The organism is Bifidobacterium sp. ESL0784 (assembly GCF_029433295.1).
GTDB lineage: Bacteria > Actinomycetota > Actinomycetes > Actinomycetales > Bifidobacteriaceae > Bifidobacterium.
This window is the reverse complement of record NZ_JAQTHV010000002.1, coordinates 57,672-115,342: the sequence shown is the minus strand read 5'-3', so window position 1 is coordinate 115,342 and position 57,671 is coordinate 57,672. Positions and strand designations below refer to the sequence as shown.

Genomic DNA, 57,671 nt, shown 5'->3' with positions numbered 1-57,671 from the left:
ATGAAAAAACAGAAAAGAAAGAAGCAAGAAGTCAAATGAAACGGAAAAGATGGTCTGGACTGACGGCATTAGCCGTAACGGTCTCGATGTTCGCCGGCTTTGCAGGCGCGATGACCACGGCGAATGCCGCGGAAGTCGACAACGGTGGCGCACTGACATTGAACCAGCGGGTCCTCAAGGGCGAGAAGGGGAAGGTCGCGCCTTCGGTCGCTGGAGCGTCCGGCAAGATTGATGCCTTCATCTCCACGACGGGTACCGCTGGAGTGGAGAAAAAGACGCAGGTCCTCGATCGTCTTGACCTACTTCGTAGCGGTTCGTCGTCGCAGCGTGAGCAGCAGGCGAACAGTGAGGGCCGGCAGTCGGCCAGCAAGGCCAGCGCGACGGCAAACGGCGTATTCGCCGAGCTGAAGAAAATCGACCCCAGCGCACAATTGACCTTTGTGACCTCGTATTCCACGACTGGTGTGGCGGTTCGCGCCGATGCGTCCGCGTTGCGCGATTTGGTCAAACGATCCAAGAACGCTTTGCGTGTTTCGTCTTTGCCGAAGATGACCGTGGCCGATGACCCGTCCACTTTGGGGCAGGCCGGGACTGCGAAAGCCCAGGCTGCCGATGGGGAAGCGAAGGCTCCGGCAAACGGCAACGATACGACTTCCGCTCCTACCGGCAACGCCGGCGATAGCAGCAAAGTCGCTGATCCGAAATCCGATGAAACTCCCAAGGCTGGCGTCCAGTCCGAGGCTCCGAGTGCGACTCAAGGGTCGGCGCAAACGCAATCGAGCGCCCAGCCTGCAGCGCAGGATGCCGGCGAGGTTCCATACAACAAGCACAGTGATCAGTTCATCAATGCCGTCAATACTTGGAATCAGACGGGCAAGACGGGTGAAGGCGTCAATGTGGCCGTGGTGGATACCGGCCTGGATTATACCCACGCCGATTTCGGTGGCGTAGGCACTCCTTCCGCCTATCAGACCGCTCTGTCATCCACCGCAGATCCGTTGACGGACCCGACGCTGAAAACGTTGCTCGACTCCAGCAAATTCAAGGGCGGCTACGATTTCGCAGGCCCGGTCTATGGTTCGGATGATTCTAGTGGCCATATGATCGACACCCCCACCCCGGATGCCAACCCGATCGATGGCGAGGGAGGCCACCACGGCACGCATGTGGCCGGTACTGTGGCAGGTTATGGCATTACCGCAGGTGGAAGCCGATTCTCGGGCAACTACACCTCGTTGAACAACAGCGATGTGCAAAGCATGAAGATCGGTCCGGGATCCGCGCCTAAGGCCGGTCTGTATTCGTTGAAGGTCTTCGGCGACAACGGTGGCAGCACCGGACTGACGCTCGAAGCCCTCGATTGGGTTTCCAGGCACAACCTGAGTTGCGCTCCCGCCGATAAGATCAGCATCGTTTCCATGTCGTTGGGCTCCTCCTTCTCGCAAGGGGACGAACCTGATGCGGCAGCGGTCGACAATCTTTCCAAAGACGGCGTGGTCTCGGTGATCGCCGCCGGCAATGACGGCGACTATACCGACATTCTGGGTTCTCCGGGCTCCGCACGCAGTGCATTGACCGTCGCCGCCAGCGAAACCGGTATGATCCTGCAGGATGCCATCAAGGTCACCGCCGGTCCTTCCGTCATTAATGGCAGGTACCTTGCCGGACAGTATTCGTCCAGTTTCACCGGCAGCTTCAACGTCACCGCTCCGGTTGTCGCCATCAAGGGGTCGACGGATGATCCCAACGACAACGCCGAAGGCTGCAAGGCTTACTCTTCCGCCGATGCGGCTGCGGTAAACGGCAAGATCGCTTATGTGCACTGGGACGACAGCAACGTCTCGTGCGGTTCGAGGGCCCGGTTCAACAATGCCGAGCACGCAGGGGCCGTAGGTATCATCTTCGATTCCCAGCAGAATGTGCCCGCGGCCGGAATCGCCGGCAACTCGACCATCCCCGGCTTCCAGATCATCAAGCAGGATTCCGACGACATCTCCCTTGACTCTCTCATTGAGGCCGGTGGGGTGAGCGTGCAGCTCGGTGACGCGTTGAAGCAGACCCAGGAAAACGATTACTCCGGTGAAATCGCCGATACAATCGCCGATTTCAGCTCCCGCGGAATCCATGGCTCCTATAACGGCACCATCAAGCCCGATGTGGCAGCTCCCGGCGTCGGCATCGGTTCGGCTTCGGCCGGAAGCGGCAACGGCATGGAAGTCATGCAGGGCACCTCGATGGCGACTCCGCTGGTTTCCGGCGTGACCGCTCTTGTGCGTGGCGCGCACCCCGATTGGAGTGCATCGCAGGTCAAGGAACAGATGATCAACACCGCCACCCATGACATCAAAACCGATCACACCCCCAACGCCAAGACTTATGGCCCGATGCGCGTGGGTACCGGTCGCGTCGATGCCCTTGCCGCGGTCAACAACCCGGTCCAGGTCTCCTCTGACGATCCTTCCGCGGTCACGGCCGGTTTCGGCGTGGTCCAGGTAGGCCAGAACGGATACAGCGCCAAGAAGACCATTACGGTCAGCAACACTTCCAGCGTTGCCCGCAACTTCTCGGTGGCCTACCTGCCCCGTACACAGACGCCCGGCGTCAATTACACGTTGAGCACGAGCAACGTCACCGTTCCCGCGAACGGAAGCGCGAACTTTGACATCAACCTGAGCATTCCCAATCAGTCCGCATTGCGTCACACCGTGGGCGACACCCAGACTGATAGCGCGCAAGGCATCGCCAGCGCCATCGTCACCGATGCCACCGGTGTGATCGAACTGACCCCGACCGATTCCGCGCCGAATGCTTCGCCGTTACGCGTGGCCGTCGCCGTGGCTCCCAAGCCGGTTTCCAACACCAATACCACTTATGCGGTGGCGTCGGACGGAAGCAAGAGCCTGGTGACCGGCGGGCAAGGCATTTCGCAGGGCATCGGCGACCAGAAGTATGTTTCTCGCCAGATTCCTCTGGTGCTTTCAGCAACCGATTCCGAGACCGCAAAGGACGATGAGGTTGCGGCCGGCTGGCCGGTGCGTGGTTCCCAAGCCTATGACATTCGTGCCATCGGCTATTCCAGCACCGCGCCTCAGGTCAGCGACCCCACCAATGCCGCCGTCAGTTTCGGCATTGTCACCGACAAATCCTGGAGCCATCTGGCTGACGGGTTCAACTTCGACATCGATATCGATACGAACGGCGACGGACAGATCGATCGCATCATCGAACCGTCGCTCAGATATCAGGGCAACCAGCTGGATACTGCGATCGCCTTGGTAGCCAAGGTCAGTGGCGGCAGCACTACGATTGTCGACCAGGTCGAGATCGACCCGGAGTTTGTCAATGATTCCAACCAGCTTGTAGTCACGGTGCCGTTGAACGATCTGGCCGATGTCACTTCTGCCAGCACGAGCGCACCTATGTCCTATAAGGTCGAATCGTCCTATTTGGGTACAAACCAGACGGTCGATGAGGTCGGATCGTTCAGCGATACGAAGTTTGATGCCATCAAGCCGGCCATGTGGTATGGCAATACAGGCTTGGGCAGCAACGGCGATTTCGAATTCCCCGATCAGAACGGAACCACCATTCCGGTTCACATGGCTCAGGCTGCCCCGCAGGTTTCTGCTCAGGGCGGTAGCATTGATGAGCGGATTCCGGCCACCATTCTGGTCCACACATTGGGCCAGGCTCCTGACAGCGATGCGCAGACCTTCTCGATGGATGTGGCATCGCGAGCGGGCAAGACGGATCTGCAGGCCGCCATCGATGCGGCCGCCCGTCTGAACGAAGCCGATTACACAGCGGCTTCATGGTCGCAGCTTCAGACGGCTCTCGCTTCGGCAAGGACGGTAATGGCCGACGAGGACGCGACGCAAAGCGACGTCGATACGGCGACCACAGTGCTCAGGAATGCTGAGCATGCCCTGGCGCAACAGGTGGCCGGACAGAGCGATCGTGACGTGCTGCAAGCAGCCGTTGATGCCGCTTCCAGTCTCAATCAATCCGATTACACGGCCGACTCGTGGCGTGCCTTCGCTTCGGCCTTGGCTCAGGCCAAGAGTCTTCTGGCGAATCCAAATGCCGCAAAGAACGATGTCGTGGCTGCCACCGTCGCCCTCAAGCAGGCCCAACAGGGATTGCAGAGGCTCGAAGGCGGTTCCGCCGGTGTGGGGCCTGCGACTCCAGGAATCGGCTCGGCTGCTCCCGGCCTTGCTTCGGCTGCGTCGCTGTCGTCCCGCTCTTCTCGCAGGTCTCGCGGATCTCGCGGTTTGGCTACAACCGGTTCGTCGGTTGTCTTCGAATTGCTGGCTGCGGTGACATTGCTTGCCGGAGGTGTTGCGGTGTCGTTCGCAAAGCGTCGTCATATGATGCGTCTTTGAGCACCCGATGTCGTCTCGTAGCAGACGCTATGGTGATCGACTGATATGAGCAATCGCGTTCGTCCTGATATTCCATGGGACGAACGCGATTGTGTATCTTGCCTTTCTTGGCGGTCCAATAGGCTTGTGTTGAAAAGGCGCTTTGGGATATGCAAAATACGTCTTCTTTGCTGTTCCTGCGTTTTGGCGCAAGGAAAGACGCATGCGAGGAATAAAAATGCGTCTTTCCGGCATTTCGGTGTTGGAATGCCAGAAAGACGCGGTAACGCAGCGCGGCTGCTCTTACTTGTCTAACAACGGGTCGACTTCTTTTTCGTAGGCGATAAGCGCCGAGTTGATGACCTGATGCATGTCGTAATAGGCGTAGGTGCCGAGGCGCCCGCCGAAAACGACTTCCGGCTCCTTGGCTGCCAAATCCTTGTACTGCTGATAGAGCTTCTGGTCGTCGGCGGTGTTGATGGGGTAGTAGGGCTCGTCGTCGCGTCCCGCCGAGCGGCTGTATTCCTCCCAGACCACGGTCTTGTCTGGGTTCTGCTGTTCCTTGCGCTCCGGGTTGAAGTTCTTGAACTCGATGGCGCGCGTATAGGGCACGTCGGCATCCACGAAGTTCATCACTGGGCAGCCGAAGTGGTCTCCCTCGTCGTAACGCTGCTCCTTGAAATCGACGGTACGCCATTTCAGGTCGCCGAGCGCATAGTCGAAGTATTTGTCGACCGGACCGGTGTAGACGATCGGCACGCGGCCGAGCAGCGCCTTCTTGTTGAGTGGCTGGCTTTCATCGAAGAAGTCGGTGCTCAAGGTGACGTGAATCTTCGGGTCGTCAATCATGCGCTGCATCCAGGCGGTGTAGCCGTCTTTGGGCAGGCCTTCCCACGTGTCCTTGAAATAGTGGTTGTCGTAGGTGAAACGCACCGGAAGGCGTTTGATGATGGAAGCCGGCAGCTCGGCCGGGTCGGTCTGCCACTGCTTGCCCGTGTAGTTCTTGATGAACGCCTCGTAAAGCGGACGGCCGATAAGCTGGATGCCTTTGTCGTTCAGATTGCTCGGGTCAGTGCCGGCCAGCTCGCCCGCCTGCTCCTCGATGAGCTCCTGCGCCTGGGCCGGCGTATAGTGCGAGTGGAAGAACTGGTTGATGGTCCCCAGATTGATCGGCATGGGGTAGACCTCACCGTCGTGCGTGGCGTAGACGCGATGCTGGTAGTCGGTGAATTCGGTGAAGCGGTTGACATAGTCCCACACGCGTTCGTTGGAGGTGTGGAAAAGGTGCGCGCCGTACTGGTGGATTTCTGCGCCGGTTTCTTTGTCCATATAGGAATAAGCGTTGCCGCCGATATGCGGCCGGATGTCGATGATCTCGACGGTGTGTCCGTTCTCTGCCGCTTGCTGTGCAACAGTCAATCCGAAGAGCCCGGCTCCCACCACCACCAAATCCGGCAGTGATTTGCCTTTTTCGTTATCGGTCATTTCAATTTCCCTTTCCGCCCCATAACTGGCTTTCGGTTCGCGTGGTCTGGCTGGAATGCGTCTTTCGACGTTTTCCGGCCACGGATGGATTCAATCGGTACGGGTTGTACAATCGTCATCCGCTATGTACGTGGCCATATGATTTTCGGCGATTAACGGTTCCATAGTACTACTCGGCTTGTTTTTCCTCGTTTATCTGAGCTTTCTTCGGTTTCGCAAGTAATTATTGCCGCAACCCGCTGCAACGGCTTTATCCGGGCATGGGGTATACTGGTTAAGCCTTCACGTGGCGTTATGTCACCCAATCCCCCCAGGGCAGGAATGCAGCAAGGGTAAGTGGCCTCTGTCGGGTGCGTGAAGGTTTTCTTGTCTTTGAAGCCAGCCGGATCGGTGTCGATTCCAACGGTTGGTATCTTGGTTCGTTTATCAAGGAATTCGTAATATGCGACCACACCGGCCTTTAGACTTTGAACTATGGCTATGAGTGGGAACGATATGTTGGATTTCAGCGATTACTCCGCAATGGACGCGGTGAAGGCTTTGCTGGATGATGGTTCCGAAACGGCTGGCCATGCGCTTCTGGTGGCGGGGGCACCGAGCTCCGGGAAAACCGAGTTCGCGCTCGCGGCGACGCATGAAGGCATTTCGAGATTCGACGATTCAAAGGTTTTCATGGCGGTTTCGGGGCGGCAGGCGGCCGATAAACTTTCCGATCGGATCATTCGTGCCATCGGCTCGGCTTCGAGTGCCCGGCCGGTCACCACGCTTTCGGCAATCGCCTTTCGTCTGCTTTCAATCATTCGTGATAACATGCGCGAGCCCCTGCCGAAACTACTGAACGGTGCTGAGCAGGATGCGCTGTTGCGGCAGGTGGTCGCGGTCCACGTCGGCCATGCCCGCTCCGGCGAATTGTGCGATACCTGCGAGCTGATGCGGCAGTATTTCGCCGCCGACGACTGGGTCAATAGCGTTTATGGCGATGACGGAAGCGTGGCGGCCGGCAAGTCCCGTGGCTCTATGGTTGACAGTCAAAAGCCAAAGGCGGAAGTGGAAGCGGGCCAGTCTCGTTCCGTTTCGCAGGGTATCGGTTCCAGCGACGCCCTTTTCGCGCGTGGAATCAACGATGCATTTGTCATGCAATTGCGTGACATGCTGGCTCGCATGGATGAGCTGGGTTTGAGCGCCGAACGCGAGAACGAGGTTCTCGCGATGCTTGCGGAATCGCAGAATTCCGGCGCTGGCTACAGTCTGCGCGTGGAACGGCTTGGTGTTCAATGGCGGTTGGCGTTCGCCCTACGACGTGAGTATTCGCAGGTGGTGGTTCAAGGATATCCGGGGGAGTTCCGCCTCGATTCCTCGCGTCTGTTGGTCGAAGGGGCGCGGGCTGCCGCGCAGGTCGCCGCTAGCGCACTCCCGAAGTTTATAGCGGTCGACGATTTCCAGGATCTGACCTTGGCCGGTCTCTCTTTCCTTGAGGCGTTGGCGCGGCGCGGAGTGAGGTTGCTGCTGGTCGGCAATCCCGACGAAGCCGTGCAGACCTTCCGCGGTTCCTATCCTGAATATCTGTTTACGCGTGCGCAGCAGCCACCGCTTTCGGCAGAGCTGATGACGTTGCCTGTGCGCTCGATTTGTAGTATTGGCTATTCTTCTTATCTCGACCTGCTGGCGTCGCGCGTTTCGCTTTCCATTGCAGCTAATGAGGATACTTCCGTGGCATTGCCGGATCGACCTGGAAAATTGCCGCGGCTGGCAGGCGCTCTTCCAATCGAGGCGTTGGATGCGGACGATTCCAAGCCAGGGGATGGCAGCGTAAAAACTCTGCTCTACCGAAACCCGCGCGAGGAGTTGGACGATGTGGTCTGGCGTATCAAAGAGGCGCATCTTGGCGCTGGCCGTGACTGGAACGATATGGCCGTCATCGCCCACGACAACGACATGGTGCGGGCTTTCGGCGAGAGGCTGCGCGGCGATGGGGTGCCGGTGCGTTATTCGGCGGTCACCAAGCCGCTGAAGGACGACCCGAGCGTGCAAGGGCTCTTCGCGCTGTTGGAACTGGCGAGATTGCGACATGATGGCATCGGCGCTTCCGGTATGTCGTTGACACAAGCGGCAAAATATGTGCGCAGCCGAGTACAGACCTTGCTGGAAAGCCCGTTGGTTGGTCTGCGTTCGTCTTCGGCGGCTTATGGCCCGATCTCGCCGGCGCGTCTGGCACCGGTGGAATCGGTGATGAAGGCCATCGCTTCATTGGCGCAAGTGATCGACGGCGAAATGAACGGTCAAGCCACGTCGACACGTGCCGACGAAGACGAGCATACTTTGGATGTCACCGCGCAATTGCCGCGCTTGCAAGCCACTTGGGAGCAGCTACGTGAGCGGGTTGTCGCGCAGCGTCCGGCAAATGGTGTCGAAGTGGATAACAGCCTTGTCGAAGGTGCCTCTGACCGGGATGAAGCAGACATGTCCTTCGGCTTGGATGCGATGTATATCATGCTCGAATTCGATGGTTCCGGGTTGGAAACCGACTTTGCAGATGGCTCTGCCAAGCTGGAATCGGATATTTCCGTTGACGCTAACACTGGCTCTGCCGGACCTGAAACTGATTCTGTTGATGACGTCGAAGCTGTGTTGCAATTGATCGGCAAGGTGGGTGACGACGCCTATTCTCGCGCCTTCGCCCATGTCTGGGATTTGGTGGCCAAGGTCGAGCAGGGGATGTCCGCTTTGCCGAGTCGCGAGCCGCAGTATGCGCTTTCTTTGGCATGGGATGCCTGCCATGTGGCCGACATTTGGCAGGTTCAGGCGCTCGCGAACAACGCCGATGGCCGGGCCGCCAACGACAGGCTCGACGTGATGATGCGGCTTTTCGCCTATGCCTCGGGTTCCGGCGCGAAGCAGAGCGTCGAGGATTTCATTTCCAGCGTGCGTTCGATGCGCATTGAAGCCGATTCGCTGGCCAAGGTCGCGCCCGTCGACCAGGCGGTCACGCTCACCACTCCCGCAGGATCCGCCGGCGGCCATTGGCGCTTCGTGTTCATCGTCGGGGTTCAACAGGACGTTTGGCCGAATCTCGCCGCCCGCAACACCATGTTCGGCGGAGAAAACCTGGCCGACATCGTCTTGCACGGGGGTATGCGCGACGAGCATGAGGCGGGTGGAGCCGGAGGGGACCCGGAACTTGCCCAAGTACTTTCCGCCGAGCAGAAAAGCTTCCTGGTGGCGCTGAGCAGGGCCAGCGAACAGGTGAGTCTGAGTGCTGTGCTGAGCGATGACACCGTGCCGTCTGATTTTCTCTATACTTACGTGCCTGAACGCTTCGACCGTGTCCGTGACGCCGACCTTGAAACCCGGGATTATGCGCAACTGGCGGATTCCGGCCGTTTTGCCGGACTTGATACCGACCCGCGCGGGTTGGTGGCGGCCTCTCGCATCGAGCTGATGCATCAGGCTGATATCACCGGAAGCGCTTCCGGACAAACCGATGAAGTCGCCGGCCGTGAGGCTGACAAGAATGCCGGCACGGCTGGCGTTGTGGGTGTCAAGGCCGATTTCTCGCAACTGGCTGTCGCGCCTGACATCGCATCTTCCGCTCGCGTCCGTGATGCCGCCGCAACGTTGGCACTGCTTGACGATGCCGGACTTGGAGCCGCCGACCCCGATAGTTGGCCGTATACCTTCGATACGCAGGACCAAGTTAGTGCACAATCCAAAGTCGCACGAAATGCAAACAGAATGGAATTATCACATCGTGATGGAGCCAACGAACCCGTCTCTGTGTCGGTTGTGCAAAACCCGCAGGACGTTTTAAACGCTGAAAAGTCATCGTCCTCGGCCTCAACGGTCACGCTTTCGCCCTCGCAGGTCGACAGGATCTGGGCATGCCCGGTCTGCTGGATGTTGGAAAGTCAATTTGCCGGCCCCCGCCCATCCAATGCTGCCACCAGTTTCGGAACGTTGATACACAAGGTGGCTCAGCTTGCCAACGAGGCCGGCCTTGACGCCCCCGATTTCATGGCGGACAGCTCTGAAGATGGCCGTATCAAAGCGATTACGACACGCATGATGGATATGTACCACGGGCTTGCTGATGACCTTAACGCCATCGACGACCCCGAGCAGCGGTATCGTGCCGAAAGCAAGGACGAAGGCGCCGAGCAGACGCTCACCGATATCGCCACCTATTTCGTGACCTCGAACGATACGGATTATCCATACGGAAATCTTAAGAACTTCGCTGTGGGCCGTTTGCGGCATGCGGATAGCGAGTATGAGTTCGCCGCACGGTTCGGCTTTGACGATATTCGTGCGGCCTATAACGCCATCGACGGCATCGATCCGATCGATGCCAACGATCTTGCCAGCATCATGGGGCTGCTCAACGGCGGCTGGCCCGAGGGCATGAGCCCTGACTTACAGATACGTCTGACCGGACGCATCGACCGCATGGAATGGCGAGATTTGGGGGATGGCAAAACGCACGTGCGCCTGATCGATTGGAAAACCGGGCATAAGCACGACGGCAAACAGATGTTCAACGACCTGCAGTTGGTCTGCTATCAGCTCGGCCTGGCGTTCCCTGAGGCGAATCATTCGCAGAAAACCGACGGAAACGGGACTTCGGCTGTTTTGCCCAATGCCGGATTGCGTGGCGTTGAAGCGCTCAAGGCCATGCCAGAAATCACCCAGAGCGCCCTGTTCGATGTCGATCTGGCCACCGCTCCCGCGCAAAGCTACGGAGCCGCTGAAACGCTGTTCCAGCCGCCGCTTTTCCATGCGGGAACTCTGAACAGCACCGGTTTCATCAAGCGCAGCCATTACTCTGATTTGCAAAAGCTGGCGGATTTGCCAGACCTGCTCGCAGATGCCCCGGAAGGTGTGAGCGCGCATGCCTGGGAGCAGTTCTTGTCGTTGCGTGGCACCCAGGCGGTTTGGGCGCTGACCATGATCTCGCGCATCTTCTACGCCGCCGCAGCTTCGCGTTCCAGCGTTCTGGTTGCCCGTCCGCAACCTGACCATGTGGCTTGGTGCAACATGAAAACAGTGTGCCCGGCCTGCGCCGGTGAGGTGGACACGGTCTACGAAGTGAGGAGAGGCTAAAGATGGCTAGAGACGAGAAATTAAGCCGCTTCAATGACATCGACGGCGTATATGTCGGCATGAATATATCTGATAGTAATAACCGCGGCAACGCAAGTCATGAATCTGCTGAAGCTCGCAATGCCAGTAATGCCGGCAACGCTGGCATTGCCGCAAAAGCTGTGAATGGTACCAATACCACCAATACTGATAGCCCCGAGCAGGCGGCGGTCATCAATGCGCCTCAAGGCGATGATGTGCTTGTGGTCGCCGGTGCGGGGTCTGGCAAGACCTACACCATGACCCGTCGCATCATCAACCTCATCAAGGTCGGTGTGCCGCCCGAGAAAATTCTCGGTCTGACCTTTACTCGAAAGGCCGCCTCCGAACTGCTGGGTCGCGTGTCAAGCGCTGTGGCCGAAAATACCCGGATGAACGAAACCGATGTAAACGTTGCCGGCAATCCGCATCGCGCCAACGTTTTCCTCAAGCCGCAGGTCTCCACCTACGATGCCTTCTTCCAATCCATCGTGCGCCAGTACGGCCTTTTGGTCGGCTTCGACCAGAACACCCAGCCGATGAGCGAGGCCGGGGCCCACCAGCTGGCCGTCACCGTCATCGACGAGAACATGGATATCCTGCGTGGTAAGGGTTTTGGCGGTTTTTCTGATATCGTCACCAAAATGCTGGATCTCTCCAACGCCATCATCGGCTCGATGATCGGTGAGCATTGCGCCAGCGTTCCCGAGGCCATTGCCCGAATCCGCGAGTGGGACCAGGCGTTCATCGCGCAGATGGATACGGCCATCGGCGACGAGACCGTTCCCGAGGACGAGCCGAAAACCGGTAAACCGCCGAAGCGCAGGAAAAAGGATACGGACGAGCAATTTGCGGATCGTATCGCGCAGTATCGTACGAAATACCACCAACTGGCCGTCTATCGCAGTGCAGGCTTGCGCGATATCGCCAGGCAGCGTGAGATTCTGCTGACTTTGGTCGAGCGTTACCACGAACGCAAGCGGCAGCTCAATATGGCGGAATTCAACGATTTCACGGTGGCCGCGTACGCGCTGATCACCCGTTTCCCGTCAATCGGGGAGCGCCTCCGACATCGCTATACGCACGTTCTGCTCGACGAATATCAGGATACGTCCACCACTCAGGCCGCGCTGATTGCCGCTCTGTTCCATCCTGATCATTCTCAGCTGGAAACAGTGAGCGTTTCCGGCGCTCCAAAAAGTCTTTCGTCGGTCCGCTCTCAAGGCCGGAAAGCGGAATCGGAACGTTCCGCGGTCAATGCCGTGGGCGACCCCTTTCAGTCCATCTATGCCTGGCGAGGTGCGAGCCCCGGTGCCTTCCGCATGTTTCAGCGTAATTTCGGCATGGACGAGACTGCCAGACCGTATTCCCTAAGCGTCACCCGGCGCAATTCGCGAGTGGTGCTCGAAGCGGCCAACGATCTGACCCAGCCCTTGCGCATCCCGGACCGCATCCCCTCGAGTTCGCCGATGCGCGAGGTGCCGGTACCGGCGCTGACCACGATTGACGATGCCAAAGAGGGTACGCTGGGTGTGCTCGGTTTCGACACGCTTGGTCAGGAAATCGATGCCGTTGCGCGGTTTGCCAAGACCTCCATCGCCCGGCATACGCCAACCGACCCGTCTCAGAAGGACGTTCGCCCACATGTCGCCGTCCTGTTCCGTGGTAAGCAGAATATGCCACAATTCGCCGAAGGACTGCGCAAAGCGGGGTTGACGACGCTGACCGTCGGATATTCGGCGCTGCTGGACCGCCCGGAAATCCGTGACGTGCTGGCCTTGCTCCACGTTGTCGCCGACCATACAGACTCCGGAGACCTGATGCGGCTTTTGGCCACGCCCCGTTTCGGCCTGGGCAGCCATGACTTGAGTGCTTTGGCCAAGCTTGCCGGTCGTCGCAATGACGAATACCGTTTCCGCGCGTTGGTTGAGGCCGGTCTGGTGCCGGGTGATGCCAAGCCGGGCGAGCAGGCAAAACTGGTTGCCGAGCATCGTGACCAGGTGCCCAACATGATTTTCCTCGCTGATCTTCTGATGGATAACAAGCTTGAATCCTCGCTTGATTCCCCTCGCATCGCCTCGCTGTTCTCTGCTTCCGGGCTTAAGGCCATCCGCCATGCCTCGCGGGTCCTGCGGCAGGTCAATGCCATCATCAACCATTCGCTCACCGAAATCATCGAGACTGCGGTTGAGGCGCTCGACCTCGATATCGACACGGTCGTGGCCCGGGCGTTGCAGGAATCCGACAGGCCGGTCGAACCGTCGTTGGCACGCTCGTCGATGAACGCTTTGGTGAATTTGGTCAATACCTATACCCAGGAAATCACGGAAGGCGCCACGCCCACGTTGCGCGGGTTCGTTTCCTGGGTGGATTCGCTGAGCAGCATTCCCGACGATACGGCAGCGGTCCCCAACGATCCGGTCGACGTGGTACTGATGACCATCCATCAGGCCAAGGGCCTTGAATGGGATTCCGTCGCCATCGTCGGCATGAAGGCCACGAGTTTCCCTTCTAATCAGGGCGACAGGCTCAAGGTGGATTTGGACGATGAGCATATCGGCGGTTTGAAAGACGGGGTCTGGCAGTCGCCGCAATATCATGAGACCGCCAACACCTGGTTGGATAATCCCGCCGCCGTGCCCGTGCCGGTACGCGCCGATGCCGATATCCTGCCTCGGTTCCCGCATGATGCAGGGGTCGGCGACGATCCGCTTGCAGCCTTGCGGAAACTCTCCAACGTGGAGATCATGGGCAATGAGTCTGAAGGGCTGATGCGCGCTTTCGACGCTATGGAGAGCGCTGATTGTAATACGCTTGATGGGGAAGTGGACTCTCCGGCTGCCGGCGATGGCGCAACGTATCTGTCGCAACAAGAGGAATACGGCCGCAGGCTTCATGCCGACGAACGTCGGCTCGCCTACGTCGCCTTGACCCGTGCCCGTGAAGAGGTGCTGATGACCTACAGCCGCCACGCCGAGCTTTCCCGCGATCCGGAGGCCGCAGGTACCGGCCACGAATCCAAGCCGTCGAATTTCTTCACCGAGGTCCATGATGCGTTGGTCTATCGTGATGATGCGGTCGTACTCGAAGTGGATACACAACCTTGCGATGATGGCAGTGACAACGTGCTCGATATGAAAACCGCGGATGGCGAAGAAACGTCGCAAAGTGTTCATTCCGCGGTTGCGTCAGACAACGATACCGATACCGAAAACGTTACGGAAGCCAATCCGCCCGTTCACCCGACGTTGTCGGACTTGGGAGCGCCGAAACCGGATGGTCTTTTCGTCGGTTCGCAGGCAGGCCAATACGAACGGGCCATTGTCGAAGAGGCTTGGCAGACACCTCTTGATCAGGATGTTATGCAGGAGGGCAAGCCGTTGCCATGGCCTGCCTCGATGAGCGAGGAGATGGCCGGGCGGTTGCATCGTTCGGCCACGCTGACCCGGCAGATGCACGATTGTCTAGTGAGGGAGGCCAGGGACGGCAACGAATCCCAGCCCCGATCGCAGGTCGAAACTGATGCCGTCTCGCTTGCCGTGAATCGCATGGCCGTCGAACTGCCGGAAGGCCAGTCGCTGGCCAAACGTACACAGATGCTGTTGGCCGATGAGGATCTGATGCCATCGATGCAGATCGTGCAAGAGCGCAACGCCGGTGCCTCCAACCAACGCATCGCCAGTGACCCCGCCAAAGGCGGCTACGGTAAGGCTATGTTTGACAATCCCGTTGATCGGTCTCGCGAAAAGGGTTCCCAGGCTGAAAGCATCAACGCGCTTGATATCGAGGTCCGTCGCCGCGGCGAACGTATTCTTGCCAGCAGGCGTCAGAATGTCACCTCGTTGCAGGCCAGCGCGGGCAATATGAGCAAGAGGGAAAGCCAGAATTATTGGCGTGCCCTCATTCGTCCCGTTCCTCGTGTGGCCTCGCCCGCCGCGCAGGCCGGCACCCGTTTCCATGCTTGGGCAGAGCGTTTCGTCAATGCGTTTGGCGTCGATGGGGTTGCCGATATGCCGGCAGATGATGGCATTTCAGCTGTAGCCGGCGGTAATCAGTCTGAGACCCGGGCCTCGCTGATCGCTGGCCTCGAGTATTCCGAGCAGAACCCGGAGGCCAACCAAACCGCCACCGACCGTAAGATTCTGACCTGGCAGCGCAGGCTGGTCGACGGGCGTTGGGCGGCCCGGCGCCCATATGCCGCCGAAGAGCAGATCGTCGTCGCCATTCCCGAACTCGGCGACCGCATTGTCAACGGCAAGCTTGACGCGGTTTTCTATGGCGGGCTGGATGAAAATGACCCGGCGAAGCGTTTCACCATAGTGGATTGGAAGACCGGCAAAAAGCCCGGTAAGCAGGAGGGCATCGACCGAAAACTGGCCCAGCTCGACATGTACCGGCTGATGTTTGCCCGGATGAAGAACGTTGCGCTGAACAGCATAGACGCCACATTGTATTATGTGAGCGAGGCTCGTGATGATAGGCGCGAGATACCTGCCGAGCCCAAATCCGCGCTCGAGATCCTGAAGGAGCTGAACGCCGGAATACCGTTGTGCAGCGACGAAGATTAGGCGTTGACACCCGGGATATATGCCTCTTGGTGCTATATTGTGTGGTGGCTCTCGCTTGGCAGGCTTCCAAAGACACCGATACTGCGGGTATGGCTCGTAGCGTAACGGCATATGGGTATGATGTAGTGGCTTTGATTTTTTCTACTTGGCTCTTTTGAGGGTTTTGGCTGCAAAGCGGATCTTGTGTCGGTAGGGGCCGACGGAGGCAGGGCGTAGGAACTATGGAGGGAAACGAACACATGGAGAATGTTGCGAACGGTGATGCCGGAATCGGAGTGGTCTATTCCCCGATGATCTGGAGCGATGTTGAGGCCATCACCCGCCAGTTCGATGAGACTTGGGGCCATTACACGTCCATCGGCAACGACAAAAAGCTTTCGATGTTGCTTTCCTATCATTTCGTCTTGCACTACATTGAGCCTGCAACCCGCGGTGAGATCGCACACAAAAACGGCGAGTTCATGGGGGTCGTTCTTTCACGAGTCGCCGGCCAGCCGGTCATGTTCGGCAATACGTTCAAGGAAATGGCAAAAATCGACGAACGGCTCAACTCCACTCCCGCCGGGCATAAGGCGCTCGTGGATTTGGAGCTTGGTTTCGAGATCGAACGACGCATGGAGCGCCAGACCAGCATCAACGACAAGGCTCCGGCCGAGGTCGAGCTTTTCCTGGTCGCTCGCGCCGCCCGCGGCCAGGGCGTCGGAGGCGCGCTGTGGAGCCGGACGATGGAGTATTTCGAGCGCTCGCATGCGCCGATGTTCTATCTGCATACCGACTCGGATTGCGATGTCAGTTTCTATGATCGTCATGGCATGGAGCGCATCGCCGAGCGTGAAGAGCAGCGTCACCCGGATGACGGCCGCGATCCGCAGACGGCCCCTGAAAAAATGTTCATCTACGCCGGCGTTCCCGATAAGGTGACGAAAACCGTATCGGAATGATAAGTAAGAGAACGGTATGAAAGTATCGTTGGCGTAATGTCAATGATGTCCGTCACCGGGCATCGTTTGCATTCACCGGATTTCGGAAGGCGGCCTAGTGCCGCTTTTCGTATATTTGGTGTGCTATTCCATGATTCTATTTTGTCCGGAACCCTAAGGTTACGCTGCAGGCTTTTCGTCCGAGCCGATTGGATAGACTGGATATATACATCAAAAGTATCGAATTATGTGGTTGGCATCCGCTTTGGTGATTTGGTGTTTCGGCCTCGGAAACCGCGATTTTGATGCTGTGAGTGTCGCCGAAAAACGTATTGGGAAGGATTGGTAGGCAGTGAGCAATACAGGTCGTAGTGTGTCGAACCAGCGTCACGGGTCGCCGTACGGGCGGCTTTTCGCGATACCCGGTGCCAAGGCGTTCTGTATTTCCGGGGCGGTGGCGAGGCTTCCGATTTCGATGATGAGTCTGGGAATCGTGCTGGCGCTGAACCATATGTACAACAACTGGACGGTCGCCGGCACGATGAGCGCCGTCTATATTCTTGCCGTCGCTGCCGTTACGCCGCTTTACGCCCGTCTTTTCGACCGATTCGGCCAGCATAAGGTCGGCTGGATTGCTTTGGGGCTTTCCGTGGTGTTCATGCTGGTTTTCGCCATTGCCGCTTGGGCCCGCGTCTCTATCCCGATTCTTTTCATTCTGGCGATTTTGATGGGTTTGACGCAGTTCTCGTTCGGGGCCTTGGTACGCACCCGTTGGGCCTACGCGCTGCGTGACCCCAAGGATGCCGATCTGCTCGACACTGCCTATGCGCTCGAGGCAGGCATCGACGAGATGGTCTTCATCTTGGGGCCGATCCTCGCCGCGTTCTTGGCGACTTCGGTGAGCCCCGTCTCACAGCTGTTCGTGCCGACCCTTGCCTGTGCCGTCGGCGGATCGGTCTTTTTCTCCCTGAAGGACACCCAGCCCCCCGTCATCGAAACCGTGTCGGTCGTTGCTGCGTCCTCTGCGGATGAGGATGTGAAAGCGGCGAGCGAGAACCTTGGCGGTACACAAGGCCACCGGCTTGACGAGGATGGAGTGAGCCTTCACCAGCTGCATACGCATGCGGCCAAGCCGAAAAGTGTACTGCTTTACGCCGGCATCATTCCGCTTCTGGTCGTGTTCGTCGTCTTCAACATGAGCTTCAACGAGTTCGACGTTTCCGTCACCGCGATGATGAAGGCCATCGGACGCGAGCAGCTGCTCGGCTTGCAGCTGGCGATGTTTGCCGTCGGCTCCTGCATCGGCGCGTTCGTTTTCGGCTCGAAGAAGCCCAAAGGCTCCAACTGGCAGCACATGGTGGTTTTCCTCACCCTGCTCACCTTTGGATACGTCTTCTGCCGATTGGCGATGGACAACCTCATTTTGCTGGCAATCGCCTCGGTCCTCTCTGGCCTGTTTGTTTCGCCGCTTTTCGCAACTGGCAATCTTATCGTCAAAGACATCGTGCCGCCCAGCAGCCTCACCGAAGGCCTTTCGTGGGTCACCACTGCCGGTTCGGTCGGCACGTCCTTCGGTTCGTCGCTGGCCGGCATGGTGCTCGATGTCTCGAGCCCCCACGTCGGTCTGTTGCTGCCCATAGCCACGACGTTCGCTGCCGTTCCTCTTGCTGTATTGGGCTGGTTCCTGGCGCGCAAACATAATTCATAATCGATAGAAATCATCCGTAACAGAATCAAGTTTGCCCGGAATATGGCTGAAAGGACAACATTCCAGTTTTCGGCATGCGGTTTCGGGGTACGATATTCATAGGATATTTCAAGACATCAAAACATGAAGGTAGGGATTGACGATGATCAGAGTTTCGGTAGTTGGAGCACAAGGGCGCATGGGCGGCAGCGTGGTCGAGGCCGTGAAGGCTGCGGACGATACGCAGATCGCGCAGCAAATTGGCGAGAACGACGATATCGCCGCCATCACGCCCGACAATACGGACGTGGCGGTTGAGTTCACTGTCCCGACCTCGTCGCTGGGCAACGTGCTGAAGCTTGTCGCGCAGGGTGTCAACGTCGTGGTCGGTACCACCGGCTGGACCGATGAAAAGTTCGATCAGGTCAAGGCCGCACTCGCCAACGCCCCTCGGCAAGATCAAGCCGTGTTCATCGCCCCGAACTTCGCCATCTCCGCGGTACTGGCAGATAAATTCGCCGCCGAGGCCGCCAAGTACTTCACGTCCGCCGAGGTCATCGAGTTGCATCATCCCGACAAGGTCGATGCGCCTTCCGGCACCGCCATCCACACCGCGCAGGCGATTTCCACGGCCCGTAAAAATGCCGGATGCCCGCCAATGCCCGACGGTACTCAAGGTGAGGCGGCCTCCCGAGGTCAGGCCGTTGATGGCGTCCATGTTCATGCGGTGCGTCTGCAGGGCCTCAATGCTCACGAGGAAATCCTCTTGGGCAACACCGGCGAGCAGCTGGTCATCCGTGCCGACAGTTTCGATCGAGCCTCGTTCATGCCGGGCGTCCTGCTGGCCGTACGCAACGTCGCCTCAGACGACCATCCCGGCCTGACCGTTGGTCTCGATGCCTTCCTTGACCTTTGAGAGATCGCTGGCGAATCCGATTGGTATGCCGTCGGGTGCGGGGCAAGCCTGTATCCGGCGGTTTTGCGTGTTCGGGGAGGGGTGATATGCATTGCAATATTTTTGTTTATTACTTGCCGATAACCGTCCCACCCGAGAAGTAGCGTTGAGGTATGAGTGAGTCTTCTATGCATCTACTTGATCGTGCGCCGTTCGGCCGGGTTATTCCCGCGATGGTGACGCCGATGCACGGTGATGGTTCCGTTGATTTTGAAGCATCCGTGGCATTGGCCAAGCATCTTGTCGCCTCCGGTGCCGATGGCCTGTTGGTCAACGGTACGACCGGTGAATCGCCGGTCACCCACATGGATGAAAAGGTCAAGCTCGTCCAGGTGGTCAAGGCCGCCGTCGATGTGCCGGTGATTTCCGGCGCGGGTTCCAACGACACCGCCCACACCGTGCGCATGGTCGAGCAGACGCAGGAAGCCGGCGCCGATGCGGTGCTGGTGGTTGCCCCTTATTATTCCCGTCCTTCACAGGAAGGTATTTTCCGTCACTATCAGGCGGTCAACGAGTCGGCGGACAAGCCGATCATCGTCTACGACGTCCCCGGACGTACCGGTGTGCACCTTTCATTGGAAACCTACCGTCGCCTTGCCGAACTTGACCGTATCAAGGCCGTGAAGGACGCGACGGGCGACATCGCGGGATCCGTGCGCAAGCGTATGGAAACCGGTCTGACCTGGTATTCCGGTGACGACGCGTTGTTCCTGCCGTTCCTTTCCATAGGAGCTGTCGGCGTTATCTCCGTCATTGCACACGTCGCATCGAACCCGATGCGCCAGCTTGCCGATGCTTTCGATAGGGGAGACATCCACGAGGCCCAGCGTCTTGCAGTTCGTCTTGCCCCACTGGTCGATGCCATCAACGGTACCGGATTCCAAGGGGTTATGGCCAAGGCCGCGTTGCATGAGCGCGGGTGGCTTGACGAAACCACGATGCGTCTGCCAAACGTTGGTCCGGGGGAGTCTGAATTTGAGCGTGCTCATCAAGGCATGGTCGATTCCGGTATTTTGGATGCCTAGGTTTTAGGCGGTTTTGACAATCAGACAAGACAAAGGCATCACTCATTGCAGCGGGGAAGCCAATGGCCGATAAGCGGCCGTAGGCTTGGTTCCGCTGTTTTTATTCCTCGTCTGTGCACAGGTGCAGACACTAAGTAAACAGAAGTTCAGTAATAGATATGACAGATACAGAAGAAAAAACCACAGCGTCGACCACGCATCGCCGTGGCAGCGCCAGCAAGGCACGTGCCCGCAAAAGCGAGGCGAGCGCAGAGAAAACGACAAAACGTAGTGGCGCCAGCACCAAAAGCGGTGAAAAGAAAACGAGTGCGAAGCGTACGAGCTCAAGCACCAAACGTTCGGAATCTCGTGGTTCCTCGCGTTCCGGTGGCCGTCGAGCCAGCAGCTCCAATTCATCGCGCAATACACGCGGTGGCAGCCGTTCCAACAACCGCCGTTCCAACCCGCGCGCCGTCTCTCGCACTCCGGGAACCTCGCCCAATCAGGACGCTGTACTGATCGCTCCGCCGAAGTACCGCAAGGGCTCCATGCGTATCGTGCCGCTCGGCGGCCTCGGCGAAATCGGCCGCAACATGAACGTGATCGAATACAACGGCCACCTGCTGTTGGTCGATTGCGGCGTACTCTTCCCTGATGAGGAGCAGCCCGGCGTTGATCTGATTCTTCCTGATTTCAGCTATATCAAGGACAGGCTTGACGACATCGAAGCGCTCGTCTTGACCCATGGCCACGAAGACCACATTGGGGGCGTGCCCTACCTCTTGAACCTGCGCCCCGATATCCCGCTGATCGGCTCGAAGCTTACGCTCGCTTTCGTCAAGGCCAAATGCGAGGAGCATCACCAGAATCCGCGCTGTGTGGAAGTTGATGGCCGCGACAAGATCAAGGTCGGACCGTTCAACCTCGAATTCGTTGCCGTCACCCACTCGATTCCCGACGCGCTCGCCGTATGCATCAGCACGCCTGCCGGCACCGTCATCGACACCGGTGACTTCAAGCTCGACCAGCTGCCTATCGACCATCGTATTACAGACTTGGTCGAGTTCGGCAAGCTCGGTGAGAAGGGCGTCGACCTCGTGATGGTCGATTCCACCAACGCCGAAGTCCCCGGCTTCGTGCGCCCGGAAAGCACCATCGGTCCCGAGCTCGAGCGAGCCTTCAGCGAAGCTACCCGCAAGATCATCGTCGCCTCCTTCTCCAGCCATGTCCACCGCGTACAGCAGGTCGTCGACGCTGCACACAAGGTCGGCCGCAAGGTCGTCTTCGTCGGCCGTTCGATGGTGCGCAACATGTCCATCGCTGCCGATCTCGGTTACTTGCACATCCCCGAAGGCACCGTCGTTGACCTCAAGAAGGCCAAGGACATCCAGGACAACAAGCTGGTCTACATGTGCACCGGTTCGCAGGGCGAGCCGATGGCCGCGCTCGGCCGTATCGCCGACGGCACCCACCGCGACATCACCATCAACGAGTTCGACACCGTTGTGATGGCCAGCTCTCTCATCCCCGGCAACGAGAACGAGGTCTATGGCATGATCAACAAACTCGTGCAGAAGGGCGCCCGTGTGGTCAACCGCGACAACGCGAAGATTCACGTCTCCGGCCATTCCAACGAAGGCGAGCTCACCTACTTCTACAACATCCTGAAGCCCAAGTGCGTCATGCCGATTCACGGCGAAAACCGCCACCTGGTCGCCAACGGACTCGTGGCCGTCAAGACCGGCGTCGATCCGAAGAATGTCGTGCTTGCTGAGGACGGCGATGTTGTCGATCTCTACCATGGTCAGGCCGCGGTCGTCGGCTCTGTCCCGTGCGGCTATGTCTATGTCGATGGCGATACCGTCGGCGAGCTCACTGACGAAGAGCTCGAGAAGCGCAAGGTGCTTGGCACCGAAGGCTTCGTCTCCGCCTTCGCCGTGGTCGACACCGACACCAAGAACGTCATCTCTGGCCCGAAGGTCTACCTGAACGCCATGCCCGAGGACGAAAGCGAATTCGAGAACGTGCGTCACCAGATTGTCCAGCAGCTCGAGGACGCGATGATGCAGGGCACCCACGACACTCACAAGCTCCAGCAGATTATGCGCCGCACGATCGGCAGCTGGGTCTCCCGTCAGCTTCACCGCAAGCCGATGATCGTCCCGGTCGTCGCCGATATCGCCCACGACGTCATCGACGGCACCCCGTCCGGCAAGTGAGGTCGGACTCAGAGGCGCTGGACACGATGAAATTGCGCGATGTAATTTCGTCCGGTGCCGATTACATGGCGTAGAGCCATAAATCTTGTGAATTTCCCCGGTAGGTTCGCGCCTGCCGGGGAAATTGTTATATGGCTATGTGAACTTTTCCCGAACCTCTGCTATACGTTCAGGGTTTGGGGCTTCGGGAGGAATAGACTGTTGAATTTGGTATGAGGTTCGGCTCCGGCATCATATCGCTGAAGCTGAAATTAAGTTGAAATTGTCGTGAAGCGCAAACGGTGAAAGGTGCATGCGGCAGCCGTCTGGAATCACCAAAACCACGAGGAATAACGTATGAAAAAGATATTTCCAGCCACCGCGATCGGTGCATTGGTGCTGCTCATTATTGGCACGTTCGCCGATTTACGTATCGACCAGGCGCTCTACATGCCCGGTAACGGTTTCTCGGTTTTCTTCGAACGTTTGGCACCCCTCATCGGCGCGACCGTCCTGATGATCGGTGCAGCCCTGTTATTTTGGACCTATGCATTGGTCAGGGAAAATCTGACAAAGCTGATACTTTCCGGTCTTATCTACCTTGGTGCGACGCTTGTAGGGCTTGCGTTGTGCTACAAATATTGCCACATATTCGGCGCGGCTTACGGCGTCATCGTTGCTGTGCTCATTGCCTGCATCGTTTACAGGATTCCCGACGAGCTGAAGCAGCGCTACCGCTGGGCCGGCATCGCCATTGTGGCGGTGTTCCTATGCTCGTTGGGCGTGCTGGAGGTAGCCAAAGTCGTTTGGGGCCGCGTTCGTTTCCGTGCGATGCAAGGCAATTTCGACTTGTTTACGCCGTGGTATCATCCCAATGGCAAGCATTATCTCTCAGCGGTGACGGCAGCTGACAATATTAAATCCTTTCCCTCGGGCCATTCCCAGTGGGCCGGCACAACCCTGTCGCTCTGCCTGCTTGCGTTGGTCAACCCGCGCTGGAAAAACAAGGAAAGCATGGTTTACGGTGTCGCGCTGGTCTACGCGCTGGTGGTCATGTTCAGCCGCATGATGCAGGGGGCCCATTTCCTCTCCGACGTCACCGTCGGTTTTGCGCTCCCGTTCCTCGCCCTTTGGCTGGTCCGTTACTTGTTGCTCAAGCAATTATCACAGCACTATCCGCAAGAATACGAACTCGCGTGAATTTGTTCTTGCGTAATTAATTGAAAAGCAGTGGCTACCGAAATTTCGGTGGTTGCCGTTTTTGATTTAAAATTTATGCGGAAAAACTTATGCGAATCGTCAACCGAAGCCAACGACCCGCACAAATCCGTTTATATCAATAGGACGGAATAATAGACCGCCCTACCGGTGAAGCCCAACGAGGCGAAGCTTTTAGTGACCCGGGCAAATGCCTCGAAGCGAACCGGCTCCGACCGATGTTTTGAGCGTATCACGGTCCTCTGGAATCTACAACTTTTCTCAAGGTTTCTTGATTCCGATATAAAGAAATCTTGATTTTTCAATGATATTGTCGTTTTAATTTGTAATTCAAGTTGTTGTGTGCCACGTTAGTAATGCCGCACGTACGCGGCAGGTAATCCCCGAACCGGAGAGCTGAAACGTGCGTGCGACCGGCCGAGACCATAAGGCCGGCTGACGTTTATATCGAAGGAGGCCAATTATGGCATCCGATAATAATAATAATAAGCCTGGGAACTCCGGGCTCTGCTGGCTCGTGACAACGGTGTTGCTCACGATCGTGCGCAAGGTTGGCTCACTTGTCGCTGCGGCAATCCTGTTGATTTGTTTGCTGTGTGCAATCAGCAGGATAGAATAGTGCCGGTACCTCGCTGCCGTAACGGGTAGCGAGGCGGGTTGGCGGCGGAGCAATCTGCCGCCTTTTATGTGGGTTGCTATTTCACCGCTGATACGTAGACTTTGTGACTGCGGGGGAATTCGCGCTTGAACGCCTGTTTGACGGCGTGCTTGCATTGGCGGGTGGCTTCGAAAGCGGACTCGGAATCGGGGGCGTTCCCTGCAAAAGTGGTACTCTCGTCGCGGTAGCCCTGCTCATGCAGAATAACACCGTTTTCGCCGTGTTCGAGGCATAGTGAGCGGTCCTTTTTCGCGGTCAGCAACGTGATTTTCCTATACTCCGATTTCGTCGTCGCTGCGTTCTCGATCATGCTCAGCGCCTGTTTGACGGGGATCAGTCGCATAGCCCGGCCTCCTTCAGATTGTGTTCGAGCAGGCGGGTGAATTCGTCCTTCTGCAAGGTTGAAGAGATGAACAGTACAGTGACGTTTCCGTCGTTTTTCATGTTCTGACTTGTCTTGCCGGTTTCTTGCTTGCTTGAGTTTTTACTATCGCACTCTTTGGGGCTGGTTTCGTTAAAAGTGCTGTTCTTTTCATAGGAAGGGTGATTGCCGTTGCCATGGTTATCGTTTTCATTGACGATGAAGGCGACGCGAGCCGAGCCAGTACGTTTGAGATTGACGCGAAATTCATAGACACATTGACCATTGACCCGCGCCGACACTGCGCGCTTGACCTTCGACATGCCCGTTTCTAGCTGTACGTCCAGTGCGTTTTCGATGCAGGCTTTGATGGTTTTCTCGTCGTCGCGATGCTTCTTGAAGAACTGCTTACATCCTGAGCGTTCGTACGTGATATTCATTGTCTGCACAACCCAACTTCTCCAATTTTCCCCATGCTTTCAGCATATGGCAATCCTTGACCATTAAAAATTGTTTGTACCATTGAGGCAGTAATGCGTGGGATAATCCTATTCGCATGAAAGTATTCCAGTTCTTTTAGACTTAGGTTTATGAGTAAAGATGACGATGCGAAAAGTGCTGACGATGAAGTTCCGGCTTTGGAATTGCATCCGTTGTATCCAAAGTACGATGAAGACAATCATCAGATTTATGTGAAACAGCTTGATCACGCCCTTAACGATTCTGAAATACGGAACATTGCTCTTTCCGGTCCTTATGGTTCCGGCAAAAGCAGCGTGCTTGGGCAATTCAGCGAGAATCATCAGGGCGATATAGTGCAAATATCGCTTGCTTCCCTTGCTGCCGGAGCATCTGAAACAACCAGCCCGAATGTGGAGGGATTTGGAGAGGGCTCTGCCAACAAGGACGGCAAGGATAGCGAAAAATCCGAAGATGGTGAGCATGTTGAATCCGATGGCCGTACAAGTCTGAAAACGAATCTTTTGCAAAAAGAAATCGTCAAGCAGCTGATTTATAGCGTGGATCCGGAAGACATCCCATTATCTCGTTTTCATAGGCCAAGCGCGGTAAATAGAAATAAAAAGAGCTGGATCTATAGTGGATTAGGCAGTATTGCTATTCTACTTCTTTTTATTGAATTCGGATGGTATCAGAAACTGCTGCATTTGTTCCCTGAAGATTGGATCGCCCCCAAGAACGGGTATACTTCGTTGGCGGTTAATTCTGCGGTTTTGTTAGGTCTTTTCACATTTTTCGGCGTAGTTATAAAAATGCTGATTGAACATTATGCTGGGCGTTTCCATCTGGCTTCGGTCGCTTTTGGCGAAACCTCTGCGTCGTTTGTAGACGATGATATGAATGATTCTTACTTCGATAAATATCTTGATGAAATTGTCTATTTTTTCGACGAGACCAAAAAATACATAGTTATATTTGAAGATCTTGACAGATTCGATGAACCACAAATTTTTGATGATTTGCGTGAGTTGAATCTTGTCCTAAATAAAAATATTAATAGAGAAAAGCCGATTCGTTTTATTTATGCCATCAAGGACAGCGTGTTCCCAGACCAGGATTATCGCGATAATAAGGGGTTGGGATCTTTCCCTCTTGCAAAATTTTTCGATCTCATTATTTCGGTCGTTCCGTTTGTTTCTCCTGAAAATGCCAGTCAGATAGCTTTGAAAGTTTTTACAGGTTTTCCTAAATTCATTGACAAGGTCGTTGGTTCCACTGCAAAATATATACCTGATAATCGGACTCTGCTTAATATAAGAAACGAATATGTTCTCTATGCTCGAGTATTTCAAGATGCGTATAGCAATATGCTTTCCAGTTCAGAAGATCACTCCGGACAGAATATGCAAAGAGAAGAAATCCTAGAACAGTTGGTTACTTCAGCAAAAGAGAATGACGATATTAGTTTTAACGAGTATGAGACTGGTCTCAAATATTCTCGATTGTTGGGCTTTCTGATATATAAGAACATTTTTCTTTCTGATATCGACGACCTGCAAGCCCATAAGAGCAAATTGGATTGTGTGTACTCGGCTTACCGGGAAATCGTAAAGGACAATTGCCAAAGACAACAGGACCAGATAAAGATTCTTGAAGAAAAGCTCAGTGCTTATCAGGACTCTTCTCAAAAGGATTATGCTTCTCGGCTTGCAAAAAACATGAAAGAAGTGTTATCCAAAATAACGAAACAGTCGAATATCTCGCTTGATGTTTCATACAGTGTAGAGGGAAAGTCTAAATCTATTAGTGATTCGGGTCTTGAGGAAATCGATTTTTGGGAGGAGCTATATAAACTGTCGGCAGACACTCTACTTAATTTTTCTGTTAAGGGTGTTTCAGATATTGGGATTATGCTTACCCGTCAGCAGCTTGGCAAACTCATGGATTTGAATTTAAATATATCTCATTTCAATCAGGACGAGTGCAAACGTTTGGAAAATCGGAGAAGTGAATTGTCGGAGAAGCGGCATGATTTGCTGACTGCTGATTTTGAATATGTGATCAAACATGATGAATACAAAACAACGATTAAGAATGCTCAACAAGGTGAAATCCATAATACTCAAGAAGTGTCGCTGAGAGATATTGTCACTCAGGTTTCTGATGGAAACTCAAACGGACTCATATATGCATTAATTTCTAATGGATGGCTAGCAGAAGACTATATCTTGTACTCGATGGTTCCTGATAATTTGGATGGTTCCGCAGTAAGGAATTTCTTCCATCATTATATTGATAGGAATATTCCTGCATACGATTTGTCTTTAGGCAACGAGTCTGCTGAAGAAATCGTAGAACGAATAGGGGAAGATTCGACTTATTCTGCCGATGCGCTTTTCGAATCTCCGGTAATGCTCAACTATGATATTCTGAATTATCTGGCAGAATCGAAAACTTCTGACGATTTCCATTATTTTAGTCAACTGGTCAAGCAAATCTCGAAAATGCTTGATTGGCAGGATTATGCCTTTTTGGACGGCTATCTTGCAGCGGAAAAGCCGGAAAACGAGAGCCAGCATGAAATGGTTTTACGGGCTCTTGCCTATGAAGATAGCTTCATTCTTTTTTATATTTTTGATCGGGAAAAAGACAATGAGGAACTGAGACTCAAGTATATGAATGCTGCTCTTAGTAATCTCAAATTGGGAGATAATTATTTGGATGCCATTGGCGTATTGGAGAATGATGACACCTTTATTGATGAAGATCAGATAAGCGATGTAAGTGAGTATATTCAGGATCATTTTGGTGATTTTGAATTTTTGACAAAAGATTTACCCGTCCAAGGTTTGATTGATCCTGATTCCCTAGATGCTACAGACGTTCAGAACAAATCTGATTTCGGACTTTCTCATGACAACGAATATCGCATGAAGGCATTGGTCACGCTTTGGTTCCAGGGCGAGGATAACCTTTTAAAGCCGGTCGAGGATCTTTCGATTTTTTCTGAGTCGGTTCAGGATATGCTGATTGCCAATGATTTATATGAATATAATGAAAAGAATCTTCGCTATATGGCAACAAGTGATTCAAGCGGGTTATTGCCGTCTTTGAACAAGTTGAAAGGCTTCTTCAATAACTCTGACTATCATCAACAAATGAAAAGGCTTTTCTGTGCAAAAGACTATGACGCTGATACTTTTGCTCAAGATATTTATGAAATGACGTTAGAGCCAGAGAATTTTGAGAAGTATTTGGAATGGGTCAGTTCTAATGAGCGTGATGCCTTTGAGGATACCGGTGATGATAATGAATTGGCGCAAATATTGGCAGATATAGCTGGGACTGGAGCAACATGGGAGACTCTGAGCACAGCTCTTGAGCTCAGTCCCGAAGATATGGAAATTCAGAATGTTGCTGACTTTATTGATAATTGCCGCCGTCGTTTAAAAGAGAATGAGTTGGGAGAGGAGCAAAATAAATCAGAAGAAGAGAAATCGGAAGAAGAGGACAATGAATTGAAAAACATTTTGCTTGCGTTATTCCATTCAGAGAGGGCTTTTCCGAATGGTGCAAATATTCAATACTATTTTGAGACGCTGATAGCTGATGCATCTGCCGAAGAGTCGAATCTGGCTGGTGACATTTTGCGCCATTATTATCTAGAACGTTCCTCTGATAGGAAGATTGACCATCACTCTGATAACTACCAACCCATTATGGAGAATAGAAAACAGATAGAGGATTTGCTTTCTATTATTGAAAACAGTAATTTATCAACCCGGGCCAAGTGCCACTTTGCTCAGGGTGCCACACATGATCTTAAGAAGTCTCTCGAAGATCTTGTTTATACCCAATGGTTTATCCTATAATAGTGGATGTTGTCTGAATCTTGATCCATCTATTTGTCTATTGACTAACTCATGAAAGTCATCCATCATAATAAAATTATCCTAACAGTTTGAAATTAACTATGGATTGTAATATTTCATAGGGTCATTCATAGGTTGTATCCCAAAAGGAGCGAAATGCCAGGAGCGAATCTCACACGTGTCGAAGCCGAAGAGCGCAAGTCCGTTATCACCGGGCCGGTCAGCTATCAGGTTGATTTGGATTTGACGAAGGGGCCGAAGAATTTCCCGTCGGTTTCCATCATCACTTTTGACGCGAAGGCGGGTTCTTCAAGCTTTGCCGATCTCATCGCCGACGAAGTCAGCGACATCGAGCTCAATGGCGAGAAGCTTGACCCCGCAAAGTATTACGTTGACAATCGCATTGAGCTGCCGGCTTTGAAGGAACACAATACGCTGAAGGTCATTTCCTCCTGCCAGTATTCGACTACCGGTGAAGGTCTGCACCGTTCTGTCGACCCTGCCGACGGCAATGTTTATCTTTATTCCCAATTCGAGGTGCCGGACGCCCGCCGTGTCTATGCCGTTTTCGATCAGCCCGATATCAAGGCGACGTTCGATTTCGAAGTGACCGCGCCGCAGTCCTGGCTGGTCACCTCCAATATGCCGGTCAAGTCGACCGAAAGCCTCGATACGATGACCGCCGAAGGAACGCTGGGCACGCACCCGGCCGAGCCTACCAAGCGTTGGGTTTTCGAAACCACACCGAAGATGAGCTCGTACCTCACCGCCATCTGCGCCGGGCCTTACGCGGAGTGGCACACCACTTACGCGAACGAGGACGGCCGCACCATTCCGATGGCACAGTATTGCCGTCAGTCACTCAAAGACGACTTCGCCAAGGACGCTGAATACCTCTTCGATATCACCAAGAAGGGCTTCGCCTTCTATGCCAAGACCTGGGGCGTGCCCTACCCGTACGCCAAGTTCGACCAGATCTACGTACCGGAATACAACGCCGGTGCGATGGAAAACATCGGCATGGTCACCATCCGCGACTCCTACGTCTTCGGCTCCAAGGTCACTGACGCGCTGGCCGAACGCCGCGTGGTCACCGTGCTCCATGAACTGGCGCACATGTGGTTCGGCGATCTGGTGACGATGAAGTGGTGGAATGACTTGTGGTTGAACGAATCGTTCGCCGAGTTCATGTCGACCCTGTCGACTGCCGAGGCCACGGAATGGAAGGATTCCTGGGCCACGTTCACCTCCGGCGAGAAGAGCTGGGCCCTGACGCAGGACCAGTTGCCGACTACCCATCCCATCACCGCGCCGATCAATGATCTGCACGACACCGAAGTGAACTTCGACGGCATCACCTACGCCAAGGGCGGATCCGTCTTGAAGCAGCTCGTGGCCTATGTCGGGCGCGATAAGTTCTTCAAGGGCATCAACAGCTATCTCAACAAGCACAAGTATGACAATGCTACGCTGAACGACCTGCTGGTCGAGCTGGAAGCGGCGAGTGGGCGCGACCTCAGGACCTGGAGCAAGCAGTGGCTCGAAGAAGCTGGCATCAACACCATTGCCGCCTCGGTTGAAGAGAACGCTGATGGCACCATCAAGTCGCTGACTTTGACGCAGACTGCTCCTGCCGAACATCCTGTGTTGCGCGTTCATCGCATGGCCATCGGCTTCTACAGCCGCGATGCGGCGACCGGAAAGGTTGTACGCACCGATCAGATCGAGCTCGACGTCGACGGAGAGACCACCGTTGTCACCGAAGCCGCCGGGAAGAAACGCCCTGACTTCATCTTGCTCAACGACGACGACTTGACCTATACCAAATTGCGTTTCGACGACAAGTCGCGCGAGTTCGCCGCCGAGCATCTTTTCGAATTCGATGACGCTCTAGCGCGTGCCGTGGTCTGGCTGGCGTTCTGGGACATGACCCGCGACGCCGAATTCCCGGCCGAGCGTTTCATCGACCTGAGCCTCAAGATGCTCTCGACCGAGCACGAGTCCACCACGTTCCGTTATGCGTTGAGCTGCCTCAAGACCACGGCCACGCACTACGTCGCGCCTGCACGCCGCGAGGCCGTCGACAAGCGTGTCGCTGAAGGACTGTGGAACCTGGCTAATGAGGCCAGGGACGGCAGCGACGAGCAGTTCCAGCTGGTCACCGCCTATCTCGGCTATGGCGAAATCGGCGATGCCCCGTTCATCTCGAACGTCAAGGGCCTGCTTTCCGGTTCACTGAAACTCAAGGGGCTCGAAATCGACAACAACATGCGCTGGGCTCTGGTCAAAGCGCTCGCCGCCGTCGGCGAGATGGACGACGAGGCGATTGATGCGGAACTCAAGCTCCGTGACACCACTGACAATCGTGAGTTCGCCTACGGTGCCCGTGCCTCCGTGCCGACCACTGAGGCTAAGGCGTGGGCTTGGGACGCTTCTATCCGCGATCTGAACCTCACCAATTCCCAGCTCGCCGCGGCAGCCCTTGGCTTCTCGTCGAACCTCACCGGCAAACTCGCCGAACCGTATACCGTAAAGTATTACGACAATGTCGATTGGATCTGGGGAAACCGCACCTTCCACATGGCTGAAACGCTGTTGGAAGACCTTTATCCTTCCTACGCCGATCCGGCCGAGCTGGTGAACCTTGGCGACGAATGGCTGGAGTCCCACAAGGATGCCGCCCGCGCCCTGCGCAATATCGTCATCGGCAACGTCGAATCCTCTCGCCGCGCCTTGAAGGTCAGCGCCTACAATGCCAGCCTGAAATAAGGTTGGTGAACTTGACGATTCCCCGGATTTAAAGAGTTCAGGGAGACTACGTCGACAATGAATTCTGCGCCGCTTGCAGCCGATCGTTTCGGTTTCTGTAAGCGGCGTTGGCCGTTTACGGCATATTGCTGGCTTCATCAACCTTTGCGCGCTCGATTCGAGTAATAATCAGTGATTACGAAATGCGACGAAATCGGGCAGTGTTGGGGCGGGCGCGGTGTTCGTGGAATCTGCTGAGTAAGATTGATTCCAGTAACATTCGTGCAAACGGAGGATGTGGCACTATGCCCAATATGTTTGGAACCGATGGCGTTCGCGGACTGGCGAACAGGGATTTGACAGCAAGGCTGGCGCTCGATCTGGGCGATGCGGCGGTGCGCGTACTGGGCGATTCCTCCGGAACCGAGGAAGAGCATCGTGAGGGGCGTCGGCGTGCGTTGATCGGCCGTGATACGCGAGTTTCCGGCGATTTCCTTGCCTCTGCGCTTGCGGCTGGTATGAGCGCCGGCGGTTTTGACGTTATCGATGCAGGCATCATCCCGACCCCCGGCGTGGCCTACCTGACCAGCGAACTCAATGTCGAAATGGGCGCGGTCATTTCCGCTTCGCACAACCCCATGCCAGACAACGGCATCAAGTTCTTCGCGCGCGGTGGTTTCAAGTTACCGGACAAAAAGGAAGATGAGATCGAAGCCGTTTTGGGTCAGGAGTGGGACCGTCCGACCGGTGCCGGCGTGGGCCGCATCAGCCACGACATCAATACCGCCACCAATATGTATATTGACCATTTGGTTTCGGCCATCGCTCCGATTGCCGCCGACAAGACTCAGCCCAAGCCGCTCAAGGGCCTGAAGATCGTGGCCGATTGCGCCAACGGCGCCACCTCCGTGGTCGCCCCGGAAGCGTTGCGTCGCGCGGGTGCCGAAGTGTTGGTCATCAACGCTTCGCCCGATGGCTACAACATCAACAAGAAGGCCGGTTCCACCCACCCCGAGCAGCTGCAGGCCATGGTGCGTGCCTCCGGGGCTGCGATGGGCGTGGCATTCGATGGCGACGCCGACCGTTGCCTTGCCGTGGACGAAGACGGCAATATGGTCAACGGTGATCAGGAAATGGGCATCCTCGCGCGTGCCAAGAAGCGTGAAGGCAAGCTTAACCACGACACCCTCGTGGTAACCGTGATGAGCAATCTCGGCCTCAAGCTGGCCCTGAAAGATATGGGCATTTCCACTGTTGAGACCAACGTCGGCGACCGTTACGTCCTCGAGGAAATGCTCAAGGGCGACTATTCCATTGGTGGTGAACAGTCCGGCCACGTCATCAACCGTGAGTTCGCTACCACCGGAGACGGTACGTTGACCGCACTGACGCTGTGCCGCGAAGTGGTCAAGTCCGGCAAATCGTTGAAACAGTTGGCTGCCGATTTCCCGCAACTGCCGCAGCAGCTCATCAACGTTCCCAAAGTCGATAAGAAGGCCGCGCCGACCAATGCCAAGGTGCAGGATGCTGTGGCGCGCGAGGAGAAGCTGCTTGGCAGCACCGGCCGCGTGCTGCTTCGCCCCAGCGGTACTGAACCGCTTGTCCGTGTGATGGTCGAGGCCGAAACGCAGCAGCAGGCCGACGGGGTCTGCCAGCGCTTGGCAGCCGTCGTTGCGCAGGAGTTGGCGATTTGATGTTCTCACGCAATAGCAAAGTCAATACCGAATTGAATCATGCCGTCGAACAACTGATCAAATCTGGTGGCAAGGAGAAGATCCTTCCTATCGTGCAGATGGGGGAGCCCGTCTTGCGTCAGGACACCGCTGAATATGATGGCCAGCTGAGCAAGCGGACGCTCAATAAGTTGATTGAGGCCATGCGTGTCACCATGTTGGAGGCTCCGGGCGTCGGTTTGGCCGCCCCACAAATCGGTTTGGGATTGCGCATCGCCGTGGTCGAGGACCATGTGCGCGTCATTAGTCAAGATGGACAGGATTCATCGGCTCAAAATGGTGATTCCGATGATGACGGCGAAAATGATGGCGTTATCGACGACGCGGACGATCCGCGCGAAGTCGCGGAGTTCCCGTTCCATGCCATCATCAACCCGACCTACGAACCTATCGGCACCGCGCAACGTAGTTTCTACGAAGGCTGCCTGAGTTTCTCGGGTTACCAGGCCGTGCGTCGCCGTTGGCTCGATATCACCGCTCGTTGGCAGGATGAGGATGGCAACAAGCACGAAGAACGTCTGCATGGCTGGCCAGCGCGCATTTTCCAGCACGAGACGGATCACTTAAGCGGTGAGGTCTATATCGATCAAGCTGAAATCCGTTCGCTGGCCACCGACGAGAATCTCGAGGACTACTGGTGCGAAGATCCGGTGCCTACCGCTGCCGCCAAAGAGCTTGGCTTCAAACTCGCCTGAAATCACGAACGAATCAATCGTCCGTCTGACCAGCGAAGCCGGAAGTGCGGTTGATCTACTTTGTTCCGTTCGCTTGCTGGCATATGAACATCGCGTTGGACCAAGTCTGCGCGTGGCATTTGGCCATGATATGGCTGCGATGAGAATAAATCGTATTGACGGAAATGCCGAGTTGCTTCGCGATTTGGTTGGGCTTCAGTCCCTTTCTCGTGAACCTGATGACGCACAATTCCATAGGTGTCAGAGGCACTGCAGGAAGATTGGTTCGGTTGACGGCCTCCATTCGGTGCCGATCTGCTGCTAAATCATGGTTGACGGGCTTCGACCTGCCGAGGTTCCTATTATGTTTTGCCCGATTGACGTCGTTTAACGAGATTTCACTTCGTTGTGAACGTTTCCTTTTCCGAGACGTCGGAATGCTGTTTTGTCTGTGTGGAGTAAGGGCCGTTGCATTCCTTTCTTTGCTTAGAATGAGGGATCCGTGCAATGGTTTGTCTGGGCGTTTTGTTGCGCCTTGACAATACGGTGTCTCATATGAATGAGGCAGTTGGCTATGGGTTTCTTTGTTTTGGCCGTTAGGAGGTGGGCTTGATTGTTTGTCGTGTGCCGCGGATACATGGCGAGGCCTTTTCCGGCGGTAAATAGCTTCGATGATTTTTGGCAGTTTCCTGTTCAGGCTGACTTTGCTGACAATATAATGCAGCTGCAACGATTTGGCCATCGATTGAGGGTAGTTTTCGGAATGGGAGGTGATCCCGATGATGATGGTGTCGGGACGCAATTGCCTTATTTCTTTGGCGATATTGCGGTTGCTCTTGTCCAATAGAGACAGTTCCAGGAAAACGGCATCAGCCGGATGGGGGTCATGCGCGCACTTTTCCAAGCCGGCATCGAGTTTGATGGTGCCCCATACCCGCAGATGGAATCCGTCGTAGTTTTGCAGACGGTTCAGAAGTTCTGTTTCATATCGCAAGGCCAATAGGTCATCCTCGATGATGATTATGCTCAGTTCGCGTCTTTGCGGTCGTTTATTAATTCCCATATTTCAATATTAGATAAAGTATTACTGATATCATAATTATTGAGCAAAATTCAAGGTTTCTGGATTTTTGGCTTTGCAGCTTGACTTTTGTGAATATCGTGCAAGTCAAGGTTCATCCGTTGACCAATTGGCTCGCGCGCTGGTATGAAATTCCCAGAGCCTGGCCGATTTGCCGTAACGTCAATCCGACTTGTCGCAATCCTTTCGCCGCCTTACGAGACTCTTGAGCTGCCAGAGTGTTCGCTTCTTTCGACTGCTCCCGATAGCGTTTCATGGCTTCAAGGTGTGCCTCGACTTCTTCGGGGAACTTCATTTCCTGTTTGATGGCGAAATCTCGGTCACCAGTCATGATCTCGATGTAGTCCTGTGCCATGGCGTCCACCTCGCTCAAGGTCCGCGCCTGCGTTACTCCGACGCCGGGAATGGTCAATATCCAGTATTTTTCACCGGCTTCAATCGTGATGTCATAGTTATCTTGGTGCTTCGTCGGTTTGCCGTCAGCGGTTGTTCCCAGATAATCTTTCTTTCTGATTCTCATTTGAGCCAGTCCTTTCCGAGTTTGGCGGATGCTTCTTTGACGATTAATTGAGCGGTGGGTTTTCTAGCTCGTTGTGTCGAGGTATCGGAATCATAAGATCGTCCAGATAGAAAATCTCATGTTTTCCTCCTTGCCGTTGGCGCATGCGAATTCCCTGAGCTTTGGCTTCTTTGCGTAAAGCTTTGATAAGCTATTTCCTTTGAACCATATTGTAAAGCCCTCACTAGACTAAAAGTACAACCCCGATATAGACAAAAGTAAGTTTGTGTATTGCTTTCATCGTGTTCTTGGTAGCTTAGTGAATTCGGAACGTTTATCGAGGCAAAAACGACCGCTGTGGTCGGATGCTACGGGTTGTCCACATCTCGGGCGTGTCGTGCGCGAGTTATCAACAGTTCAGCCGTATTCGCTTGCGTTGTCCACATGGATTTTGAATAGGTGGGGACTCCGTGTATCGCTTCAATGCCGACTTGTGGGTTGATGCATTGTGCGTGAAAGTGACGCTTGGTAACGGTTGCGTGTAAAATTGTGTTTAGCAAAATGTGAGCGCTCACATTACCTTGGACCAAGTTAGGAAAATGGTGGTGTAAGGCTTACAGACTGGCGGAATATAGCTGGTTGTAATCGGTGAGGTCCGGACTTCGCCGGTGGTGCCGGCCGGTTTCGCTCCAACATAACAACGCTATGACAGTAAAGGAGCTGGATCACGATGGCAGTTGCAAAAGACACCACGGAGCATGTGGCGGCGATAGCGGAAAAGATACGTGCGGGGAAGACCTCGCTGGGTATCGAATTCGGGTCGACCCGCATCAAAGCCGTGCTAATTGACGACACCTATTCGACCATTGCCGCAGGCGACCACGGCTGGGAGAACCACCTTGAAAACGGACTGTGGACCTACTCGCTTGACGAGGTGTGGTCCGGTCTGCAGGCGGCGTATGCGGCGCTTGCCTACGATGTGGAGAACGCTTACGGCGAGAAACTCACCAAGATCGGCACGATGGGCTTTTCCGCGATGATGCACGGCTACCTCGCCTTCGATAAAGGCGGCAAGCTGCTCGTCCCGTTCCGTACGTGGCGCAATTCCAACACGCACGAGGCGCACGAAAAGCTTTCCGAACTCTTCCAATACAACATTCCCGAGCGCTGGTCGATCGCGCATCTCTACCAGTGCATCCTCAACAAAGAAGACCATGTTCCCTCCGTCGCGTTCTTCACCACGCTCGCCGGTTATGTGCACTGGAAGCTCACCGGCAGAAAAGTGCTGGGCATCGACGACGCCTCCGGCATGTTCCCGATCGACCCCGAAACCCACAGTTGGAATAAGCGTATGCTCGCACAATTCTCGGCGCTGCCTGAAGTTGCCGTGCAACCTTGGAAAATCGAGGATTTGCTGCCGACCCCGCTGGTCGCCGGAAGTGACGCGGGAACCTTGACTGCTGAAGGTGCGAAGCTGCTCGATCCGACCGGAATCTTGCAGCCCGGTACGCCGCTGGCGCCTCCGGAGGGAGATTCCGGCACCGGCATGGTGGCGACGAATTCCGTGCGCGTCGGTACCGGCAACGTTTCCGCCGGCACCTCGATTTTCGCCTCGGTCGTGCTTGACCATCCGCTCGAGCGTCTGCATCCGGAAGTCGACTTGGTCTCGACCCCTGCCGGAGACCCGTGCGGGATGAGCCACGCCAACAATTTCACCTCCGACTTGAACGCCTGGATCAAGGTCTTCAGCGAATTCGCCAAAGCCATCGGCACACCGCTTGATGCGGGCACGCTATACGGCACGTTGTTCCGCGCGGCCATCGGCGAGGATGCTGACGACAACGCGGGCGGTCTGATTAATTACTGCTTCTACTCTGGCGAGTTCCTGGCCGGGCTCGAGGAAGGCCGTCCGGTCTTCGCACGTGGCCCGGAAAGCCATATGAACTTGGCAAACTTCATGCGAGCCCAGCTTTTTGGCGCGTTCTCACCTGTCAAGATCGGCATGGACGTGATGACCAAGGACGAACATGTCAAGGTCGACTCAATGGTCGGCCACGGCGGCATCTTCACCACTCCGAAGGTGGCTCAGAAGATTCTCGCTGCTGCGTTCAACACTCCGATCAAGGTGATGTCGACGGCGGCGGAAGGCGGTGCCTGGGGTATGGCCGTGCTCGCTGATTACCTTTGGCACAACGACACTCCGCTGGATCGGTATCTTGACCAGCGCGTCTTCGCCGATGCGCAATCGACCACCGAAGAGCCTGATCCGAAGGACGTCGCCGGTTTCGAGGACTTCTTCGCCCGGTTCACGAAGGCTCTGCCGATTGAGAAGGCTGCCATCGAGACCATCGATCTAGAAAGCTGAACTGCGACTTGGTCGAATCTAGAATCTTTGGCTGAAAAATCCATCAACCCAACAATGAAGTACAACAAAAGGAAGTAATGATGACATTCGAAAATCCATTTGAAGGCAAGGCCGTATGGTTCGGCGTCGGTTCGCAGGATCTCTATGGTGCTGAAGCGCTGCGTCAGGTCGCCGAGCAATCTACGAAGATCGTCGACGCGCTCAACGCCACCGGCAAGATTCCTGTGAAGCTCGTGCTGAAGCCCACGCTGAAGTCCTCGGACGGAGTGAAGCAATTCATGACCGAAGCCAGCGCTGACCCCAGCTGCATCGGCGTCATCGCTTGGATGCATACGTTCTCGCCGGCCAAGATGTGGATTCGCGGCCTTGAGGTACTCACCAAGCCGCTGCTGCAGCTCAACACCCAGTTCCACAAGGAGATTCCGTGGGACACCATCGACATGGACTTCATGAACCTGAACCAGTCCGCCCACGGCGACCGCGAGTTCGGTTACATCGTCACCCGTCTCGGCATCCCGCGCAAGATCGTCGTCGGCCACTACACCGACCCCGAAGTCGCCGAGAAGATCGCCACTTGGGTCCGTGCCTGCGCTGGCTGGAACGAGTCGCAGAACATGCGCGTGATGCGCTGGGGCGACAACATGCGTAACGTGGCCGTCACCGAAGGCGACAAGACCGAGGCCGAGCGAGTCTTCGGCACGCAGGTCAACACCTGGGCCGTCAATGAGCTGGTCGGTTACTACGAGAAGGTCAAGGATAATCAGGTCAAAGGCATCATCGAGGACTACAAGGCCAAGTACGACGTGGCCCCGGAGCTCTTGGATTCTCGTTACGAAGAGCTGTTCATCGCTGCCAAGGAAGAGGCTGCGATGGTCAACATGATGAAGGACAACGGCGCGACTGCCGCGGTCGACAACTTCGAGGATCTCGGCACCCTGCCGCAGCTGCCCGGCGTCGGTGCCCAGCGTCTGCCCAGCGAATACGGCTACGGCTTCTCCGCCGAAGGTGACTGGAAGACCTCGGTGCTTGTGCGCATCGCCAGCGTGATGGGTTACGGACTTGAGGGCGGCTCGAGCCTCATGGAGGACTACTCCTACAACTTCGTGCCGGGCCACGAGATGGACATGGGTTCGCACATGCTCGAGGTTTCGCCGTCGGTCGGCACCATCGCCAAGCCGAGGCTCGAGATCCATCCGCTCGGCATCGGCAACAAGTCCGATCCGGTGCGCTTGGTCTTCACCGTCGCCCCGCACAAGGCCGCAACGGTCATCTCCATGGCCGACATGCGCGAGCGCTTCCGCCTGCTGATGGACGTGGTTGACGTGGTCGAGCCTGAAGGCTCCTTGAAAGCGCTGCCGTGCGCTCGCGGCCTCTGGAAGCCGCGCCCGAGCCTCAAGACCGCAGCTGAATGCTGGCTGCGCGCCGGCGGCTCGCACCACACCTGCATGACCACTTCCTTTGGCCGTGAGGGCTGGGAGGACTTTGCCCGCATCGCCGGCGTCGAACTGGCGACCATCGACGAGAACACGACGCCGCGCGAATTCGAGCGCGACCTCGAGATTTCCGAGATGTATCATCGCCTCGACAACCGCTGCTGAAGGCTGCTGCCGGTTCGAGATGACAGGGCGCAGCAGCTGAGTTGTCGCTGATCGGCGAACGGAACCCGGCATGTCAGTTGGGCACTTCATGGAATTTCCATGGGGTGCCCAATTTGTTGTTGAACGTTCCTCGGCATGGCAATGGCGAAGTCCTGTTCCTCTATCGCGGCCATGCACGCAATGTCGAAAACGAAGCAGAGCGGTTCGGAAGGAATGAAAGCAGTGTGGTCAAATCAAATAAAAACGCCTATATTATTGAACGAAATGGGATATTGATAACAAGGCGAGAGGAATGATGGTAGATTGAAGCGAAATAAAGGATTCGTGCAATGTCGTATAGCGGAGTGCGTAATGATATGAACGAAAAGCATAGGCGTGTCACTTTACGCAGTGTCGCCGAGGTTGCCGGGGTATCGCTGAAAACGGCTTCGAACGTCATCAACGGCACAGGTCGTATGACCGACGAGACAAGGAAAAGGGTCAAGGCCGTCATCGACGACCTGGGCTACAGGGTTAACGTCGCCGCCCGCAATCTCAACCGTGGGCTCACCGGATTCATCACCCTTGCGGTGCCGTCGCTGACCCCGCCGTATCTTGCGCAATTGGCCAATTGCGTGATCGACGAGGCCCATAAATGTGGTTATTCGGTTTATGTCACCACATACGCGCAAGGTTCGGCAAAATGCGCCCGAGACGTGTTGCGTTCCTTCAATCCCACGGTTTCCGACGGGATCATTCTCTCCATGAGCGAGCTTGAAGATATCTCTCCCGAAGATTTTGATGTCGATTATCCGCTCGTGGTCGTCGGTTCGCGCACCACTTGGCGGCGTGCGGATCATGTGACCGTCGACGATATTGACGCCGCGCAGACGGCGACCAAATACATGTTGGAACACGGAAGTTCGCGGCTCGCGGTTGTCGGGGCACGCGAACCGTTGAACCTGGGAAAACTGCGCAATGCCACGGAAGGCAATGCCCAGTTGCGTTTGAGGGGAATCGTCGAGGAATGCAACCGGCATCATCGTCAGCTTGACCCGGCGCTTGTCGGGGTTACTGCCGGGGACTGGACCATCGGTGCAGGCGGCCGTGCCATGCGTCGGTTGATTGACGCCGGGGTGCCGTTCGACGGTGTCATCGCGTTGAACGATCAACTGGCCTTCGGGGCGCTTTCGGCGCTGGCGGCCAAGGGCATCAGGGTTCCCGGGCAAGTGCAGGTCATCGGTTTCGATAACATGGAGGAATCCGCATATCTGCATACGCCGTTGACCAGTATGGACTCTTGTCTCGATTGGACCGCTCCGGCTGCGGTAAAACGAATCATCGGTAGAATCAATGGGACGATTACGACCCCGGAGCTGCTGAAGGTCAAGTCCGAAATCATCGTGCGGCAGACAACACGCCCGTAAACGCTTTAATGGATATTCGGTTCATATTGATGAGGCGCGGCGCTCTCCATAGTGCCGCAAATCCTATAAATTTAGTGCTTTTGTAATGAATTTCGCTTCGGGACAGCATCGTATTCGGCCTACAGTATTGTGTAATAGGCATTCCCGTGGGATGCACCATTCTTCCTTTGATATGGATGCGGATACCATGGATTGCCGCTGGAAAGGTGCTTTTATGTTCGATCGTCGGCTCTTCACCCTCGTTCCCCGCAGTGGCGCGTTTGTTGCCGCGAAAGTGCTGAGTCTTTGGGTCTCTCTGCTGGCGGATATCGGATTCGCGTTCATCGCCGTGGGACTTCTCGGCAATCTTTTCCCGGTGCTTACCGCTGCCAACGACAACGTCAAGCCATCGATCATCAAGAAGCTGTTGAAGGACTTCCAAGCGGTGCCGCAAGGCTACTCGGCCTTTGTCTTTGCCTTGGTTGTGGTGGCGATTATCAAATATCTGGCCGTCCGGGCCTCGCATTTCTTTGGTACCGAAGCCTCGGAACGGGTCAAGATCGCGTTGCGCGAACGCTTGTATGACAAGATGCTTGATTTGGGACCTACGTATTCCGAGCATGTGAAAACCGCGGATGTCGTGCAATCGCTGGGTGAAGGTGTCGACCATATACAGAGTTTCTTTGAGACCTACCTGCCGCAGCTTATTTTTGCCGTCCTTGCCCCGCTGACGCTTTTCGTTGCGATTCTGCCACTGAACGCCCCGACGGCGGTCCTGCTTCTGGTGTGTGTGCCGATCCTCATCGGCATCGTGTGGTGGGTGTCGGTGGCGACCTCCCGCACTTTCGGCAAATATTGGGACTCGTACACCGATATGGGCGCCACGTTCCTCGACAATGTCCAAGGGCTCGAAACGTTGAAGACCTTTGACGCCGACGAGGCCGCAGCGCTTCGCATGGACCAGAAATCGGAGGATTTCCGAAAGACCTCGATGAAGGTCCTTCACCTTGAACTTCGTTCACGCCTTGCTTTGGATTTACTCTCCTATGGTGCAACGGCCGGCGGCATTGCCATCGTCGTCTGGCAGGTGGCGAGCGGGCATCTGAAACTTCCCGCAGCGTTGGTGGCCATCCTGCTTTCGATGAGCTTCTTCGTTCCGCTGCGCCGGCTTGCCTCCTGTTCCGATACGGCCATGAACGGCTTGGCGGCGATCAAACGCATCTATGGGATGCTGGATGCGCCGGTGACCGGGGATGGGCAGGCGGCGTTGCCCCAAGGGGTGGAGGATTGCTCTGTCACCTTCCGCAATGTCGATTACACCTACGAGCCCATCGAGCCCGCGGTTGATGCGGAGGTGTCCGACAATGGCGCTTCTTCGAAGAACGGCACCGCTGCGCAGCATGCGGCTGGCGATGGATACGATAGCGATTCGAACGGCCACAAAGCCTTGGACGGCGTCAGCTTCACCGCCCGTGCGAACGGTTTCACGGCCATCGTCGGTGTGAGCGGTTCGGGCAAATCCACCGTTGGCGCGTTGATCGCCGGTACCCGCAACGATTACCAAGGATCCATTCGCCTGGGTTATCGCGTGTTGGGAAGCGTGGGCAGCTGCGAACTGCACAGTCTCAAAAACCGCTCGTTGTGCGATGCGGTCACACTGGTGGATTCCCGAAGCCATCTCTTTACCGGTTCCTTGCGCGAGAACCTGTTGATGGCCAAGCCCGATGCCACGGCCAACGAGATGTGGCTCGCCCTCGAAGGCGCCCATATCGATGATTTCGTTTATTCGCAGCCCCAGCGTCTCGACATGCGTATCGAGCCAGATGCCGGCAATCTTTCGGGCGGGCAGCGTCAGCGTCTCGCCATTGCCAGGGCATTGCTGCGCGACAGCCCGATTTACGTCTTCGACGAAGCCACGAGCAGCGTCGACGCCGAAAGTGAGGCCCTGATCGATGTGGCGGTCCGTGACCTGGCCAGAACCCGTACGGTCATCGTCATCACCCATCGTCTCACACAGGCAATGGATGCCAGCAATATCGTGGTTCTCGACGGCGGCCGCGTGGTGGAAAGCGGTACTCACGACGAGCTTATGGAGCTTGAAGGCCGTTACGCCACCATGTTCGAAACTCAGGCATCAATCGAGCATGTCTCGCATCGCAACAGCTGGGGGAGTGCCTATGCCAGGCCGAAATCCCCGAAACCAAGAGCGCGCAAGCCGTTCGATTTCGCCTTGCTTGATTATCAGGGGCAGGACGATTTTGACGATTTCGGCAATCGAGCTGAACATCGAGATCCGGATCAAGCCGGAATGGAAGCGAAGCAGGGGCATCATTTGCCGGCCGCTGAGGCCGCCGCCGGCCATTCGGCGAAAACGGAAGCGCTTCGATCCCGCATCTCTTCGACGAAAGCCGTGGTCGATTCCGCGAAACGTCCCAAATCCGCAGCTCAACAGACTTCGCCGAAGAAACCCGGGCTCGCCTCCTCCGGTCTGCATAATCCTGTTTCATCGACGTCGGGTAGCCAGCATACCAGCGGGACGCATTCGGACGAGCCTGAAGCACGGCGCGATGAAACCGAAGCGATACTCGATGTCGCCAATCGTCCGCACAACGCGAACAATCAAATGGGAACGTTCCGTCTGACGCTGAGGCTGCTGGGATGCATCGGGCGTCTGACCCCGTTCATCGTCGGCGCCTGCCTGTGCGGGACCATCGAGCGTCTCGCCGAAACCTTCATGCCTGTTTTCGGCGTATTGGCGCTGATGGCGGTATTCGGCCATCCCGTCTGGGGTGTGAATGTGGCTTCGGCTCTTGTCGCCGTGGCGGTGTGTGCAATACTCAAAAGCTTCATGTATTATGCCGAGGAATACATGAACCATGAGATGAGTTTCCGCGTGGTCGCGCTCTTCCGGTCGAAGGCTTTTCAGGCGCTTCGCCGTCTTGCCCCGGCAAAACTGGCCGGGCGGGGCAAAGGCGACTTGACCACATTGGTGACTTCCGACGTTGAGCTGCTCGAGACGTTCTTCGCCCATGCGATTTCGCCGGTGGTCATCGCACTGACCACTTCGGTGGTGTTTGCGGTCGTGCTGTTCACACTCGATCCTTGGTTCGCGCTGCTGCTGATTGTAGCCCATCTTTTTGTGGGCGTCATTTTGCCTCGTTTTTACGAAGGCAACGTGCGTGGAATAGGCGCAAGAATTCGGCATGATTCAGCCAAACTCGGTGACAGGCTTATTGACGACATGCACGGCATGGACGAGATTATCAGATTCAACCAAGGCCGTCGACGCCTGACCGACATCATCGCCGAAGACAAGAACCTCTGGCTTTTTGAAAGCAGGCTAAGTCGCAAGGATGGCGTGTTTTCTGGGCTTGGCGCGGTGTCGGTCGTAGTCGCCACGTTCATAGCGGTCAGGATCATGTTCGGCATTGTCCAGGCCGATCCCGTTTCGATGGCCATGTGTGTGGTTGCGGTGATGCTCATTTTCAGTTCGTTCGGACCCGCCCTTGCCTTAAGCGAGCTGCCCAGTAACCTTAACCAGCCGTTGGCCGCCGCAAGACGCATGTTTGCCTTGTTCGACGAGGAGCCTGCAGTGCGTGAGACCGGAACGGACAAGCCGAAATTCGAAACCGTCTCGCTTAAGAATGTCACTTTCGGCTATCCGCTTTCTTCGGCCGGCTCCACTTCGATTCCCGCTTCTGCATTGGTGTTGAAGGACTTCAACTTCACGACATTGCATTCAGGAATACTCGGCGTGCAAGGGCCATCGGGACACGGCAAATCCACGATTCTGAAATTGATGATGCGCTATTGGGACCCCCAGGTCGGCTCCGTCGATTTCTCCGGCGAACCATTGCCGAAGGTCGAAGCGCATTACCGCCGCCGCGTCGAGACGATGATGGACCAGGAAACCTACTTGTTCGATGGTACTATTCGTGACAATCTTCTGGTCGCCGACCCGCATGCCAAGGATTCCGACATGCATCAGGCACTTCAACGCGCCTCGATCGACACGGTTATCGAAGCATTGCCGGATGGCCTGAACACCCAGGTGGGCGAGCTCGGCTCCAGACTTTCCGAAGGTGAACGCCAGCGCATCAGCCTTGCCAGGATTTTCCTGACCGGCGCATCTCTGGTGCTTTTCGACGAGCCTACGAGCCGTGTCGACGCCTTGAACGAGTCCGTGATCCTTCATTCCATCAACACGCTGGCCAACGAGCGTCCCGTCTCCATCGTATTGGTTTCCCATCGTGCTTCCACGATGCAGATTGCCGATCGCGTGATCGCTCTCTAGGTTCGTGGGGCTTGATTTCGTCGGTTCCTTGTTTATCGGTTATGGGAAACCGCTGGGTGAAGGCTCTTCGTGACTGTTTTCTTGCATGGACGATTGCGGATGCTGGAAACAGGTCATTGAGCGTCCATCGGTGATTGTTTTGGGTATGGATGTTTGCAGATGCTGAAAACCGTTCATTATCTATGAATGAATGGACATGGTCGCCTAGTAATGTTGGTTATCGGTTGATGATAAAAGGAGCGAGTGCGATGAGCGTTGAAGAAACCATGGGAGCAGTACCGGAAATTGCAAATATCACGTTAAGCGACGGCAATAAAATCCCGCAAATCGGGCTTGGTGTATTACGTATCAGCGATGATGATGTGTCCGGCGTTGTCAAGTCCGGACTTCAGGTCGGATATCGCCATATTGACTCCGCCGCCGGCTACAACAACGAACCGGGCGTAGGCCGTGCGTTGGCTGAAACTGGCTTCAATGCTGGTGAGGCACGCAAAACGCTGTGGGTGACGACCAAACTCAAGGATTCCGAACAAGGCTATGACAATGCCCTCAAAGCCTTCGACCGCCAGCTGAGCGATTTGCGTCTTGACTATGTCGACATGTATATGCTGCATTGGCCGACGCCATTCAACTGGCGTTCCGGCGAAACGTGGAAGGCGTTGAAGAAACTGCGCGACGAGGGCCGTGTGCGCACGCTCGGTGTATGTAATTTCCTGCCAGAACATCTCGAGCGCTTGCATCGTGAGACTGGGGAGTGGCCGACGGTTGATCAGATCGAGCTGCATCCTACCTGGCAGCAGCGCGAAGTGGTGGCGTTCTGCCGCGAGCATGGCATTGCGGTGGAAGCGTATTCGCCGATGGCTCGCGGAGCCGATCTCAACGCCGGAAACGGAACCATTGCCCGCATCGCACAAGCACATGGTGTTTCGCCTGCACAGGTCATCCTGCGCTGGCATATCGAAAACGGCACTATCATCATTCCCAAGTCCGTCCATGCCGACCGACAACGCGAAAACCTCGACCTCTTCGGTTTCGCCCTGACTGCAGACGAACACGCGCAAATCGATGCCTTGGACGGCCCGACCCGTGCCGGTCACGATCCGATGACCTTCACCTATGCGTGAGAGTTTTCGGCTGTTGATACATTTTGGTTGATTTTTTGTATTTATGTGTGATTTCTGGTCGAATAGTGTGATTATTTCATATCCGGAATGTTTGCAAATGTTGTGGAAACGCGACGTTTTTTCAGAGTACTTCTGAATCTGATTCCGATATTATAATGTGAGCTAGGTTACATTTTTGGATGTGAAAGGAGTAACCATGCCACAGAAAATCAAAGCTTCGGTTGCCTATGGAGTAGGCAAGGGATTCGCCCAGCCCGAGGAAATCATCATCGATGACCCCATCGGCGCTGAGGTGCTGGTGGACGTTAAGGCGTCCGGCCTGTGCCATTCCGATTTGCATTTGGTGGAGGACGACGATCAGTTCTTCCCGTTCCCGGCCGTCATCGGCCATGAGGTTGCCGGCGTCGTCGAAGCCGTCGGCCCGGAAGTTCAAGGCATCAAGGTCGGCGACCATGTTGTCGCTTCGTTGGAGCAGGTTTGCGGCCATTGCGCCAACTGCCTGAACGGTCATCCTCAGTCCTGCTCGCAGCAGCAAGAGTGCGTGCGCAAGCCCGGCGAGAAGCCGCGTCTTTCCTTCCCGGACGGCCGCCCGATCACCCAGGCCTTCGGTACTGGCGGTTTCGCCGAGAAAGCGCTGATTCATGAGAACCAGCTCGCTGTGGTTAACAACGAGGTCAAGTGGGACGAGGCCGCTTGCATCGGCTGCGCCACCATCACCGGTGCTGGCGCTGCGATCAATACCGCGCACGTTCGTCCTGGTGACACCGTTGCCGTCGTCGGCACGGGTGGCATCGGCCTGAACATCATCTCCGGCGCCCGCATCTGCGGCGCCAAGAAGATCATCGCCATCGACCTGCTCGACAACAAGCTCGAGTTCGCGAAGAAGTTCGGTGCCACTGACGTCATCAACTCCAAGAACGAGGACCCGGTTGCCAAGGTGCGCGAGCTTACCGACGGCGGCGTTGACGAGGCGTTCGAGGCCATCGGCTTCGAGTCCACGATGAAGCAGTGCTGGGATATGCTCGGCGTTGACGGCACCGCGTACTGCATCGGCCTTGCCAAGCCCGACGCGACCATCAACCTCGAAATCAACCCGGCCGACCTGCTGGTTCACCAGCGCGGTTTCAAGGGCGTCTGGATGGGCTCGACCAACATCAAGCACGACATCCCGATGTACGCCGACCTCGCCGTCGACGGCCGCCTGAACATGCACGACATCGTCACCCAGCACATCAACTTGAGCCAGATCGACGAGGCCTACGTCCAGCTCAAGAAGGGCGAAGTCATCCGCTCCGTAATTACTGAGTTCTGATGAAAATGAGCGGTGATTTCACCGCACTGCTATAAGTTGTGTCGAGCGAAGAAGCCCATGCAACTCATGGCTTTTAAGTTGGGGTGGTTCTTGATCTTTAGGAATCACCCCAATTGTTTTATTAGGTGCACACGTATTTTGAGCAATATATTATAAAGCTGATTTACCTGTCAGATGCCTGAATAATTCGGGATCAACTGGCTTGCTGAGACGTAGTGTGGAAACGACAACGTTCAGTTCTTTTCCGTTATCATCAAGGTTGTGGTCGGGGCGTACGCCGCTGATGCTAGCTACGTTGCCGACGTAGTAATAGGTCTTTTCTTTTTCTTCTTGTCTGCGTCGAATGAAGATCGGAACGAAATGAGAGCGCTGCCAATCTGTACTTTTAATACCATTCAGAAGCCAGACGAATTCATTTGAGTGTAGCGTACGTTGATTCTTGCTGAACCATTTAAGTTCGCTGGTATTGATGAAGCGGTCGCCATATTGGCTTGCTTCGTATTTGATGAAAATGGGCAATGAACTCGTTTCAAGATCGAGTTTGTACCCGCCTACGTTTTGCGGTACCTGTTCGTTCTTCCAGCCGCAAAGCCTCATGACATCGAAGATGCTGTATTTCTCACCGTAAATAAAGCCGCGTGTTTGATCGAGGGATGCATCTGGACTCTTTTCAAAGCGTATATCGCAATTGATCAGACCGGCTTGTACTGTGTCTGCGAAAAATGTTGCGAAAGTGGAATTGGAACGTAAAGCTTCATACAACCAGTCTGCAAGAGCAAACACATTGTCTTGGGTTTGTTTGACCAATGGTTTGCCGCCGAAACGTTCCTTGTTTTTCGTGATGAAATATGACAAATCTAGTACATGGAACGACTGAGTTCTCTGTTCTGCACTGTTGTCAGCTTTTGGGAAATGATTCGATATTATCGTTCCCAGTTCTTCAATCGAAAGCGTGCGTTTATCGCTTGGTCCTTGGTAACGATCAGTTTTGTGTTCGATAGAAGTGTTTGTTGAATTAGGTACAGTGATGTCACAAAGATTTGCTAGAACCAGCAGCTCGTGTGGTCTCAGCCCTCGTAGCAGAGTTGAGGTCAGCATTTTGAGCGCACCGTTTTCGCCGGCATTTGTGGGTTTCAAGGTCTCTGCATACGATGCCTGCGAGCTATTGCCGCGTGAAAGGCTCTGTTCACGAGAGCGGACGAATTGTAGATAGCTGTCTTTCTTATCCGCCAACGTATAGATCAACGATGGATCGGTTTTGGCGAAATCTGTAAGCATGGGAATACGGTTAAGTTGGTTACGCAGTTGACGATATTGACTCGAAAGCAATTGCATCTGCGAGAGATCCGCCTTGTCGATAGAGGCAAGGACCTTCTTTTCCGCTATGGGGTCGAAGCTTACCGATGAAAGGCCGATGGATTTCCGTTGTAGATTTTTACGTGCGATATCGCGGTCACCGGTGTTGCCGTAAAGCGCGATAGGAATGAGATAGTTGTTGGCATAATTGCCAATGAAATCGATAATGGTGACTGATTCCTTACCAGGGTATTTACGTAACCCTCGGCCTAGCTGTTGGGTGAAGATGATGCTGGATTTGGTCTGGCGTAGCATCACGATTTGGTTCAATGCGGGAATATCAACGCCTTCATTAAATAAATCAACGGTGAAGATATAATCCAACTCCCCATTCTCAAGCTGTTTTACAGCTGAATCTCGGTCAACTGCATTGTCTCCGGTTACAGCCACCGTGTGATATTTGCGTTCCGCTTGTTGGTTCCATCGAGCGTTGAAAAGTGTGGATAGTTCTTTTGCTTCCTTTTGCAAACTGCAGAAGACTAGGCCTTTTACGGGATTTCCCGGATCTTCATAAGTCTGCAACTTGTCAATAATATAGTGGACACGGTCGGCTGATACCAGTTTTTGAATCCATTCATTGAGTGCCGTGCGCTCGCTGGTCTGTGTCACGTCGATGCGCTTATTCAGTTCGCCGATCGTATTCGGGTCAGGTTTGTCTTCGATGTATTCGTGGACGCCGTAATAGTGGAAGGTGCATAGCATATTCTCTTCGAGTGCTCGCTGAAGTCGAATGTTATAGGCGATGTTATTGCCAAATAATCCGAAAATATCGGCATCATCGGTTCGTTCTGGTGTTGCGGTCATTCCTAACAGGAAACGGGGAGTGAAATGACGAAGTACCTTTCGGTAAGAATCCGCCGCAGAATGATGTGCCTCATCGATGAGAATGTAATCAAAAGAATCCGAATCGAAGGAATCTAGATTGTTGGCCAGTGTCTGAACTGTTGCGAAGACGTATTTGCGGTCACCTTGTTTGCTGGTCCCGGAAAGCAGACCTAAATCCTGATCTTCGCAACCAAGTACTTTCTGATATGACTCCATTGACTTCTTGAGTATTTGCTGCTGTTGAGCAACATAAAGCATGCGATTTGGTTTGAACTGGCGCACGTCGAAAGCCGAGAGATATGTTTTACCGGTTCCTGTAGCCGAAACGATGATGGCTTGGCTTTCGCCAGCCTTTCTGAGCTGAGCCAGGTTCATCAATGCCTCTTGTTGCATGGCATTGGGTTCAATCGTTCCATTTTCTGGTTGCGGCAAAATGCGTTGTGGGGGAGCGTAATGTTCGAACTCTTCCTCGTATTGTTTAAGCCACTCGTTGGTAAGTTTAACGGATTCACTCAGCTGAGCGTTAATTTCGCTGTTAATCTGACGAGTGAGACCACTGTTCGTCTGCGAAGATACTCGAAGATTCCATTCTTTGTTGAGTTTGAGTGCGCTGGATGTCAGATTCGAGCTGCCGATGTATGTCGAATCCAATTCTTTTCCGTTTTCAGTACGATGCCGAAATACATAGCCTTTTGGATGGTATCGATAGTTCGATATTGCCATCGAGCTGTGATTTTCTGAGTCTGATTGCCAGATGAATATCTTGATATTGGTACGTTTCTGAATTTGCAGAAGGGTTTTGAACGCTTCAGGCTTATTGAAATAGTTATAGGTTGAGGTGATGATTCGGCCTGACCGCTGGCTTTTGTCTTTATCGAAATTGAGCAGATACTGCTTGAGGCTTTTGAGTTCTTCATTGTTGACGAAGGCGACTGACAAATCAAAATCGTGGCATTGCTCGAGTTCAGATTCGATAGCCTCTTCCATGGTCAAGCCATTGCGGTTCGCGATAAGAGTCGGCGTGAGATTGCTATCGGCATCGAGATTTTGGCGGATGAAGCCTGATGTAATCGCTTCTACCAACGAATCGTTCGAAGAAGTGGTTTCGAAATTCGTCTCTTTCTTCTCTGTTCTCTGCTCAGTCATTGTGTTTTTCGCCCGTCTAATTCATCATTGCCAAATTTTGAGCCGTTTTTCGGTCAGCTGGAGCCCAATCTAAAGTTGCAAGTTTGGATTGGGGAATCCAGCGAAGCTGGGTGTGTTCGGTTAGACTTGGTTCGCCGCTTGTTAGCGAGCACAGGAACGTCGTAAGTTCGATGGTTCCAAAATCATATTGCTGCTGTATCGAGCATATTTTCTGATCAACTTCAATATCACAGAGCAATTCCTCTTTGATTTCGCGTTGTAAGGCTTGCTCTGGTGTTTCGCCGCTCTCGATTTTTCCTCCAGGAAATTCCCAATACCCAGCCAAGGATTTCGATGGACCTCTTTGTGCGCAAAGAATTGCGCCGCCCCTTCTTATCGCGGCTCCGACGACTTGCAATGGTGCATTACCCATATCGTTGACATCCTTACACAAAAGATACTGTGTCCAGGATAGCGCAGATGCAGCCGCTGCTATTTATAAATCTCTTTGGATTGCAAGCTTGTTGGTTTATATTTTATAGTTATAATTATCGTTATATAAAAATCATGGTGATTTTATATATTAAAGGAGTTTAGAATGGTTTATAAAGGTTCACGTTTAGATTTCCAATTAATTGATCATTCTGTTGACCAATATATGCATAACGATGATCTAGCGGAAAGCTTATCCGCCAATCCGTCTTTGGCTTTTATCGGACTGTTCTTGAACAAAAGATTTGATCTTGATTCGGCAGTGATTGATGATTCGATAGTTGATGGGACTAATGATTGCGGAATTGATGCTATTTATATTGATGAAGATTCTGGTAACAGGCCGATAGTCAATATTATTCAATCTAAGTATTATCGTTCAGAGGAAAAATACAACAGGGCCTTAGAGGCCGGAGCATTGGATAAGATGCATATGGCCATTGATGAATTAATACTAGGAAACCCAAAGAAAGAAAAATACAAAAACATAAACGAGGATCTAAAAAATAAGCTTGAGGATATAAGAGGATTAGAAAAAGAAACTCCACGATATCACATAATTTTTATTTCTAACTCTTTCCCACCTAATGTAAAGAGTAAAGAACATTTTGAAGCTTTCCTAGAATCTTATAATCATGACCAACAATATTTTGATACTGAATATGATCAATTAGTAGAAATTGCTGAATTACTGGCTCCAAAACAAGAGAAAATTATTGATGCCAACTTACATCTTATTGGTAAATATATGGATTTCAGCAATGGTATGACCAATGTATTAGTGGGAAGAATCGAAGGAACAGAACTTGCAAAATTAAGGGAGCAAGCGGGGGTTGCATTATTTGATAAAAATGTTCGTGGTTATTTGACACAAAAAAATGATGTGAATAAAGACATTATTCAATCTGCTACAGGTGAAGATGCCTATCAGTTCTTTGTATTAAATAATGGCATTACTATTGTGTGCTCAGATATGGAATATATTCCTAAAAAAGAGTCAATTGAAGTTAACGTTTCAAATCTGCAGATTGTTAATGGTGGGCAAACAACCAATTCTCTTTATGAAGCATACAAGGAAGGCAAGCTGAGTGATGAAGTAGATGTCTTAATTAGGATAATTAAGACAAGTGACGACAATCTTTTAGGTAAAATTACGAAAGCGACAAATTCGCAAACTACCGTTTGTGCAAGAGACCTGCACAGTAACGATTCTATCCAGAAAAAGATCGAAGCTGATCTAAAAACCAAGGGCTATTTTTATGAGGCAAGAACGAATAAATATAACGATGAACCTTGGAACAAGAGGATCGATGCAGTTAAAGCTGCCCAATCCTATTATGCGTACGCGTTGCAAAAACCAGCAGATGCAAAAAATAAAAAGAGATTTTTATTTGGAACTTTGTATCCAGAAGTGTTTAATGACTCTTTGAATACTGATACTTTTTTGAATGCATATCTTATTTGGCGACAGGTTCATACTTTATCCCGTAGTTTAAAGGAAGAATACTCTTTTGCCTCTTATGCGGAATACCATATCGTTGCTTTACTTGGACAAATGGATATTTTGGATCCCTCAGACCGCGATCTTATTGAAAAGAAGACAAGATTGATTCTTGAAGCAACAGATACGGTTGTACAGGAAAGGATTAAAGAAGAGGGTGACTCTTATAGTCATCGTGCGTTCTTTATCAATCCGTCAACAATAGGGAAGCTCACAACTGCAGTGGAACAATTAGAACTGCAAGAGAAACAATCTTAATAAATAGAAGAATTTAATATGAGATGGCGAGATTCGGGGAATAATGTTCGATCTCGCCATTCTTGAATAATCGGATATATTAAATTGTTCAAACAGATATAGGTCATTATGCGATGACTGCGATTTGAAATCTATTCCTCCGTCAGCCAGTCAAAGGCGCGTAGATCTGCGCTGGATACCGTTGTAGCTGATGGAAAGCTCGTCGTCTAGGGTACGGAACGACGAGAGCTCGCGTTCCAAAGTTTTGGGGTCGCGGACTGATTCAGAGTCCTGGTAGCAGGCTAGGCCGTTCGCGCTGTTGGCGACAAAGTCGATTTCGCCGCCCAATGCCTTGTGCCCGACGTAAACCGTTCCTGCTCGGTGTTTGAGTTCAAGGAACACGATGTTTTCTAGGATTCTGCCGGTGTCGCGCACGTTTTCTGAAACGAGAATGCAGCACAGACCCATGTACACAACGTAATACTTGCGTTCCTGTTTGAGGGTGTAGTTCGATAAGCTTGGACGAGTATATCCGAAGCGCTGTAGGTACTAAAGATGTTCTGTACCCGCGGATTATTGTGGTTCGAATATGTAAGTTGAAAAATATTTTTTAACTTACATAAAAAACCGAACAAGTTAAAAAATACTTTTCAACTTGATAAGAAAATGCGGTAAGTTAAAAAGTATTTTTTAACTTACCGTGCTGTAACGAATCGAACAGATTTACTCGAACGGGTACTTGAGGCCCCACTTGCCGCGAATCTGATCCATGAGCTTCATGATGCGCAGGGTGTCGGCGTGAGGCATTTCGATGCATTCCGTCTTGCCGTCGAGGATGGCGTTGGCGGAAGCGGCGACCTCGTACTCGTAGCCGGTCAGTTGTGCAGGGACATCGACATGTCGGGTGAGCTTGTGATCGAGACCGTAGAGGTCGATGCCTTCGATGTTGTTGATGTTCTGGCAGACCATGTAGCCCTCTGTGCCCCAGATGGCACCGGAGCGGTCGGAGGCGCACAGCATCGAAGCGGTGGCCGTAGCCATCACGCCGTCGTCATAATGCAGGGCGATGGAATCGGTGGCGTCCACGCCGGTTTTGTAGGGAACCATCGAGGTCGTAATGTCGGAAATCTTGCGCTCGCTGGTGTCGGCGCCCAGCGCCATGTCGAAGAAGTTCAGCGGATAGACACCGACATCAAGCAGTGCGCCGCCGGCCATCTCGGGGTCGGTCATACGAGGCTTGTGCGTGGTGGGGTAGCAGAGGTTGGCCGTCGCGGCTTGCACTTCGCCGATTTCGCCGGACTTGATGATGTCGGCGACCATGTCGCGCGAGGGCATGTAGCGTGTCCAGATGGCTTCGGTGCACAGCAACCCGGTTTCCTTGGCGACGTCGAGCAAGTCCTGCGCCTGCGAAGTGTTGGCGGTGAATGATTTCTCGACCAGGATATTCTTGCCGGCCTTGAGGCAAGTGATGCCCTGTTCGGCGTGCAGCGCGTGCGGGGTGGCGATATAAACGAGGTCGACTTTCGGATCGGCCAGCAGTTCGTCGTAGGAACCGTAAGAAACGTCGAATCCATATTTTTGGGCGAAATCAGTGGCGCGGTCCGCGTCTCGCGCGGCTACGGCATAAGGCTCGATCAAGCTGCTATATCGCGCGTCTGCGGCCATTTCCACCAGCGTGTTCGCCATTGATTTGGCGATTCCACCGGCTCCAAGAATCGCGACGTTGACCTTGAGTCCTTGTTCTTCCGCTTCGGCGCGTTTGCCGTTCAGTCTGCTCATGGAAGCCCTTTCTTGCATGAAAATGTATGCAACGTTTCCATTCTAAAGTCAGGTACGCATTGCTGGTCAGGCGAATAAGCAGGGAGTGTCGATATGTGTTATTCGCGGTCAGAGTGCTGTGAAAACATAGCAAGAAGATCGGATTTCCTATTCTTCTGTTCAGCGCTTCGTTACGGGAAGAGAGCTATGGTAAGGATCCTGGAATGGCGGTGTTTTGATATTTAGCATATAGAGAATTCGCAGCAGGGAACGTCGAAAAATTCGATTTAAACGTTCCGTGCTGCAAATCGAATGGCGGTTTTCTATTTCGTTGCCATTTTTGATACTCTCGGTTCAGTTTCAGTCCTTCTGAGTTGCCTTTGCGGTTTTACCGGAAGAATCCGCAGCTATGGCGCAGGTGTCTATGGATTTTTCGGAGGTGTCGGAAGCCTAGGCATCGGCAGCTTTCAAGAAAAGAGCAGCAACTTTGCAGAGGAACCCGCGGCTTTGGATGCACTATCATCAGGCCTCGTCAGGCTTCGCTGCCATCCTCGGCGACCAGGCCCTTCTTCTCATCGTGGCGACGCCACCAGGAGGAGAGCACGGAGCCGGAGATGTTGTGCCAGACGCTGAAGAACGTCGACGGAATAGCCGTGATCGGAGCGGCGGCGAACGAAGTCAGCGCCAAGGTCGCACCGAGGCCGGAGTCCTGCATGCCGACTTCGAAGGTGATGGCCTTCTGCTGCGCGTATCCGAAGCCCTTCGGATAGATTTTGTACATGAGCTTGGAGAAGCCGAAACCGAGCCCATAGCCGCAAAGGTTGTGCAGAATGACCACGGGGATGGCCAGTGCGGTGGCCTTGCTGAAGAGGCCCGCGTGGTTGGCGGCGACGACGATGCCGATGATCAGCAAGATGGCGGTCTGCGAGATGATTGGCAGCACGTCGGTCACCTTGGCGATTTTCTCCTTGAAAATGGTGTGGCAGATCACGCCGAGGGCGACAGGTATGAGCACCACTTTGACGGCGGTCAGGAAAAGCGACTGCCAAGGAATCGCCACGTATTGCGAGGCGAGCAGCTGCATCAGCAGCGGAATCATGAACGGTGCGAGCAGCGTGGAAAGCAGGCCGATGGAGACGTCGAGCGCCACGTCGCCGCGTGCAAGGAAGCTCATCACGTTCGACGAAGTGCCGGAGGGGCAGCAGCCCACGAGGATGACGCCCACGGCGAGCGGTCCGTCGAGATGGAAGATCCAGCAAAGCGCGACGGCGACGAGCGGCATAATGACGTAATGGGCCACTGTTCCGACGATGACCATCAGCGGTTGTTTGAAGATTCGGGCGAAATCGTCAAGCGAGAGTGTCAGGCCCATGCCGAAAAGCACAATGCCCAAGAGCCAGCTTGTGTCGTGCTTGGCCCATTCGCTGGTCTGCGGCACGAAATAATTGAACACCGCCCAGACGATGACGATAAGCGTGAACCACTTCGTGATCCAATCCGCTACCTTTTTCACCTTTTCCATCTTCTCTCACTTCTTTCTTATTTGGGTGTTGAGTGCCATGCTAGGTAGACGTTGAGCGAATTGAGTAAGTTGTCTCAAAAATAGAAAATATGTTTCATATGGTGGACGCTTGATTCGGTGATATCAGCAAGTTGATGGCGTTTCGGCTATATTCTGCGAGATTGTTGGGTTCTGCTTGCATATGTCTGGCACTTGCAACAATCGGCGGTGACGTCCGTTTCTGCGATTTGTCGCAGACTGAAAGTGGAATGGAAACGTGACGCGGCAATCGATAACGACAGATAACAATGTTTCCTCCACCAAAGGTGACGTCGCCGACCCCACTTCTGCAGCCGCCAAGCAAGATAAAAAGCAGCCCCAAAAACGCCGCAAGAACGGCTTGGTAGAAGTAGAGAAGTCTGAAGAAGCCGAGAAAACCGCAAAGTCGTCAAAGTCGGGAAAATCTGTAAAATTGGCGAGGAAATGCGGCAAAGGTGGTTCCGGGAACGTGGGTAAATCCGGTAAGCCCGTAAACACGGGTAAGTCGGTTCAATCCGGCAAGTCTGATAAATCTGCCAAGTCCGGTAAATCTGCCAAGTCCGGAAAATCGGCCAAGACCCCTGAAAAATACGAGCGTGGCACCCGAAGCTACACCATGTCGCATATCCGCGGCAAGAACACCAAAATCGAAGTGCTGGTCCGTTCCTATCTCTTCCGTCGCGGGTTGCGTTTCCGCAAGAACGACAAGCGCTATCCAGGTCACCCGGACATCGTCTTGCCCAAATGGCGTACGATGGTGTTCGTCAATGGCTGTTTCTGGCACATGCACGAGGGTTGCGCGAAGTTTTCGATGCCGAAATCCAATGTGGAGTTCTGGACGGCGAAGCTCGTGCGCAATCACGATCGTGATATCGCTCAGCACGCCGAGCTCGAGGCCGCCGGCTGGAAGGTTCTCGTCGTTTGGGAATGTGAGCTGAGCAAGGCCCGCCGCGAGGACACGCTGGAACAGCTGTATCGGCAGATCATAGGAGCGGATGAGTTCGGTGAATTTTCCGATGAATCATGAGCGTTCGGGTGAAGTCGATATGTAGCTTGCAGCGCTGAAGCGATACATTGCGATTGCTGAGGTTCCCTGCTGCTCAAGCTGCGATCGGGATTTTCTTGAGTGTTGGCATTTCAACGATTTGATGGTGGAGCAGTCT

31 protein-coding genes and 1 other RNA gene are annotated in these 57,671 nt (G+C 54.3%); 22 read left to right on the top strand and 10 right to left on the bottom strand.

All coding sequences use genetic code 11. The features are described 5' to 3' along the window. Nucleotides 1-35: 35 nt before the first annotated feature. Nucleotides 36-4,382, top strand: coding sequence for a S8 family serine peptidase (locus tag PT279_RS03085; RefSeq protein WP_277165355.1), 4,347 nt, complete (start codon nt 36-38; stop codon nt 4,380-4,382). A gap of 282 nt (nt 4,383-4,664) precedes the next feature. Here the strand turns inward: PT279_RS03085 and glf are convergent, their stop codons facing one another. Next, on the bottom strand, nt 4,665-5,846 hold the full coding sequence (gene glf, locus PT279_RS03080; RefSeq protein ID WP_277165353.1) for a UDP-galactopyranose mutase: 1,182 nt from the start codon (nt 5,844-5,846) through the stop codon (nt 4,665-4,667). Nucleotides 5,847-6,119: 273 nt separating this feature from the next. Here glf and ffs point away from each other — a divergent pair. The 9 genes from ffs to PT279_RS03035 all read left to right on the top strand — a co-directional run bounded on the left by ffs (nt 6,120) and on the right by PT279_RS03035 (nt 23,493). Next, nucleotides 6,120-6,216, top strand: an RNA gene (gene ffs / locus PT279_RS03075) — signal recognition particle sRNA small type. 110 nt (nt 6,217-6,326) lie between these two features. Beyond that, nucleotides 6,327-10,943 carry a PD-(D/E)XK nuclease family protein gene (locus tag PT279_RS03070; RefSeq protein WP_277165351.1) on the top strand — a complete coding sequence of 1,539 codons (4,617 nt, stop codon included), beginning with the start codon at nt 6,327-6,329 and terminating at the stop codon, nt 10,941-10,943. A gap of 2 nt (nt 10,944-10,945) precedes the next feature. Then, nucleotides 10,946-15,529, top strand: coding sequence for a UvrD-helicase domain-containing protein (locus PT279_RS03065; RefSeq protein WP_277165349.1), 4,584 nt, complete (start codon nt 10,946-10,948; stop codon nt 15,527-15,529). A 239-nt stretch (nt 15,530-15,768) separates the two neighbouring features. Continuing rightward, nucleotides 15,769-16,470 carry a GNAT family N-acetyltransferase gene (locus tag PT279_RS03060; RefSeq protein ID WP_277165347.1) on the top strand — a complete coding sequence of 234 codons (702 nt, stop codon included), beginning with the start codon at nt 15,769-15,771 and terminating at the stop codon, nt 16,468-16,470. A 331-nt stretch (nt 16,471-16,801) separates the two neighbouring features. Continuing rightward, nucleotides 16,802-18,157: an MFS transporter gene (locus PT279_RS03055; protein ID WP_277165345.1), complete on the top strand. Its 1,356-nt coding sequence runs from the start codon at nt 16,802-16,804 to the stop codon at nt 18,155-18,157. 142 nt (nt 18,158-18,299) lie between these two features. After that, nucleotides 18,300-19,052, top strand: coding sequence for a 4-hydroxy-tetrahydrodipicolinate reductase (gene dapB, locus PT279_RS03050; RefSeq protein ID WP_277165343.1), 753 nt, complete (start codon nt 18,300-18,302; stop codon nt 19,050-19,052). Nucleotides 19,053-19,204: 152 nt separating this feature from the next. After that, nucleotides 19,205-20,116: a 4-hydroxy-tetrahydrodipicolinate synthase gene (gene dapA, locus PT279_RS03045; RefSeq protein WP_277165341.1), complete on the top strand. Its 912-nt coding sequence runs from the start codon at nt 19,205-19,207 to the stop codon at nt 20,114-20,116. Between the two features lie 158 nt (nt 20,117-20,274). Beyond that, nucleotides 20,275-22,314 carry a ribonuclease J gene (locus tag PT279_RS03040; RefSeq protein WP_277165339.1) on the top strand — a complete coding sequence of 680 codons (2,040 nt, stop codon included), beginning with the start codon at nt 20,275-20,277 and terminating at the stop codon, nt 22,312-22,314. Nucleotides 22,315-22,650: 336 nt separating this feature from the next. Further along, the gene (locus tag PT279_RS03035; RefSeq protein WP_277165337.1) at nt 22,651-23,493 is read left to right on the top strand and encodes a phosphatase PAP2 family protein; all 843 of its coding nucleotides are present in this window, start codon (nt 22,651-22,653) and stop codon (nt 23,491-23,493) included. A 713-nt stretch (nt 23,494-24,206) separates the two neighbouring features. On the opposite strand, the gene PT279_RS03030 is transcribed toward PT279_RS03035, so the two are convergent. Together PT279_RS03030 and PT279_RS03025 are read right to left on the bottom strand one after the other, a co-directional pair. Further along, nucleotides 24,207-24,512: a hypothetical protein gene (locus tag PT279_RS03030; RefSeq protein WP_277165335.1), complete on the bottom strand. Its 306-nt coding sequence runs from the start codon at nt 24,510-24,512 to the stop codon at nt 24,207-24,209. Then, nucleotides 24,503-24,970, bottom strand: coding sequence for a hypothetical protein (locus PT279_RS03025; RefSeq protein WP_277165333.1), 468 nt, complete (start codon nt 24,968-24,970; stop codon nt 24,503-24,505). Before PT279_RS03025 ends, PT279_RS03030 begins: the two co-directional genes overlap by 10 nt. A gap of 150 nt (nt 24,971-25,120) precedes the next feature. On the opposite strand from PT279_RS03025, the gene PT279_RS03020 reads away from it, so the two are divergent. The 4 genes from PT279_RS03020 (at nt 25,121) to PT279_RS03005 (ending at nt 34,037) form a co-directional block, all read left to right on the top strand. Further along, nucleotides 25,121-28,861 carry a hypothetical protein gene (locus PT279_RS03020; protein WP_277165332.1) on the top strand — a complete coding sequence of 1,247 codons (3,741 nt, stop codon included), beginning with the start codon at nt 25,121-25,123 and terminating at the stop codon, nt 28,859-28,861. 156 nt (nt 28,862-29,017) lie between these two features. Then, a complete protein-coding gene (gene pepN, locus PT279_RS03015) occupies nt 29,018-31,630 on the top strand; it encodes an aminopeptidase N (protein ID WP_277165330.1) in 2,613 nt (870 codons plus the stop codon). Nucleotides 31,631-31,914: 284 nt separating this feature from the next. Further along, on the top strand, nt 31,915-33,303 hold the full coding sequence (gene glmM, locus PT279_RS03010) for a phosphoglucosamine mutase (protein ID WP_277165328.1): 1,389 nt from the start codon (nt 31,915-31,917) through the stop codon (nt 33,301-33,303). Continuing rightward, nucleotides 33,303-34,037, top strand: a complete 735-nt coding sequence (locus PT279_RS03005) for a peptide deformylase (protein ID WP_277165326.1) — start codon at nt 33,303-33,305, stop codon at nt 34,035-34,037. The genes glmM and PT279_RS03005 overlap by 1 nt, the downstream gene beginning before the upstream one ends. Before the next feature lie 55 nt (nt 34,038-34,092). Here the strand turns inward: PT279_RS03005 and PT279_RS03000 are convergent, their stop codons facing one another. Continuing rightward, nucleotides 34,093-35,079, bottom strand: a complete 987-nt coding sequence (locus PT279_RS03000) for a DNA-binding response regulator (protein ID WP_277165324.1) — start codon at nt 35,077-35,079, stop codon at nt 34,093-34,095. A 112-nt stretch (nt 35,080-35,191) separates the two neighbouring features. Further along, a complete protein-coding gene (locus PT279_RS02995; RefSeq protein WP_277165322.1) occupies nt 35,192-35,617 on the bottom strand; it encodes a hypothetical protein in 426 nt (141 codons plus the stop codon). 709 nt (nt 35,618-36,326) lie between these two features. Here PT279_RS02995 and PT279_RS02990 point away from each other — a divergent pair. The 6 genes from PT279_RS02990 to PT279_RS02965 all read left to right on the top strand — a co-directional run bounded on the left by PT279_RS02990 (nt 36,327) and on the right by PT279_RS02965 (nt 47,674). After that, nucleotides 36,327-37,961, top strand: coding sequence for an FGGY-family carbohydrate kinase (locus tag PT279_RS02990; RefSeq protein ID WP_277165320.1), 1,635 nt, complete (start codon nt 36,327-36,329; stop codon nt 37,959-37,961). Between the two features lie 80 nt (nt 37,962-38,041). Further along, complete coding sequence (gene araA, locus PT279_RS02985) at nt 38,042-39,559, top strand: L-arabinose isomerase (protein ID WP_277165908.1); 1,518 nt, start codon at nt 38,042-38,044, stop codon at nt 39,557-39,559. 329 nt (nt 39,560-39,888) lie between these two features. Beyond that, nucleotides 39,889-40,965 carry a LacI family DNA-binding transcriptional regulator gene (locus PT279_RS02980; RefSeq protein WP_277165318.1) on the top strand — a complete coding sequence of 359 codons (1,077 nt, stop codon included), beginning with the start codon at nt 39,889-39,891 and terminating at the stop codon, nt 40,963-40,965. Between the two features lie 214 nt (nt 40,966-41,179). Further along, on the top strand, nt 41,180-45,238 hold the full coding sequence (locus PT279_RS02975; protein WP_277165316.1) for an ATP-binding cassette domain-containing protein: 4,059 nt from the start codon (nt 41,180-41,182) through the stop codon (nt 45,236-45,238). Nucleotides 45,239-45,486: 248 nt separating this feature from the next. Further along, entirely contained in the window at nt 45,487-46,362 is an 876-nt protein-coding gene (locus PT279_RS02970; RefSeq protein ID WP_277165313.1) for an aldo/keto reductase, read from the top strand. Between the two features lie 196 nt (nt 46,363-46,558). Further along, nucleotides 46,559-47,674 carry a Zn-dependent alcohol dehydrogenase gene (locus tag PT279_RS02965; protein ID WP_277150230.1) on the top strand — a complete coding sequence of 372 codons (1,116 nt, stop codon included), beginning with the start codon at nt 46,559-46,561 and terminating at the stop codon, nt 47,672-47,674. Between the two features lie 150 nt (nt 47,675-47,824). On the opposite strand, the gene PT279_RS02960 is transcribed toward PT279_RS02965, so the two are convergent. Both PT279_RS02960 and PT279_RS02955 read right to left on the bottom strand, forming a co-directional pair. After that, nucleotides 47,825-51,001, bottom strand: coding sequence for a DUF3427 domain-containing protein (locus PT279_RS02960; protein WP_277165311.1), 3,177 nt, complete (start codon nt 50,999-51,001; stop codon nt 47,825-47,827). Between the two features lie 16 nt (nt 51,002-51,017). After that, nucleotides 51,018-51,413, bottom strand: a complete 396-nt coding sequence (locus PT279_RS02955; protein ID WP_277165309.1) for a (deoxy)nucleoside triphosphate pyrophosphohydrolase — start codon at nt 51,411-51,413, stop codon at nt 51,018-51,020. Nucleotides 51,414-51,578: 165 nt separating this feature from the next. Here PT279_RS02955 and PT279_RS02950 point away from each other — a divergent pair, with 165 nt between their 5' ends. Beyond that, on the top strand, nt 51,579-53,231 hold the full coding sequence (locus PT279_RS02950; RefSeq protein WP_277165307.1) for an AIPR family protein: 1,653 nt from the start codon (nt 51,579-51,581) through the stop codon (nt 53,229-53,231). Between the two features lie 150 nt (nt 53,232-53,381). On the opposite strand, the gene PT279_RS02945 is transcribed toward PT279_RS02950, so the two are convergent. The 3 genes from PT279_RS02945 to PT279_RS02935 form a co-directional block, all read right to left on the bottom strand. Further along, nucleotides 53,382-53,678 carry an ATP-binding protein gene (locus PT279_RS02945; protein WP_277165305.1) on the bottom strand — a complete coding sequence of 99 codons (297 nt, stop codon included), beginning with the start codon at nt 53,676-53,678 and terminating at the stop codon, nt 53,382-53,384. 255 nt (nt 53,679-53,933) lie between these two features. Continuing rightward, nucleotides 53,934-54,989 (bottom strand): Gfo/Idh/MocA family oxidoreductase, encoded by a 1,056-nt coding sequence (locus PT279_RS02940; RefSeq protein WP_277165303.1) that lies wholly within the window; start codon nt 54,987-54,989, stop codon nt 53,934-53,936. A 511-nt stretch (nt 54,990-55,500) separates the two neighbouring features. Next, nucleotides 55,501-56,490 carry a bile acid:sodium symporter family protein gene (locus tag PT279_RS02935; RefSeq protein WP_277165301.1) on the bottom strand — a complete coding sequence of 330 codons (990 nt, stop codon included), beginning with the start codon at nt 56,488-56,490 and terminating at the stop codon, nt 55,501-55,503. Between the two features lie 487 nt (nt 56,491-56,977). Here PT279_RS02935 and PT279_RS02930 point away from each other — a divergent pair, with 487 nt between their 5' ends. Continuing rightward, nucleotides 56,978-57,535, top strand: coding sequence for a very short patch repair endonuclease (locus PT279_RS02930; RefSeq protein WP_277165906.1), 558 nt, complete (start codon nt 56,978-56,980; stop codon nt 57,533-57,535). The last annotated feature ends 136 nt before the right edge of the window (nt 57,536-57,671 follow it).

What these genes read in the sequence shown, in the direction of transcription:
- PT279_RS02950 (WP_277165307.1), top strand. Translation starts at nt 51,579, where the DNA reads ATGGTTTATAAAGGTTCACGTTTAGATTTCCAATTAATTGATCATTCT.
- PT279_RS03025 (WP_277165333.1), bottom strand. Translation starts at nt 24,970, where the DNA reads ATGAATATCACGTACGAACGCTCAGGATGTAAGCAGTTCTTCAAGAAG.
- PT279_RS02995 (WP_277165322.1), bottom strand. Translation starts at nt 35,617, where the DNA reads ATGAGAATCAGAAAGAAAGATTATCTGGGAACAACCGCTGACGGCAAA.
- PT279_RS03070 (WP_277165351.1), top strand. Translation starts at nt 6,327, where the DNA reads ATGAGTGGGAACGATATGTTGGATTTCAGCGATTACTCCGCAATGGAC.
- dapA (WP_277165341.1), top strand. Translation starts at nt 19,205, where the DNA reads ATGAGTGAGTCTTCTATGCATCTACTTGATCGTGCGCCGTTCGGCCGG.
- PT279_RS03030 (WP_277165335.1), bottom strand. Translation starts at nt 24,512, where the DNA reads ATGCGACTGATCCCCGTCAAACAGGCGCTGAGCATGATCGAGAACGCA.
- PT279_RS02960 (WP_277165311.1), bottom strand. Translation starts at nt 51,001, where the DNA reads ATGACTGAGCAGAGAACAGAGAAGAAAGAGACGAATTTCGAAACCACT.
- glf (WP_277165353.1), bottom strand. Translation starts at nt 5,846, where the DNA reads ATGACCGATAACGAAAAAGGCAAATCACTGCCGGATTTGGTGGTGGTG.
- PT279_RS02980 (WP_277165318.1), top strand. Translation starts at nt 39,889, where the DNA reads ATGTCGTATAGCGGAGTGCGTAATGATATGAACGAAAAGCATAGGCGT.
- PT279_RS03040 (WP_277165339.1), top strand. Translation starts at nt 20,275, where the DNA reads ATGACAGATACAGAAGAAAAAACCACAGCGTCGACCACGCATCGCCGT.
- PT279_RS03035 (WP_277165337.1), top strand. Translation starts at nt 22,651, where the DNA reads ATGAAAAAGATATTTCCAGCCACCGCGATCGGTGCATTGGTGCTGCTC.
- PT279_RS02965 (WP_277150230.1), top strand. Translation starts at nt 46,559, where the DNA reads ATGCCACAGAAAATCAAAGCTTCGGTTGCCTATGGAGTAGGCAAGGGA.
- PT279_RS02935 (WP_277165301.1), bottom strand. Translation starts at nt 56,490, where the DNA reads ATGGAAAAGGTGAAAAAGGTAGCGGATTGGATCACGAAGTGGTTCACG.
- PT279_RS02975 (WP_277165316.1), top strand. Translation starts at nt 41,180, where the DNA reads ATGTTCGATCGTCGGCTCTTCACCCTCGTTCCCCGCAGTGGCGCGTTT.
- PT279_RS03000 (WP_277165324.1), bottom strand. Translation starts at nt 35,079, where the DNA reads ATGGGAATTAATAAACGACCGCAAAGACGCGAACTGAGCATAATCATC.
- PT279_RS02970 (WP_277165313.1), top strand. Translation starts at nt 45,487, where the DNA reads ATGAGCGTTGAAGAAACCATGGGAGCAGTACCGGAAATTGCAAATATC.
- PT279_RS03065 (WP_277165349.1), top strand. Translation starts at nt 10,946, where the DNA reads ATGGCTAGAGACGAGAAATTAAGCCGCTTCAATGACATCGACGGCGTA.
- PT279_RS03020 (WP_277165332.1), top strand. Translation starts at nt 25,121, where the DNA reads ATGAGTAAAGATGACGATGCGAAAAGTGCTGACGATGAAGTTCCGGCT.
- glmM (WP_277165328.1), top strand. Translation starts at nt 31,915, where the DNA reads ATGCCCAATATGTTTGGAACCGATGGCGTTCGCGGACTGGCGAACAGG.
- araA (WP_277165908.1), top strand. Translation starts at nt 38,042, where the DNA reads ATGACATTCGAAAATCCATTTGAAGGCAAGGCCGTATGGTTCGGCGTC.
- PT279_RS02990 (WP_277165320.1), top strand. Translation starts at nt 36,327, where the DNA reads ATGGCAGTTGCAAAAGACACCACGGAGCATGTGGCGGCGATAGCGGAA.
- PT279_RS02955 (WP_277165309.1), bottom strand. Translation starts at nt 51,413, where the DNA reads ATGGGTAATGCACCATTGCAAGTCGTCGGAGCCGCGATAAGAAGGGGC.
- PT279_RS03005 (WP_277165326.1), top strand. Translation starts at nt 33,303, where the DNA reads ATGTTCTCACGCAATAGCAAAGTCAATACCGAATTGAATCATGCCGTC.
- PT279_RS02940 (WP_277165303.1), bottom strand. Translation starts at nt 54,989, where the DNA reads ATGAGCAGACTGAACGGCAAACGCGCCGAAGCGGAAGAACAAGGACTC.
- PT279_RS03060 (WP_277165347.1), top strand. Translation starts at nt 15,769, where the DNA reads ATGGAGAATGTTGCGAACGGTGATGCCGGAATCGGAGTGGTCTATTCC.
- pepN (WP_277165330.1), top strand. Translation starts at nt 29,018, where the DNA reads ATGCCAGGAGCGAATCTCACACGTGTCGAAGCCGAAGAGCGCAAGTCC.
- dapB (WP_277165343.1), top strand. Translation starts at nt 18,300, where the DNA reads ATGATCAGAGTTTCGGTAGTTGGAGCACAAGGGCGCATGGGCGGCAGC.
- PT279_RS02945 (WP_277165305.1), bottom strand. Translation starts at nt 53,678, where the DNA reads ATGGGTCTGTGCTGCATTCTCGTTTCAGAAAACGTGCGCGACACCGGC.
- PT279_RS03085 (WP_277165355.1), top strand. Translation starts at nt 36, where the DNA reads ATGAAACGGAAAAGATGGTCTGGACTGACGGCATTAGCCGTAACGGTC.